Below are 57,307 nucleotides of genomic sequence, written 5' to 3'. Positions count from 1 at the left end.
CGATTAGCGAGATCATGGATCATCTGGCGGAGTCACAGATGTGTTTTGTGACAGCCGGAATGGGCGGTGGCACGGGGACCGGCGCTGCCCCCATTATTGCCCACGCTGCGCGTCAGGCAGGCATTCTCACTGTAGCGGTTGTTTCCAAGCCGTTCAGCTTTGAGGGAAGACGCCGGATGCAGGCAGCCGAACTGGGTATCGAATTACTCCGCGAGTGTGCCGACACGGTTATTGTTATCCCGAACCAGAACCTTTTCCGGGTCGCTGATGCGAAGACGACCTTTGCAGATGCATTCGCGATGGCGGATCGCGTTCTCTATGAGGGCGTCGGGTGCATCACCGATCTGATCGTGAAGGAGGGACTGATCAATCTCGATTTCGCTGACGTGAGATCGGTGATGCGAGATATGGGACGGGCCATGATGGGCACCGGCGAGGCGTTTGGGCAGGACCGCGCCAAGACCGCTGCGGAAGCGGCGATCGCAAATCCACTTTTCGACGAAGCTTCGGTGGGAGGCGCCAAAGGCGTGCTGATCTCAGTTTCCGGCGGGCCGGACATGACGCTTTTTGAAATTGACGAAGCGGCGACCCGCATTCGCGAGGAAGTCGATGAGAACGCAGACGTCATCATTGGCGCGATTGTCGACGACGCTCTCGACGGAAAATTCAAAGTCTCAGTCGTCGCGACCGGCCTTCGGCAGACGGCGGAGGTAATTCAGTTTGCACATAAAATCGCGTGAACGGGCGCTCATAGCGTAGTTCAGCATAACAGGAGAGCTGGTTTCCATGACTACAACTAATCTCGGGGTCGCCTTAGTGACGGGAGCATCTTCCGGAATTGGAAATGCAACGGCCAAAATTCTGCAAAAAGCCGGTTATCAGGTGTTTGGAACGAGCCGCCGTACAGTGACGGAACGAACCGAAAGCTTTGCTATGCTCACTTGCGACATCACTGATGAAGCGTCCGTTGAAAGATTAGTCGATCAGGTATTGGCAGAGGCAGGCCGCATTGACCTGCTTGTCAACAATGCCGGCATGGGACTTTTGGGCGGCGCGGAAGAATCCTCGATTGCCCAGGCGCAAGCTCTTTTCGACGTGAATGTCTTTGGCGTTGTCCGCATGACAAACGCGGTTCTGCCGACGATGCGACGCCAAGGCAAAGGCAGGATCGTCAATGTGAGTTCGGTGCAGGGCTTCATTCCCGCTCCTTATTTCGCGCTCTATTCCTCGACCAAACATGCCATTGAAGGTTATTCCGAGTCGCTAGACCATGAACTGCGGCCATTCGGCATTCGCGTGGTCTTGGTCGAGCCTGCCTATACTCGAACGCTATTCGAGGAAAGTCTCGCGACGCCGGACCAGTTGCTCGACATCTACGAAACTTCGCGCGCTGGCATGAAAGCAGCCGTGCGGCAGGCTATGGAAAAAGGCGATACTCCCGAAGTTGTGGCCTCGACCATTTTGGCGGCGGCTACCGATCCAGAACCGAAGAGGCGCTATCCGGCGGGAAAAATGGCTCGCCAGGTTAGCTTCCTGCGCCGTTTCGTCCCGGCATCCGCATTCGACAAGAGCCTTCGTAAGCAGCTCGGACTTCCAGTTTCGAAGTGAGCACAAGGGCGAAGTTCCGCAACGAGAGTGGACTTGCGGAAACAGAATAAAGCGAGAGGGAAACATGATTAATGCCGCATCGTGGTTCAGAAACGCGGAACGCCGGAAGGACCAACGCTGACAAGACCAACTAAGGGAGACGGCAATGACGATGCAGCAAGATTGACCGGCAGGTTAGCTCGCGGTCTTATGTCAGCGCGACTTTTTCATGCCGATCAGCAAAAGCAACAGCTGCCAAATCGCCTGTGAGTTCCATAACCTATATTATGCGAATGAAATCAAAATATTAGCGTAATTTATTAATGTATAGCGTTTGGTTTGGGATGTCCACCCTCTCGGACCGGAAAACGTCGAAGACGAAATCCTCCGCTCGCCGGCGTCGGCAGGCTCCTATAGTTTTCAGCCTCTTGCGCGAGCGCGGATTCTTCATGCCGCACATGCGCGCGCAAATCGATCAATGTAAATCGGCGCGGGGTCCGGACGTCGGTCGGCGTAGGGTGAAGGTCGCAAGTAGTTGATATTTCTTGTAGCCTTTGGCGGCCCCAGGGTCACATTTCCAATCGGGATGACACTGAGGGGCAGATGGCTCTTCTCGGGGCGCATAGGACGGAAATAATAGCGGAGCGGCGAGAAACTTCCAATCCTTTGGGGTAGATTAAGGCTCTAGTAGTTGTGACTTAAGCTTCACCGAGAAAAGCGATGCGGCCCCTTCCGGACTTGAAAACACTGCAGATCGTGGCCGCGGTGGCGGAAACGGGCAGCATGCACGAGGCTGCCCAGCGTTTTCAGATTACGCAGTCCGCCGTGTCGCAGGCTGTGAGACCGGCCGAGGAGGCTGCAGGCACCAGGCTGTTGGATCGAAGCCGTAGGCCGCTCGTGCCCACGCGGGCAGGCCGTATCCTGGCGAGCCGTATCTTCGATCTAAACCACAACTATGAGGCGTTGCTCGGCTCGTTGAGAGCTGCCGCTACCTTGCCCGAGCGCATTGATCTACGCCTTGGTCTCGTGGACTCGTATGCCGGCACCGTCGGCGCCTATCTTGTCAAGGAGCCCATGACCGGCACGACGGCGCTAAGCCTCTTCGTCTGGTCTGGACTTGCAGCTTCCCATGCAGAGGCGCTGCTGCTTTGTGCCGATTTGTCCGAGACCATCGCATGAGCTTCCTGATAGGGAGCCAATCATGCGAACGGTTTCGGGGCGTTGTCATTCGCCAGATCTTGTGATGCCTGCGGATTGCGCCAGATGGGTGCTCCGGGCCGGCGCATCTCTCGGGGGGCAATTCTATGCAGGCGCGCTCCAGGGCATGTCTAAGAGCTTCGATAGACAGTTGGGTGGTGCGGAAAGGTTTAAAACGTGGCTTGGCGTCGGGGTGAGTAACTGCCTCGAATCGGATGAACCGGACCAAGATGATCTGTTGGTCACAACTTAAGAAGTTGAACGGGGAAGTTGAAAATGTAATTCTGCTTCGAAGTGGGCCCCTCCTCTCTCGATCATTCACTTTACTGAGTGGCTTCTAGAGTTCGTCAAGCTCAGATCAAGCGCATTTGCATCCTGTAAGACCCAGCGCCATCCACTGACTTTGCCGTTATTCCAAGATGGTGGCTGCATAGTCCATTGCACCATACTAGACGTGGACGATAACAATCCGTTCTTTCTCGATCCGATCGAAAATCAGATAGTGTCCATGCACTCGGCGATCAACGCCGTAACCTGATATCGGTCCACCAAAGGAAAGCCCTTCGGGCTGTGCACCAAAGCCTCGTATTTTCCCGCGTAGCTCTCTGACGAACGAGAGCGCGCGACGCGGACTGCCTTGCGCGATATTTTCTGCGATCCGTTCCAGGTTGATTTCAGATTCGTTGGAAAATTCAACGATCATTCTAACTTTCGGTTCGCGTGGTGACCGCGCGATATTTTGCCTCCAGTCGGTCGAATATCTCGCCGGCAGGCTTCGCGCGGCCCGCGTCAACATCTGCTATGCCGCGCACGATCGAGGCGTCCAGAGCGGCCAATTTCGTTTCTCGGTCCTGAATGAGCCGCACGCCTTCTCTTAGAACCTCACTTGTCGAGCCATAGCGGCCTGCATCAACGAGCCTCTGAATATAGCTTTCAAGCTGCTTGCCGAGATCAGCGCAGATCATGGGAGTCTCTCCATCGGTTTCAATGTTTCAAAGATGACACTCGATGAACAATTATCAATCCTGCCCAACGCCAGGATGCCGCAATCAACCGAAAGGTAACCGCAGTTGTTGCTAAGCGGTCGTAGCCTTGAAGTTACGTATTAGGCGAAAGACGATTGTAGCTGGGGTAGGTTCAAGTTTGAAGTGCGACTTGCGAGAGATGCTGAAGCGGCTGATCAAGCCAACGCTCGGCTTCAAATCGATGAAGCCTGCCTACGACACGCGCAAGGGCTTTGACGGTGCCTCCGGCCCCATTCGTCGGCGATGATGCGGTTCATCCTCGCCTTGACCGCGTGCGGCAGCGGTCCGAGCGAGTTGCCGTCGAGATAGATCACCCCTTCGGGCAGATCGAACAGGGCGCGGGTGGCCGCAAAATCGCTCGTCATTTCTCTGTCACTCCTCAAGAACGGTTTTCAACCAGGACCAGAGGTAGACGGCGAGGCCGCGCTCGACATGCAGGCGCAGGCCGCCCGACGGATCATGGCGATAAAGAACGGAGGGAATGCCCGCGAAGCCGACCGTTGCGGCCGGACCTCCATTTGCCGGATCGACGGTGGTGGCTCGGGACAGAAGGGCCGTCACCCCTTCGCCGGTCAGTTCGAAGACGTGCTCCGCACCTCCAGTCAGCGTAACGGCGAACCCCGCTTCGTTCCAGCTTTCTTTCACCCTGTCGGGCAGAGGGCCGACCACCAGCAGACGATCCCGGGTCAGCCGCACGGTATAGATGTCGCCCTGGACCGTGCCGAGCGCCCCGGCCCCTTGCGGATCGAGACCCGACACATGACCGAACACTGCCAGATCGCCGCTCACCAGCGCCAGATCCGGCAGATCGAGGCTTCGGACTGTGACGCCTTTCAGGTCGAGCGCCGCCGCGCCCCAGTCAGGCGCGGCATCCCACTTTGCTGCATGATCAAGCATGAAGACGCTCCCCCTCGGGGTCGAAGGCGCAAACCGGCGCGACCCGTGCGGTCAGGCTCTGACCCAGATGATGCAACTCGACCGTCTCGCCCATCCGGGACGCACCGTTCTCAATCAGCGCAAGCGCGATCGGCTGGTCAAGGTTGGGGCTGAAATGGCTGGTAGTCACAAAGCCGATGCTGCGCTTGCCGCCTCCGGCGCGCTCCACCGCGTGCGCGCCCGGCGGCAGGACCGTGCCGGTCACGCTCTGCAAGCCCACAAGCGCGCGTGCCTGATCGGCCACGGCGGGCAGGCGCAGCGAGCGGCGGCCGATATACTCGCCCTTCTTCTTCTGGAAGGGGCCGCTGACGCCCAGGTCCATCGGGCGGGTGCGGCCGTCGGTATCCTTGCCGATGACGATATAGCCCTTTTCGGCCCGCAGGATCATCAGCGCCTCACCGCCAAGAAGGATGGCATCGAAGGCCCGCCCAGCCTCCTTCAGCGCCCGCCACAGCGGCAGCGCTCGGTCGGCGCGGATCGAAAGTTCGTAGGAACGGTCGCCGGTGAAGCTGACTCGGGTGACGCGCACCGGCTCGATGCCGAAAGTGCCCCAGGCCAGCGCCATATGCGGCAGGGTGGCATCGTCCAGATCCATGCCCAGACCGACGGCCTGCAACAGCGCCCGCGACTTCGGCCCGGTGACAGTCAGCGTCGCGTGGCGCGCGGTGGCGTCATGGATCACCACCCGACGACGGTCGAAACGATCCTGACGCCATTCTTCCAGCAGCATCGCCACGCCCTGCACATGCGAGGAAGAGCAGGAGACGACGAAGCGGTTCTCGTCCAGCCGCACCAGCACGCCATCGTCATAGACCGCGCCCTGCTCGGTCAGGATGAAGCCATAGCGGCAGTGCTGCGGCTTCAGCGTGGACATCGTGTTGTAATAAATGAAGTCGAGGAATTTCGCCGCGTCCGGGCCGATCACCTCGATCTTGCCCAGGGGAGAGCCGTCAAACAGCGCCACGCCGCGCCGCGCGGCAGTTGCTTCGCGCACGACCTCGGCCGCCTCGCCGCCCTTACCGAACCACGCCGGACGCAGCCAGCCACCATATTCACGGAATAGCGCACCGTCGGCCCGGTGTTCGGCTTCCAGCGGCAACCGGCGCAGCGGATTCATAAGCTGCCCGCCGCGCAGGCCCGCGAAGGACGCCAGCGGGATTGGCACGAAAGGCGGGCGGTAAGTCGTGGTTCCGGTGTCCTGGATGCTGCGTCCGGTGATCTGCGCCATCAGGGCGAGACCTGGCAGGTTCGAGGTCTTGCCCTGATCGTTGGCCATCCCTAGCGTGGTGTAGCGCTTCAGATGCTCGATGGAGGTGAAATTCTCACGCGCGGCGAGCTCGACATTCTTGGCGGTGACGTCATTTTGCAAATCGAGCCAGATCCGTCCTTTCGCCTGGGGTGTGGGCCAGGCGGCCGAGATGCCGAGCGGCCATTCCGGCGCCTCTACGGTAGGCGCGGCGCCGGCTCCGGTCGCGGCAGCCTCGTCCAGCACCTCGGCGAGGCCGAACCGGCCTGCCGCCGCGCCGATCACCGTCAGCCCCGCCACCTTGCGATCCGGGACAAAGCCCTGAATCTCGTCGTTCCAGCGCAGCTTGCCCTGCGCCTGGCAATAAAGATGGACCGTCGGGGTATGGCCGCCCGAGACCAGAACCGCATCGGCCTCGATCCGCTCGCCCGAGGCAAGCTGCACCGCCTCGACCGACCTCCGACCGAGAACGCTCTCGATCCGCCCCGCGACCACGCGCAAGCCCTCCGCCCCCGCCGGGCGGTCGGAGCGCAGGTCGACGACGCTGACCTCTATTCCGGCGTGCGACAAGGCCCTGGCGGTCTCGTAGGCGAGCCCGTTGTTGGTGGCGACGACGACCCGCCGGCCGACCGCCACACCGTATCGGTTCAGATAATGCAGGCCGGCTACAGCAGACATGACGCCGGACGGTCATTGTTGGCGAAGGGCAGGCCGCGCTCGATCGCGCCGCTGGCGAGGATCGTCACGGCCGCCCGCACGCGCCATAGGCGGGGTGCCTTGCCCTCGCCCCGATCCTCGGCCAGCCCGGTCAACCTATGCTCGTAGCGCCCGAACGCTGTGGTTCGGGTCAGCACCTCGGTGCCGAGGTCGCGGAGCCGCGCGACGGTTTGTGCCGCCCAGTCCCGCCCATTCCGCCCGTCGATGCGGCCCTCGCGATACAGCAGGCTGCCGCCCGCGACCGGCTGATCGTCGCAAACGATAACCTTACGGCCCCGCTCCGCTGCTGCTAGCGCTGCGGTCAGGCCCGCGGGTCCCGCACCGATGATCAGCACGTCGCAGAAGGTGTTGGCCGGCGCGGTGGCGGCGAACCCTTTCGCCTGAAGGTCTAGAACGCCCAACCCGGCCATGGCGCGGATCCGCGGCTCGAACACGTGCCAGTCGGGGAACATGAAGGTCTTGTAGTAGAAGGCCGCCGGGATGAAGCGCGCGAAACGGTCCAGGAAGGCGCTGCGATCCCGCTCGGCCGTGGGTCGGCCGTTGATTGAGCGCAGGACCATGTCGTCGCGTGCCGCCTCGACCGTCATCTGCACGTTGGGGCGGTGATGCGCGCCGTGGATGTCGGCCATGCCGTTTGGTTCCTCGGCACCCGCGCTCCAGAACCCGCGCGGACGGTGATACTTGAAACCGCGCCCAACGATCGAAACGCCCGAGGCAATGAGCGCCGAGGCCACGCTGTCACCCTGGAAGCCGCTCACGCGGCGGCCATCGAAGGTAAAGGAAAGAGGCTTGCGGCGGTCGATCGCCCAGCCATGGTTGTCGACGCGCCAGCCGGTCATGCCTGTTCCTCCGGAACGAGGGCTTCGGTCGCTATGACCTCATGGGTCAGCGTGTCGCGCTCCATCATGAAGACTTCGCGACATGGCAGGTGCATCCAGATCTCGCGCGCGGCGCCGCGACGGTTGTTGCGGAAATAGAGATAATCTGTCCAGGCATTGGCCTCGACGTCGCCCTCGGGGCGCAGATTGCCCGCGTCGCCGCCGAAATGGAACTCGGTCTCGGCTCGCGGCCCGCAAAAGGGACAGGTGAAGAGTTGCATGCTAGGCCCTTTTCAATGCGCAATGCCCGCGCCCGCCGCCTCGTCGATCATGTGGCCGCTGCGGAAGCGCGACAGATCGAACGGCCGACTGATTTCGTGGTGGCCGCCAGTGGCGAGGAGATGGGCGAAGACCGTGCCGCCCGCCGGAATGCCCTTGAAGCCGCCGGTGCCCCAGCCGCCGTTGATGAAGAGGCCCGGCAGCGGGCTTTCGCCGAAGATGGGCGAACTGTCGGGCGTGACGTCCACCGTCCCACCCCATTGCCGCAAAAGCCGCAGTTGACGGAAGATCGGGAACATTTCGAGAAGGCCCGACAGCACGGTTTCAAGCTGCGGAAGATTGCCGCGCTGGCCGTAGGAGGGCACGCGGTCCAGTCCGCCGCCGATCACCATTTCGCCCTTGTCGGACTGACTGACGTAGGTGCCGGTCATAGGCGAGACGAGCACCGTGTCGAAGATCGGCTTCACGGGCTCGGAGACACAGGCTTGCAAGGTGTAGGAGGTGATCGGAAGCCGGAAGCCCGCCTTCGCCGCCAGCGCGCCCGAACTTCCCGCCACCGCCATGCCGACGCGGTCGGCGCGGATCTCGCCCTTCGAGGTCGCCACGCCCACGCAGCGCCCGCCCTCGACCAGAAACTCTTGCACGTCGCATTGCTGGATAATGTCCACGCCCAGCCGGTCGGCGGCACGGGCGTAACCCCAGGCCACGGCATCGTGCCGGGCGACGCCGGCGCGAGCCTGGAAGATGGCGCCATAGACCGGATAACGGGCGTCCGGCGCGTAGTTGAAGATCGGCACCCTCCGTTTCACCTCGGCCAGATCTAGGAGTTCGGCGCTCACTCCGTTGACCTGCATGGCATTGACCATTCGGGCGGCCATCTCCATCTCGCCCGGGCTGGATACGATCTGCATCATGCCGCGCTGCGACAGCATGATGTTGTAGTTCAGCTCGCGCCCCAGCTTTTCGTAGAGCCGAAGCGAGAGGTCATAGAGCGCCGTGCTTTCGAGATAGAAGTAGTTCGACCGGATCGCCGTGGTGTTGCGGCCAGTGTTCCCGCCGCCCAGCCAGTTGCGCTCAATCACTGCTACATTGCGTGCCCCGTGTGTCGTTTTGTAGTTCATGGTGAGACTTGGGCTTTGTCGGCATCAGATTTGCACTTCATGTGAGACCGGGACGCGCCCGAGTCTCACATGAAGTGCACAATTCAAGCGAACGCGGCCTCTTTCTCGATCGCGGGTTTCCACGCCTCCACTGCATCGTCGATGATGCGGTCGGTTCCATTGCGGATAGCCTCGATGGCGAGTTGGTTCATCATCGAGAAGATTTTTGCGGTAATTCCTTCGGAGACGCGAGCGATATGGCGAATGCTCTGCGCTGAGAGTGCGGATGGGTGCCTGAGAGGTAGGCTGCGCAGAACCGCCGATATTAACGCCTGGAACTCGGCGTCTGCTTTCCATCGTGGCAACGCGATTTGGTCCAGACGGCGAGCGAGCTGGACATCACCAGCGATCGCTTCGCGGGCTTCGGCGATGCCCAGGCAGACAAGCGAGGCTTTCAATTCGTTGCTGAGGAAACGGAGAAGCTGCAGGACGACGCGTTGCTCCCGCGGACTTCCAGCCAAGAGATTGTGGATCTCATCGAACACAAGGACCCGAACACCGGCCTGTTTGAGCAAACGTACAGCTCTGCCCTCCAGGTCGGCGAGGGTTGCCGCGCGCTGGTCGATGCCGATATCCAGCGCAGCCAAGAGCTGCGCGTAAATACGACGTTCATTGGGCCGCGAGGTCAGCGTGATGGAAATCACGGGGGTTGACTCCACTCCGTGAGCAAGATGGTTGGTCGGTGGATTGTTCCGACGAAATTTCTCTACAAGCATGGTCTTGCCCATGCCGCTATGAGCAAAAACTGCAATCCCTGGCGGCCGGGTCGATGGTGGGTCATCCCGGAGGGACTGCAGATGTTCGAGTACATGCCGGGCACGTGAAAAGCCTACCCACCGTTCTGTTCGAACTGCGCGAATGCGCAGGTCATCCTGCAGCTGCGCCACAGCCGCCGCGCTGGGGGCAAGATGCGGCAGAAGAGATGGATCGAACTGCGTCATTCCCAGAACTCCATATCATCGTCTCCCTCCCCCGAAACCTTCGCGGTATCGATCCCGGTTATTTTTATGGGCATTGAGTCCGAAGGATTCTCGTCTTTGGAAGGTCGCCGAGCGATCTTTCGTCGGGCAGATGTACTTGCAAGACTGGCCGCATCCTCGATACGGCGCTGATGGGCCAAGCTGCTAAAAATAGTCGCCTCGCTGAGCTCCCGCTTGCCCTGCTCATACAAGTGCCTTTTGGTATGTCGCCATTCCCACCAGGTTACTGGTGGATATGCAAGATTGCGGTAGCGCGCTTCTACAAAATGGCCACCAGATTGACGAACGAATATGCGGGAAAGGTCTCGCGGATCGTATCTTACGGTCAACCGACTGCCGCGGCCAATATCTCGTGACAACGCATCAGACCAATAGCGAATTTTTTCGAAATGGATGCCATCCTTCGACAGACGCCGCTCGATTGAAGGCAGAAAGGACGTCCAAAATGCCATGCGATCAGGCGGAAGGTCAAAATCGACTTTGCCTTGCAGGTCTTGCCAAACATTCACGGGCGGTCGTAGCAAGCTGGAATGGATACGGTGATGATAGACTCCAGCAATCTGTAAAGTCAGCCAAGCTTCGAGTTCTCGCAGCGTGAAGGTCGCCCTGCCCTCAGCGTCATAATCGCCTCGCGCCTTTATGTTGGAGAAAGTGGTTCCGGGCAGGATATGGACCGCTCCCATCACCGTACCAATCAACCGTTCTATATGCCCGCCGAACCGCGGTGTCGCGGGGGGCCTGAATTGCAATTTCATGCCGTATTCACGGCATGCGTTTTGCAACGCTTTCGAATGAAATTCGGCGCCATTGTCACAGTGCAGGATGGATGGAAGTCCTGAAATTGGCCAGGTTAGATCAAGACCACGTTCGGCCATCCAGCTTGTCTTGTCGTAAGCCGCATGTAGTAGACACAACCCAACCGAGACGCTTGATGGCGGGTCGAGCGACAGATAGAACCCAGCGACCATTCGTGTGCAGACATCGATGGCGATTGTCAGGACAGGGCGCCCTATTGGCTTGCGAAGCTGCTCGTCGACGATGATCACGTCCACAAGGGTATGGTCAATCTGCCAAACTTCGTTTGCTGAACTTGCGGAATAGGATCCAGGGCTGGACACAGTTGAGGCAACATCCCCCTCCCCTCGTCTACGTACAACAAGGCCGCGCTCGAGTTCGTCTACTCGACATTTGACGGTGCGTCGGTTTGGTGGACGGAGCCCTTCAACTTGGCAGGCATCGATTAGGCGTTGCATCAACGCCGACATCGAGGGGCGTTCGCGCCGGAGCCAAAACCGGTCAATCATCTCTGAAATGATGGACTCGACCCTGATGTCCAAGCGCTTGGCGCCGTGAGGCGTTCCGACGGGCTTGGGTAAAAGGCTTGAGGAGCGCTTAGATTTGCGAAATCGGGCAACCAGGCGAAACAACGTCGAACGAGGGATTCCAAGCTCCTCGCGGGCAATCGTGGCAATCTCGCGCGTAACCTGCCATCCCGATGCATGCAATAGCCGGCGCAACAAGGCATCCCGTCGTCCGGCTTCTTGCCGGCGAGCCTCCTCGGAAGTGTCTGTCGTGCCCGACTTCATCCGAGGAGATTACGGTTCATGGACCGGTCGATCAATCTCAAATGAACTGCAAAAACGAGGTGCTCCAGTCTCATATGAACTGCAAAGGTCTACTACCCAGTCTCACGCAAGCCATTGATCGAATTAAACATCCCAGTCTCATCATGAACTGCAAATCGACAACGTCGGCCAGCAGAGCGGCAGTGACACCGTAGGCTGCAAGCGAAGCCCAACGCGCCTCAAGCGCAAGCAGATCGGGCGTAACACGTTCGGGCAGAGCGGCCACCACCGGCGCGATAGCCCCAGATCCAGACTGGCATCTGCAGTGCTCGTATCTTGGGCTTGGCAGCGCAAGCTTTCCAAGGCACGTGCGAACCGTAACTGTGCGATTGTCCTTGAGCCGCCGGAGGCGGCGGCAGCCGGGACAAGGTCGCTGGCGCCTACGATAATCAATCGCCTGCGCTTCGGTTATCGCGACCTGTAGCGAGGCTAAGGTCCTCTTCACTTCTTCGAGCGTCAGGCCGATCTCGTCGATCGACAACCCGCCGTCTGCCCGCTCGATTGTGGCGACCTCCTGCGTTTCGACCATAGCGCTCCCGCCATGGATCACGAGTTGAATGGCAAACTGCATCCTCACCTCCTCGTCAGTATGGAGATGAAAGCACACGGAGCGGCCGTGCGTCTCCGTCAATTAGCCTTCGGTGACAGACCCCAGTTCGTGCTTCAGTGCGGCATTCACCTCGTGCCGGCTGAAGCGCTCGGCATCGTAGTCGGATAACCCGCCATCGTCATCGAAATCGTCTTCGTCGGCGTCGCCACTAAGCCAACCGTAGGAGTCCGCTGGGAGGCGATCGAGAAGCCCATAGTAACCGTTCGGGCCACCGATATCTTCGGGTGGACCAGCGCGTGCGCCGCCTATGCAGACCGGATAGATCTTGGTATCCTTGCGCTCCAGCTTGGCCTCGACCCTGATCTCGTGCTCCCATTGGTCGCCGAAGTCGTATTCGTATAGAATTCGCTAGCGGAGACGTAATTGAAGGTCCGCAAGAGTGATTTGACGGCCTGACGCATCGCGATGGCGTTCGCCGGCGTGTGTCGTGCCATAATAGCGACCGTGCAGCTTGAACGCGTGCAGATGGTAATCTTCCCAGCCGAGCGTGATCTGGATCGCTCGGTGCAGATCGAAAAGTGTCATTTGTTCCGGCACGAGCAGCCGCCGCCATATCATCGGCGAAATCCCTCGCAAGCTCACCTTGAGCTGGTACACGCCAGATTTGCAATCGTCAGACATGGCCGCAACGCTAACCCAAGGCGCCCAGCACCCCCAGCTTTTTTATACTCCCTAGACTCTTTGCCTTTTTTGCACGCTTCGGCTCAATAGACGAACGACAAGCATCAAGAGCGCGTTCAGCCCAAGATCTTTCGCGAATGCCGGGTCCGGTGGGCCCGAAATAGAGACGAGATGGCCGCCCCGCTTGAGGACGCTTAGAGTTTTCGCAAGCGTCTCCGGATCCTGGCTGTTCAGCACCACATCGTAGCCTGAGAGAACTTGCTCGACGTCCTGGCTGGTGTAGTCGATCACCACATCCGCGCCGAGCCTGCTGCGCCGGTTCGCACCCGCTGGACTGTTCGACAGGTTCCTGGCCAAACAGTTCCGCATCGCGTAATCAAACCCCGACGTCTTCTGTCCTGTCCGGACGCCTGTGGATCCAAATAGTGCGCCGACCGCCGCGTCCAGACGTCAGCGGCAATGCCTCGCATCTCGGAAAATCGATGTATACTTGACTGTTACCAGAGACCTTTGCGCGAATGCTATTTCTTGTCGGATTCACTCGCCGCGTTCAGAGCATCTCGCAACAGTTCGTGCGCGTATGTCACTCGTTTCTGGGCTTGCGTGAGTGCTAGTGAAGTCCGCCACAATTCAGAAACGCTCACATCCCACGCGCGAAGCGCAGCTTCAAGCTGCACTTGTGCTTGTTCCAATTCCGACTTCGCTTTTTCGACCAACGGGTGTGTCATTGCTGTTGTCAGTGAGCTATGCACCGAACGCGACGACTACAGAACTCGGCCGTCTCGCGTTTGTCCGGTTGTGACAATCTGACGTCTTAGTGCTCGAGGGAGCATCCGCTCCTTTGCACTGGACGGGACGGACCTGCCCTCCTCGACCGAGCGATTGCATGGTTGCTGGATGACACGCCTCGGCTGTCGCCCTTGTCTGCTTAGAAAAGATCAATTGCAAGCGAGGAAACAAAACCATCTTTAATCCCTTGGTTGTTTGAACGCCTGAAGCACAGAAGCGAGTCTCGCGCGCGCTTCCGTACGTGCTGTGGCTTGAATGGTGGCCCCAGTGTCGGAGGCGGCTCGTACAATATACTCGCCGTTTCTTACGTGTAATACGTCAATTATCCAATTTGCGACTCCCCAAGCTCTGAGCTTTTCGACTGCATCAAGTGACGATGTCAGCAGGGGAATAAAGGTGGTGGCACCCTCCCGTATCGGTGAGTCGTATAACATGCTATATCGCGACGTCGGATGCGCTCTTACATTACTGAATTTTGCCATTGCATCCGGGACATACTGCAGAGAAATGGCGATTTCGCAATCCAATGCTTGGTCACGTCCTTCACCCTCCTTGACGCGCACGATCAATTCCTCAAGCTTCACTTGATCAATCTGAATGCTTGGTTCCATTTGTTTTTTCTTCTCCCGCAGAAGTTACAAAGAACAGCCATCCGATTTTCAAGATGTGTATCAAGTTGGCTGAGAGGTTGCAGATTTCGCCAGCACACGGAATAAACTGGCTATCCTGTGCTGGCACCTAGGATGAAAGCAACGGGCTGCTTTCGGTAGCACACCTCTGGCTTCAGGCCAGAACGTGCACGTGCTAAACGTGTCGGTTCAATTCAATTTCCTCCGGCACTGGACGTTTTTTGCACGCAGCGTTCGGCTGATGGAACGACCCCCGATATTCCTATGGACAAATCCTCTTGATTTGGAAGAAGCGTAAGGCACGAGCCGGCAGCGACTCATACAAGGTGGATGAAAGTGGTATTGATCCATAATGTCTTCCTTTAGCACTTCTCTCTTGAGTGCGCTGCGACCGGAACGATCCCATGCAGAGCTTGTAAAACTGCAATGGCCGCATGCCGCAGCCCCACCGCGTGGTGGTGGATCATCGTCGCTCAGCTTCATCAGCACTGCCAAGATGTCGTCGAGAAAGAGAGGCCGGCAAACTCCCGGCACGTTGCAGAGCCCGGGCTGGGACTCGACGGCATAGATATCGGATACCCAGGATCAAAGAATCGCACGCTTTTCACTTGCCGAAAGGTTGTCATCTTTCAAGACATCTTGAGCTTCGTCCTCGACACCTTCCCTCTCGAGAAGGACGCCGCCGGATGCGCGGGCACGCATCCGGTCAGCTTGTCGATTTATCTGCTCAATTGCTGCTGTTGATCGCAATATGCTTGGCGTTCGTCTGAGCCTTTTCGGTCTTCGGCAGCGTCACGGTGAGCACGCCGTTTTTGAAAGTCGCCGCAACCTTGTTTTCGTCGACCTCGCAACCAAGAGCAAGGCGCCGTTCGAATCGCCCATAGTAGCGTTCACTGAATTGACGATTCTTGTCTTCGGTCTCCGATTTCTTCTCGCCGCGAAGTGTCAGGACGCCATCTTCCAGCAGCACCTCGATGTCCTTTTCCTCGAGACCTGGCACCTCGGCCGTCACACGGATTTCCTTATCGGTTTCAGAGAATTCGACGCTGGGCCAAACACCGTTGTTGGGCATCAACTGACCGAACACCGACGGGGTGTCAAAACCACGAAAGACTTCGTCAAATAGTCGATTGACGTTGCGATGCAACGACAGAAACGGGTCCATGTCGTCGCCGCGATAGATCATCGGTCGCTGATTGTTGCCACGGTTCCATGGGATCAGATCACGTACACTCATCACTGTTTCCTTTCTTTAGCTTTGCTCACAACGAACGCCCCTCCCCATCGGGATGGGAGTTCGTGCATGCCGGTTGCCTGCGGTCAGGCCGCGACTCCGCCTTCGATCCGTTCCGATGGCTTCTTGGTCGTCGCTCCTTTGATGGAGATCCGGCGCGGCTTCATCTCCTCAGGAATTTCCTTCTTGAGATCGATGATCAGCAGACCGTTTTCCAACTTCGCGCCGATGACGCTGACATGGTCCGCGAGCTCGAACCGGCGAGCGAAAGGTCTTAGAGCCAAGCCGTGATGGAGATATTGAATCTCCCCGTTTTCGGCCTTAGCGCCATTGACCATAAGCGTGTTCACTTCCTGGGTGATGGTCAGTTCATCTTCCCCGAAACCAGCCACCGCGATGACGATGCGGTAAGTGTCTTCATTGACCTTAGCGATGTCATAAGGCGGCCAATTGTCCGCATTTTGCGGTACATTCGCTTTTTCGAGCAGGTCGAATATTCGGTCGAAGCCAATGCTCGACCTATAGAAGGGAGAAAAGTCCATACTTGTTCTCATAGCTACATCCTCCGTGGAGCAACATAGATACGAGGGGCGCCTGGAAGCAGCCTGGCGCTCCTCCCCGACAGCGCCGGTCTCAACAAGCCGACCGGCTGTAGTGACGTAGGTACGACCTTCCCAGGCGTCAAGATGTCAGAATGCGCATTGGTCATCGTCCTGAGCAATGGGCACGGCATCCCTTGCAACAGCGGATTGTAGGACCTATGTACCGCCCGAAAACTCGATGGAGTCACATGAGGTTGGAAGACGCCTGTCATATGGAATGAGCCTTGCAATCCGTGTTCCCCGAAACGCACAAGACCCTCGGGCATCGGAAATCCTGGGACGACATCGTATCCTTGTCAGAGGTAGAGTTGCGGAGGGCTCGGATGGTCAGGAAGTTCGCCGCGGATGTCTGGACTCAAGGCCATAACCCTCCGTGTGCAGGCAGAACTCCCTGCCGACCATCAATCTCCCCTTAGTTGCCGGGTCAGGCGTCCAGCCCTTGCCGGCTCTTGTGGCGCGACAGGTGCACGCATTCGCCCGCGCCGCTGGTTTCGTCCAGCCGGCGTAGCGCCTCCATGATCTCATCAACGGAAACCGGGCGGCTGGCAGAGGGCGGCTGGCGCAAGGCCGGAACGGATTCCACCGCACAGGCGTCTGAGACCCATGACGATAGGATCGCGCGCTTCTCCTCGAGGTCAAGCGCATCATCCTTCAGGACTTCGTCAGGATGCTTGAAATACCTCGACGGGGAGAACAGCCTATCAAGTTCTGGGTCGAGTGATTCAGGAACAAGTGAAGGAATGATCGGCGAGAGCTTTTGCCGGTTCATGATTATCCTCCGTCTCCAAAAAAGCTCCTTTGTCATTTCGGGCTCGGCTGGGGCCGACCCGGCCACACCGGGCACTGTTTTATTTTGGCCGATTTTTTTAGAAAATTCAAGTGTGAAGACGCGGCTATATCTCTATTACGCTCATGTTTTCATGGCGTTATCAGTCTCTCGCCCTGAGTGCTAAAATTTTTGCGAACTCCTCTTGAATTCGAAAAATCCCGGACCCAGATCGATATGCGCGCGACGCCGTAAAGGGTCGCCCCAGCCCCGCTCCGGATCTATGCGATCCGAAGCGGAGGAACCTCTCGAAATCCGCTTGTCCTGAAGGAGACCGATATGAAGTTCCGTCCATTGCATGATCGCATCCTGGTCCGCCGCATCGAAGCCGAAGAAAAGACGGCCGGTGGCATCATTATCCCCGACACCGCCAAGGAAAAGCCGCAGGAGGGCGAGGTCGTTGCCGTCGGCCCCGGCGGACGCGACGAGGCGGGTAAGCCAGTTGAACTCGACGTCAAAGTCGGCGACCGCATCCTGTTCAGCAAATGGTCAGGCACAGAGATCAAACTCCATGGTGAGGACCTGCTCATCATGAAAGAAAGCGACGTGATGGGCGTGATCGAGTCTGCCTCTGAGACTCGGAAGGCAGCCTGAGCACCTAGACGCTAACCATTGAAGCTACCTGAGAAGGAGAAAAAGAATGGTCGCCAAGGACGTCAAATTCCGTGCTGACGCGCGTGAGCACATGTTGCGTGGGGTCAACATTCTTGCCGATGCGGTGAAAGTTACGCTTGGGCCGAAGGGGCGTAACGTCGTACTGGACAAATCGTTCGGTGCCCCGCGCATCACCAAGGATGGTGTAACGGTGGCGAAGGAAATCGAACTGGAAGACAAGTTCGAGAATATGGGCGCCCAGATGGTGCGCGAGGTGGCCTCGAAGACCAGCGACATTGCTGGCGACGGCACCACCACCGCGACTGTCCTCGCCCAAGCCATTGTCCGAGAGGGCGCCAAGGCGGTGGCCTCCGGTATGAATCCGATGGACCTCAAACGGGGCATCGACAAAGCAGTCGACGCGATCGTCGCCGAGCTCAAGAGCAATGCACGCAAGGTGACCAACAACGACGAGATCGCCCAGATCGGCACGATCTCGGCCAATGGCGACACCGAGATCGGTCGTTTCTTGGCCGATGCCATGCAGAAGGTCGGTAACGAGGGTGTCATCACGGTTGAGGAGGCCAAGACCGCGGACACTGAGCTTGAGGTGGTCGAGGGCATGCAATTCGATCGCGGCTACCTTTCGCCCTACTTTGTCACCAATCCTGACAAGATGCGTGTCGAGCTCGAAGAGCCGTATGTACTCATTCATGAGAAAAAACTTGGCAATCTCCAGGCCATGCTGCCCATACTCGAGGCGGCGGTGCAATCGAGCAAGCCGTTGCTCATTATCGCAGAAGACGTGGAGGGCGAGGCGCTGGCGACGCTGGTGGTCAACAAGCTTCGCGGTGGCCTAAAGGTCGCAGCGGTCAAGGCGCCGGGCTTTGGCGATCGTCGCAAAGCTATGCTGGAAGACATCGCCATCCTTACCGGCGGTACCGCCATCAGCGACGACCTTGGCATCAAGCTGGAAAATGTCACGCTCAACATGCTCGGCCGTGCCAAAAAGATCGTCGTCGAGAAAGAAAACACAACTATCGTCGACGGGGCCGGTTCAAGGACCGAGATTGAGGGCCGCATCAGCCAGATCAAAGCGCAAATCGAGGATACCACTTCCGACTATGACCGTGAGAAGCTGCAGGAGCGTCTAGCGAAGCTCGCCGGCGGCGTTGCAGTTATCCGGGTCGGCGGCTCGACTGAGGTCGAAGTGAAGGAGCGCAAGGACCGCGTCGATGACGCCATGCACGCAACGCGTGCGGCCGTGGAGGAAGGTATCTTACCTGGTGGCGGTGTCGCTCTGCTTAGGGCGGCAAAAGTACTGGACACTATCCAAACCGAGAATGTCGATCAAAAATATGGCGTCGATATCGTGCGCCGCGCAATTGAAGCGCCGGTTCGACAGATTGCGGAGAACGCTGGTTCAGAAGCCTCGATCATCGTTGGCAAACTGCGCGAGAAGACGGATTTCGCCTATGGCTGGAATGCCCAGACCGGCGAGTTTGGCGACCTGTACAAGCAGGGTGTAATCGACCCCGCCAAGGTTGTACGCACGGCCCTGCAAGATGCCGCTTCTGTCGCCGGTCTGCTAGTGACAACCGAGGCTATGGTGGCTGAAAAGCCGAAGAAAGAGGTGCCGGCTCCGCCGATGCCTGGCGGCGGCATGGATTTCTGAGAAGGAAACATGTCCGCGTCCGTCGACGCGGACATGGCATGTCTTTCGACAATTTTGTCCTGAACATGCACTGACAACAACAAAGTTTCCGTCGCGGAGGCCGACGACCTGCTTCCCCTTCAAGTGGCCTGAAATCGCTCGTAGGTCGGCAGGCGGCAGAGGTAAGTGCAGGACGGTAGACGGCGGCATGGAGAGAGATCAATGAAACACAATTTCATTCAATATCTGGTACTCGAGCAGGAGTCACGGTACGATGAATAACATCTGCTTTTCTGATCCGGTCAGACTGACGTTAAAGTCCGGCCGCGAATGTGTGGTTGCAAACGTATGGGAGGCAATCGAATGCCTATCCGAGAAATGGCCTGAATCGGCGCGCGGCAGAACATATCGCGCCGCCTATCATGTGTGCCGTGATGCATTAGATGGTTGGCGCGATTCGCGCGAGGCGCGCAAGGCCTTTGTGAAAGCTGGCCGCCGTGCTGGGCTGTTAGTGCCGCAAAGCAATAGATCTCGACCACGACAAGCGGGGTTCCCGAGGTCAGGTTGGACGCCACCGCTGACACCCGGTCCATGCGTTCGCCAGTAGATCGTGGAACAAGGAGAGCAGGAAAATTGGAGCGTGTGCGATGCCGACCACCTCCTCTTACGGTCTCTGCACCACGAGTGAAGAGGAATCTGCTTTCCTCGAAACGCTGATCCGTGAAGATTTTGAACGATGTCATCCTGGTGACACGCTGGAGGATCTCAAGCGGCGTGCCTCCTTTTCGAGAGACGACCAAGGGCTGTTGCGTGACTGGATGGCAGTAGCTGCGAGACGCGCTGCGTTGACCATCCCAACGCGTCGCGACTGACCTCGACGCGACAAACCATCGAGGTTTCGCGTTTGGGATATTCGTCAAACATCAATCAGCGGCTCGGCCGGTGGGCGAGCGGGCAGGCGAGATTTGCCTTGCGCATTTAGAGAGAGGGATTTCGCAGGTCCGCGGCACACGGGTCAGGTTATCGAACGCTAAGAACTGGAGGCCAGCATCCAACTCCCATGCAATAGCGCCTTGGAGTAGACGAACCCATCCACATCGGGACCGCAATCATACCATCGACGACGAAGCTGTACCTCAATTCTTGATAGCGTTGCGGCGTTCGAGTTCGACGAGAAGCGCGGAATGGTCGAGATCGCAGGCATTCGCGAGCAATCCGCGAAAAAGATCCGCAGTCGCCTTCGTGAACGGCGTATCGTTCACGCCGAGCCGGGCTGCCGCATCAAGGGCATTGTCGATATCCTTGAGATGCGTGACGGAGCGGCCCCGCGTGACGAAGTCACGTTCCACCATGCGCCGTCCATGAAGATCGAGAACCCGGCTCTCCGCGAACCCGCCCCGCAGCGCCTCGCGCACTCTAGCCGGATCCGCGCCGCCTCTTTCCGCAAGCAGGAAGGCTTCGGCGACGGCGCCGATCGTCGCGCCGACGATCACCTGGTTCGCCAGTTTGGCCAATTGCCCCGCCCCATAGGGACCGATGTGAACCGGACGGCCCATCGCTTTCAGAACGGTTTCCGCCCGGTCGAAAACCTCCGGCCCGCCGCCGGCCATGATCGCGAGAGTGCCGGCCTCCGCGCCCGTGGTCCCGCCCGAGACGGGCGCATCCAGATAGGCGACACCGCGGTCGGTCAGCCGTCTCGCGTGATCCTGTGCCTCCGACGGCTTGATCGAACTCATGTCGATGACGACGCTGCCGGGCTGGACCGCGTCGGCCACACCAGAGTCGAACAAAACCTTCTCGACGATCCCGCCGTTCTCTAGCATCGAGATAACGAAATCGGCGTCGCGCACGGCATCAGGAGCGGCATCGACGACGCGCGCGCCGTCGGACGAGAGTTCCTCGGCTTTGGCCCGAGTCCTGTTCCACGCGGCGACGGGATAGCCGGCCCGCAACAGATTGCGAGCCATGTGCAGCCCCATGAGGCCCGTTCCAAGAAATGCGACGGTCTGTTTACGAGTCATGTTAATCCCATCGAAAATTCGGTTGCGTGACGGGCCCTCCACTCGCCCCTTTGTCGACTGAACAGCGCAGGCACCAAGATACGCCTCCAGACCATCGGGCCCACATAGGGCAGGCGGACCGTGAGTTGCAGGATCGAACCCCGGGCTAAATCCGATGAGCCGATCCCTTCGTCAGGCATGCTCCGTCAAGTCGGCTGCAGAGGGCTCCTGCGACAAGTCTATCAACCCTCTCTCGCTCGGATTACCGGAAGCTCCCCACAGATTTTCCTGCTCTCTACATAAACAAAATCTTAGTAACAAAACCCATCCAATTTGCACCCAACATCGGGTTAACATTACAGCCCGGTTTGAGCACGCAGGCGAGGAACACAATAAATTCTTAGGCTCCCATTCCCTTGAGTAAGACCGCGACGCACGGATCGCGGTCCACAATCATTCATCCTGCGGTGCTGTGGATGATTCAGGATCAATGTACTTCGTAGACGCCGACGCAACCCGTCTTGCAGCTCGCACCGGCGGACAAGGGCACGAAAACGTCGTTACTTGTCGGATCGGCGGCCACCGAATGCGAGTTCTTATAGGTCGTCGCGTTGGCAACCCACGCGTGGGTCGTCGCATTGATCACTCCAAGCATCGGACCGCCAGTGAAATCACGCGCAGCGAGGAAATACATTTTGTTGCCCGGGTTATACCAGACCTCGTCACTGCCGCCGATTTGTTCAACCGTCGCTACAGCTTTTTCTTTCGCGACGTCGACGATGACGCTGTGCGCTGGTAGGTCGGGCGCGGAATCGCCCGCTTTGCATCCCATCAGCACGTCACTGTTCGGGCCGAGGGCCGATCCGGCCGGCTCGCATTGATCGAGCGGAATGATTTTGTCGAGCGTGCGCTTGACCGGATCGATGACGGCGATGCCGCCGGTTTTCTCTTCCTTGTAGATCGGAACCGATTGGATGAATTTACCGATGGAAGGCACGTAGCTCGGCTGCTCGATGCCATCGCTTGCATCCGGCATTTCAAGTTTGCCAAGCACGGCATGGTCATGATCTGCGGAAATGAACGTATCAAAAGCGGGCTTGTCGCTGTCGTTGGCGACGATCACGACTTTATGCTGCGGATCATAAGCCATTTCGTCGACGCGGAACTTCCCGCCCGTGGGAATCGTCTTGACCAATGCCGGCGGGCTCTTGGTGAGATCATAGATCTTCAACGTGCTGTCGCCGTCGCCGACATAGAGTTCCTGCGTATCGGCAACGACCATCAAACCATTCGGTCCGCCGATCGATCCGGGCTTCTTCGTTCCCGCGAAGCCTGTAATGCGATAAAGGAACGACTTCTTCGCCGTATCGATGACATCGACGGCTGCATTCGAGCGGTCCGCGAGATAGTAACGGCCGCTCTTGCCGTCGACCCAGCCAATATCGAAATTATCCAGCGGATTACCGCCGAGATCAATCGCAGCGGTTTGCTTGGCCTCCTCCGCATGGACATGCGTCAGACCTGCGACGAGCAGCGTCGACACCATAAGTATCGTTTGCAATTTCATATCGCTTTCCTCCCTATCGGCGCATGGCATGGCCCATGCGCGAGCCAGCGGGCAGCACGTCTCTGCCGCCGCGTTTTCCGCGTCAGTGTGGTTGGCGGAAATTTGGATTCGTGCGGAGCGCCCGATCACACCTGAAATTTCGGCAGATCCGGGATCGCCCTGCGCGAGACTTTCAGATCATTCCAGCGGCATCTCGACCGGAAGCTCGGCCTGATGCCATTTCGCGTACACCGCCCGCAATTTCCCGTCCGCGAGATCCTTGGCCACCCAGTCGTTGACGGCGTCGAGTAAAGTCTTGTCGTCCTTGCGCAGGCCGACCGCATAACCATTCGTCCGGATGACGAATTTTTGCTCGAGCTTCCGGTCGGGTGCACGCTGATTGATGTCGCGCATCTGGGCCGGTGCCGAAATCATAATGTCCTGCTGACCCGAGGAGAGCGCGGTGATGAGCGTTGCGTCATCGTCAAACCGGGCAATCGAAATCTTGTCGTCCTCCTTGGCGATTTTGGTCGCGTCGGCATCGGCCCCGGTGCCTCTCGTCACGGCCACGGTCTTGCCTTCAAGATCCTTGGCGCTCGCGACGCTCACGGCAGCCGGCGCGGCGCAAATGATGGTGATCATTCCGTAGGGACGAGAGAAATCGACCACCTTCTTGCGAGCTTCCGTGACCGAAAAAGATGACATCACGACATCGATCTTGTGGGTCTGCAGGAAGGGGATGCGGTTCGCGCCGGTCGTCGGAACGATATCGAGATCGACGCCGAGATCAGCCGCAAGCAGGCGAGCCGCCTCGACATCCGAACCGGTCGGCTGCATCGCCGAATCAACCGTCCCATAGGGCGGTAATCCGAGATCGATGCCGACCATGAGCTTGTGCCGCTCCTTGATCTCGCTCAATGTATCGGCCCGGGCCACACCCAAGCACGACACGGTGCAGAGCACGGCCACCAGCGCAAGTTTTCGAACCATGGTTTCCTCCTGAAGCTATCTATATTTGCCTGTTTCTAAAGCCCCGTCCCAATGAATTGCTTGAGCTCAGGCGTTTGCGGCCGGGCAAGCAGGTCCCGCCCGCCGGTTTCCCAAATTCGGCCCTGGTGCATGAAAATGATCTTGTTCGCGACGCGGCTGGCAAAGGCCATCTCATGCGTTACGACCAGCATCGTCATGCCGCCGCGGGCGAGATCTTCCATGACTTTCAGCACCTCGCCCGTAAGCTCGGGATCGAGCGCCGAGGTCACCTCGTCGAACAGCATGACTTGGGGCTTCATCGCGAGTGCGCGCGCAATGGCGACGCGCTGTTGCTGACCGCCCGAAAGCTGTTCGGGATAGCTTTGCGCTTTTTCGGCGAGGCCCACCCGATTGAGCACGGACATGGCAAGCGCACGCGCCTCGTCCGTCGGCATGCGCTTGGTGCGCCGCGGTGCGAGCGTGATGTTCTGTTCGACCGTGAGGTGGGGAAACAGATTGTAGCTTTGAAAGACGATCCCCACATCCTTGCGGACATTTCGCAGATCGGGCGCACTACCGCCGCCGAGACGATGGCCGCAGACGTCTATCGTCCCCGAATTGATCGGTTCGAGACCGTTGACACAGCGCAGCGCCGTGCTCTTGCCCGATCCGCTCCGGCCGATCAGACACACGACCTCGCCGCGGTCGACATCGAAGTTGATGCCTTTCAGCACTTCGACCGCACCGAAGCTCTTGTGCACATCCATGAAGCGCACCACGGCTGTGCCAGAGGAGGAAATCGGCTGCTGCGACACTTGGGAAACGTGCATCGTCATCATCAGGCTCCCCGTGCGCGCAAACGTCCTTCCAGCCTTCGGCTCGCCCGGGACAGGGGCGAGCAGAGGAGGAAGTAGATCGCACCGACGATCGTGAACACGACAAAGGGTTCAAAGATAGCGTTGTTGATGATCTTGCCGGACTGAGTCAGTTCGATGAAGCCGATCACGACAGCATAGGATGTGTTCTTGATGATCTGCACGCTGAAGCCGATGGTTGGCGGAATGGCAAGACGCACGGCCTGCGGGAGAATGACGTCGGTCATGCGCCGGAACGGCGAAAGTGTGAGACTGTCGGCGGCTTCCCACTGCGTCTTCGGCACGGCCTCGATGCAGCCGCGCCAAATATCGCCCAGAAAAGCCGCCGCGTTGAGGGCAATGGAGAGGCTTGCCGCGACGAGCGCCGGCACGTCGAAGCCCGTGATCCCCAGGCCGAAATAAGACAGGAACATCAGCACCGGCAGCGGAATGCCTTGTAGGACCTCGATGTAGCCGGTCGCGATCCACCGCAAAAAGCGAACAGACGAAACGCGCATCAACGCGATCGTCAGGCCGAGGATGCCGCCGCCCAGGAACCCGAAGATGGACAAGAGAATCGTCCAAAAGGTTCCTTGCAGCAGATAGAGGAAATGCGAGAGCGAGAATGTCATGCCTTACCCTCTCCTTCACACCGGCGTGCCGAGCCGACGACGCCGGGGAAAGGCGATCCAGGCCAAAACATTGAACAGAAGCCGCAGCAGAACCGTCAGAACGAGATAGATCACCGCAACGACGATATAGATCTCAAAGCCGCGGAAAGACTCGGATTGAATCCGGCTTGCCGCGGCCATGAGTTCTTCCGCCGAAATCTGCGCCATGATGGAGGTCGCAAGCATCATCAGGACGAACTGTCCGGCAAGAGCCGGCACGACCCGTTCGATCGCGGGCGGCAACACGATATCGCGCAGCACTTGTGTCCGCGACAGACCGAGACTTTCGCCGGCCTCGATCTGCCCCTTGCGGATCGATTCGATACCAGCCCGAATGATTTCGCCGGTATAGGCTGAAATATTCAAAGTCAGGGCGATGATGGCTGCGGCGAAAGCGGTCAATCTGATGCCCAAGCCCGTCAGGCCGAAGAAGAGCCAGAACGTTTGCACCAGCAAGGGCGTGTTGCGCACGACCTCGACATAGGCGGCGATGATCCGCTGCGTCCAACGGCCACCTTGCGTGCTGCCGATGGCGAAGAGCGTTCCGAGCAGGAAGCCGCAGACCATGCCCGCCAATGTGAGTTTGATGGTGAGCCAGGTGCCCCAAAGAAAATCACGCCAGTAGGCCGTGTCCGGGTCCCAGAGAAAGCTGAAGTCGAAATGATAATTCATGCGGCACCTCGCGGCGCCGCAACGGAACGACCGAAGGAGTCCATTTCATGACGCACCAATCGATCACTTCCCTGGATCACGTCGCCCCTCCCTTTGCCACACATATCGTGTTGGTCACACACCCTGCTTGGCGCGCGTTTGCGGCGGCCTGATCTCCGCCCCGGACGGTTCGAACCGGCTGCCTGCCTCACGCCGACCCATTCGGGCCGCAAGCAAGAGCGCCTGACGGGTGGCACCGACATTGGCGATGCCTTTGCCCGCGATTTCGTAGGCCGTGCCATGCGCCGGCGTCGCGATCGGAACCGGATAGCCGCCGAGCAGGGTGACGCCGACGTCAAAACCCATCAGCTTCATCGCGATCTGTCCCTGATCGTGATACATGGTCAGGACCGCATCGAAGGCACCCGACTTTGCCCGCAAGAACACCGTATCGGACGGAAAAGGGCCTTCGACCGCAAACCCCTTCGCCTTCGCCTCCTCTACCGCCGGGCCGATGACGTCGATTTCCTCGCGGCCAAAATTGCCACCATCTCCGGCATGCGGGTTGAGGGCCGCCACGGCGATGCGCGGCGCGGTGAAGCCTGCACGCACCATGGACCCATGCGTCCGCTCGATCGATTGCAGAATGGCTGCCTTGGTGATCAGTTCAGCGACGCCTTTCAGCGGCACATGCGACGTCACCCGGGCGTTCCAGACATTGTCGAGAATGTTGAATTCGCTCGCCGTTCCGCGCGTGCCAAGAATCTCGTCGAGAAATACGATTTCATCGGCATAGGTCGGATGGGCCAGCCGCATCGCCGCCTTGTTGAAGGGCGTGAAACAGATCGCATCGACCGCCCCCGCTCGCGCCAGATCGATCGCCGTCCTGAAATTCTGCAGCGCCGCCGCACCACCCTGTCGGCTCACTTCTCCGACCCGGACGGTCGCCGGATCGCAATTCGCCAAATCGACCAGGATCGGCTTGTCATAAGGAGATCGCAACGCCTCCTCGACCGTCGAAGCCACCGCCACATCAGGATCGATGCCAGCGACCCGTGCCCCGGCGTCAAGAACCCGTTTGTCGCCGAAAAGAACAAACCGAGCCGCCTTCCGCACCTCTGGCAGGGCGATGACCTTGGCCGTGAGTTCCGGACTGATCCCGGCGGGATCGCCGATCGCGAGCGCAATTGTGGGGAGAGACTGATTCATCCGGGCCGCCATGAGCAACAACGCCCTGGACTATGGCAAATCGGCGCCCAGCATGCAACATTTAATATTCTGAATTCTGTATGCAGGATGACAATCAAGCAATTCTGCCCGCTTTGGACCTCACACGAATGGCGCCACGCGCTCCCAGGTCCGTTCCAGATGGCGCTGGACGGCAGCCGCCAGCTGCGCCTCATCACGCGCCTCCAGCGCGCGGATCATCTCCTCGTGTTCGGCGACAGCGCCCTCCCACTTAGCCCGCTCCTCATTGCCGATGAACCGAATGCGTTTGAGGCGCAGTTGGATCGTTTCGTGCGTGTTGGCGAGATATGCGTTGCCGGACAGGGCGACGATGCCGGAATGGATCGCCTGGTTCAGCTTGTAATATTCGAGCCGGTTCTGCTCGCGATAGAAGCGCATCATCTCGTCATGCAAGTGCCGGATATGCGCGATGCCGGCATCGCTCCCTGCCCGGCACGCGAGGCGGGCGCCCAGCACTTCCAGCGCGGTCAGCACATCGAGCATCTCGCGCACATCCTTGCCCGAAAGCTTGTGCACGATGGCGCCGCGCCCCGGCACCAAATCGATCAGCCCTTCGCTCGCGAGATATTTGAGCGCTTCCCGCAGTGGCGTGCGCGACACCCCCAGCGCGGCACATACCTGACCTTCGTGGATACGGGCTCCTGGAGGTAGCTGGCCTTCGATGACCATGTCGCGCAACCGTTCCACGAGTTCGGCATGCAAGCTTCGCCGCTGCATCGGAACGACAGTGTCGAGCATTCCCGTATCGCTCATAATGTCCCCTGAAAACTGACAGTCCAACGGGACGAATACACCAGGACGCGCATAACATAAAGTATGCAGTATGCAGCGAGTGAGGCCGATCGGCTTTGCCGCCGTCACAAGCCCTGGCGACAAAACGCTTCATGCCCTAAGACCGAACGTCGCCGCACCGGACACGGGCAGTGTCGATTGGTACTTCATGGCGAGACTCGCGCGTGCCAACCCCAATTTCGACATTTCATATGAGACCGGATCGGGCTTTGAGTCTCAATTTGGATGTCGCGCCGTTCCTGAAAAGCCTGATGTCTCCTGCCCTTACAAGAAGCGCCACGGTCGGTGTCGGCGGTCGATCGACCGGTTTACGAATCTCAGATGAAATGCATCGAAAGCGGAATGCAGTTTCAGATGTAATGCAAAGGTGCTCAGATTCCGGCGTCACCGTCCTGGCGGCAACGCCATAACTGCACAGCTTGTCCGTCACCAGAACCCGAGCCCAGGCGTACTGCTGGACGAGGCGTCGGAAAAAGCAACGGGCGGCCTTGGCGTTGCGCCGCTTCTGGACCAGGATATCCAGTACATCGCCATCGGCGTCCATGGCCCGCCACGGCCAGCAGGCTTCGCCGTTGATGTGGATGACGACCGCGTCCATCCGCCACTTGTCCCGCGGCCGGGGTCTGTCCCGGCGAAGGCAAGCCACAAAATGGCCTCCGAACCGGTTGACCCAAAGCCGGACCGTTTCGCGGGTGACGGAACCCTTTTGGACGCGGCAGCGACGGAATTTTCCTCATCCCGTTCAACTACCTCACAGCAAACACCACAAGCAGCTCCGCTTGACTTCATGATCCGCGTACTCGCACGCAAGCCACGGCCTGATCGCCTAGTCACTGCCGAGATCCAGTGGACTAAGAAGAAGTAGAGTCCCCTTGAGGCACTCTTGTAGCCGATGCTGATGGTGGGTCCCGAACGGACCGAGCACTACGAGTTCGAGCGCAATTGCTCGCTTGCCCGGGCCCACCTAGGCTCGGCGAGCCGGCGCCCAGCAAAAAAAGCCTCCGAGATCATGTCGTACTATCACGATCGCGATTCCTTGATCGGGGCCGACTGGTAATACTTCAGGAACATCTGGACCGTCGCTTCGATCACCTCGTCGTCCGGAACGGGGAGTCGGGGGCGACCGAGCATCCAGGGCCATAAAGACAGATCGTTCAGGGCTCCCATGAATTGATGGGCTGCTAAGGTCGGGTTACGGCAGTTTAGGACACCCAAGGATGTCAGATGGGCGAGAAAGCGCACAAGTCGCTCCGTTTGAGGGTTCATAACGACCGCCAACTCTTCGGCAATCCAGGGAAATTGACGCGAGTCCGCAACAACCATGCGGAGGAACCCGAGATATTCCGGACTCTTATGTAAATCCAAGATCACACGCGCGATGAGGCGCAGAACCTCTTCAACGCCACCCTGAGTCTCGACCCCGGGTGGGAAAGCGGTCTCAAGCTGGCGTGACACCCGCAAGAGCATCTCCCGGAAAATCTCCTCCTTGTTTGCGAACTGATTGTAGAGCGTGCGCCGTGCCACGCCTGCGGCTTCCGCCAGTTCGTCCATCCTCACCGCACCGAAACCGCGTTCCAAGAAAAGGCGATGGGCCGCGTCCACTATGGCCTCTCGTGACCCGCTGCGCCGGGTCGTCGAGGCGATTTGGGTTGAACCGCTGTGAATTGCCATAAAAACTCCACTTGCACTCTTTAGTGCAATTAGTTATACTACAGGATGTAATTCGGAGCAAGGGGCGATCGCCTCGCCGATCGCTCTTATGCCCTAGGGGTACGATTCCTATGATTAAACGCAAGATTACAGCCGTCGGCCTGCTCGCCATATCCCTCACAGGCTGTCACGAGGATCAACCTTCGCCGCCTGAAGCGCGACCGGTCCGTACAGTGACGATCGAACGGCGTGCCGAAGGCGAGACCGTCTCGCTGATCGGGCAGATTCGCGCAAAGGATCAAGTCAGCCTCGCCTTTCGCCTTGATGGTCGCATGATCGAGCGACCGGTGCATGTCGGCGATGTGCTGACAGTTGGTCAGATCGTCGCCAAGCTTGATCCCGAGAACCAGGAAAATGCGCTGCGTTCGGCGCAAGCGACTCTCACGTCGGCCAATGCGCAACTGACCCAAGCGCGGCTCAATTTTGCACGTGTGCAGCAGGGCGTGAAGGATGAATGGGCGTCCCATGCTCAATTCGAGGCAGCCCAAGAAAGCCTTTCCAGCACCCAGGCGCAAGTCGACTCGGCGCAGGCACAGGAGAATAACGCACGGGATCAATTAGGTTACGCCGTTCTGTCGGCTGATGCTCCCGGTTCGGTGACAGCTGTTGGTGCCGAACCCGGCGAAGTCGTCCATGCAGGGCAAATGGTTGTTCAAGTCGCGCGCCAAGGCGGACTCGATGCCGTGTTCGACGTACCTGAAGAGCTCATTCGGACCGGGCCGCGCGATCCCGCCGTCGAGATCGCGCTGACGCAGGACCCGCAAGTGAGAGCGACCGGTCGTGTGCGGGAGGTTGCGCCTGAGGCTGATGCGGCGACCCGGACATTCCAGATCAAGGTTGGCATCGCGAACCCGCCAGAAACCCTGCGCTTGGGCGCAACCGTGACGGGCCGCATAAAATTATCCGCGCCAGCCGGCGTGGAAGTGCCGGCGAGTGCTCTTACCGAGGCCAATGGACACCCGGCAGTTTGGGTGGTCGATCCGAAAAGCCAGACAGTGTCTCTGCGTAATGTGGTGGTTCTACGCTACGATCCGGCTTCCCTCGTCATTTCGCAGGGGCTGGAGAATGGTGAATTCGTCGTCACAGCTGGCATTCAGACTTTGTTCCCTGGCCAAAAGGTTCGCCTGTTGGGAGACAACCAATGACGAACTTCAACCTCTCCGATTGGGCAATCCGGCATCGCTCCCTCGTCACCTATTTCATGCTGATCATCGCGATCGCGGGCATCGGATCTTATTTCCGGCTCGGGCGGAGCGAGGACCCGGACTTCACCATTAAGACGATGGTTGTGCAGGTCGAATGGCCGGGAGCAACGGTCAGCGATATGCTGGAGCAGATCACAGATCGTGTGGAGCGCAAGCTTCAGGAAACGCCCAGCCTGGATTATGTGAAGAGTTATACGTCTCCGGGCAAGGCCACCATTTTTGTCAACTTGAAGGACTCAACGCCCTCGGCTCAAGTCCCGGACATCTGGTATCAGGTGCGCAAGAAGGTTGGCGATATCCGCGGCACACTGCCAAGTGGGATCATCGGCCCAGGCTTCAATGACGAGTTCGGCGATACCTATGGCATCGTCTACGGCTTCACTGCGGACGGATTCACCCACCGCGAGCTGAAAGACTATGTGGAAGACGTCCGCAAGCGGCTGCTGCAATTGCCAAATATTTCGAAAATCGATGTTCTCGGGGCCCAGGACGAACGCATCTATGTGGAATTCTCGACTGAGCAATTGGCGGGCTTAGGCATTCAGCGTTCGGCTCTGCTGGCTGCTTTGCAGGCCCAAAACTCGGTGACGCCCGCTGGTGTGGTGCAAACGGACGATGAGAAGATTCTCGTGCGTGTGTCTGGCGCGTTCCGCTCCGAGCAGGACATTCTCAGCGTTAATTTTGTCGCGAATGGCCGCATCATTCGCCTAGGTGACATCGCCCATGTGACGCGTGGCCCTGCTGACCCCGCTCAACCGATGTTCCGCGTCAACGGACGCGACGCGATTGGGCTGGCGATTGCCATGAGTAAGGGCGGCGACATCTTGGCCCTCGGCCACAATGTTGCAAAGACCATGACGGATATTACCGCAAATCTCCCCGTCGGGATCGAGCCCACACTCATTGCCAATCAACCTGTGACGGTCGCAAATGCGGTCGCCGATTTCATGGAGGCTCTTTGGGAGGCGGTTGCCATCGTTCTTTGCGTGAGTTTGGTCAGCCTTGGCCTGCGCGCTGGCGCCGTAGTCGCCTTGTCAATTCCCCTCGTTCTTGCGGCAGTTTTCGTCGTAATGAGTTTGGTTGGCATTGACCTTCAGCGCATCTCGCTCGGCGCGCTTATCATCGCTCTCGGCCTTTTAGTCGATGATGCCATGATCACCGTCGAGACCATGGTTACAAGGCTGGAGCAAGGTGATGACAAAGAGCATGCCGCGACCTTTGCCTATACATCCACAGCGTTTCCGATGCTCACCGGCACGCTCGTTACGGTTACAGGCTTCGTGCCCATCGGTTTCGCGCGCAGCGGCGCAGGCGAGTACACGTTTTCGATTTTCGCTGTGGTGGCCATCGCCTTGCTCGCGTCTTGGATCGTTGCGGTCATCTTTGCGCCATTGCTGGGCACTTGGATTCTTAAGAAGCCCAAAGTGACGCACTCCGAAGAACCAGGCCCGATCATGCGCAGGTTCCGCGCCTTGCTGGTCCTTGCTATGCGTGCGCGTTGGATGACGCTGCTCATCACGCTCAGCCTCTTTGGCGCGGCCCTCTATGGCATGCGTCTCGTTCCGCAACAGTTTTTCCCGTCATCTGACCGGCCCGAATTGCTCGTGGATTTGCAGCTCCCGGAAAATGCGTCGATCTATGCAACCCGCAACCTTTCGGCCCGCTTCGACAAGATTTTGACGGGCGACAAAGACATCGACCATTGGAGCACGAATATCGGCCAGGGGTCCGTCCGGTTCTACCTACCACTCAATGTTCAATTGCCAAACGACTCATTCGCCCAGGCGGTGATCGTCACCAAGGGGCTTGAGCAGCGCGAGCGCGTGAAATCCAGGCTGGAAAAGGCGCTGGCGGATGAGTTCCCCAATGTCGTAGGGCGTGTCTATCCGCTTGAACTTGGACCGCCCGTCGGATGGCCGATCCAATATCGGGTGGAGGGACCACAAGCGGACGAAGTGCGTACGATCGCGTTCAAGGTGGCACAGTTGGTCGGGTCCAACCCCGACGCGAAAAATGTTAACTACAACTGGATGGATCCGGCGCGGACCGTCAGAATCCGGGTGGACCAGGATCAAGTTCGCCTTCTCGGACTGAGCTCGCAGGATCTAGCCCAGGCGCTCAACACTGTCATGTCCGGCACGACTGCCACCCAAGTGCGTAGCGGCATCTATCTTGTTGACGTGTTGGCGCGGGCTTCGGCGGAGCAGCGTATGTCGCTAACGACTATTCGGACGCTTCAAGTGCCGCTGCCGAACGGGCGGACCATTCCTTTGAGCCAAATTGCCTCGGTTGATTACGGCCAGGAATATCCCATCGTTTGGCAGCGTGACCGGCGCCCCACCGTCACCGTGCAGGCGGATCTCATGCCGGGGATTCAGGCTGCGACCGTAGTGCAGGATTTGGAACCGAAGATCGCGCAGCTGCGCGCCAGCCTGCCGAGTGGCTATCATATCGACGTTGGCGGGAGCGTTGAGGAAAGCAACAAGGCGCAGACGTCGGTCATCGTCGTTATGCCGCTGATGCTCATCCTCATGCTCACGGTATTGATGCTTCAACTCCAGGGGTTCAATCGCCTGTTCCTAGTGCTCAGCGTGGCTCCTCTCGGGATCATTGGGGTGGTTGCGGCGCTTCTATTGTCCGACAAGCCCTTAGGGTTCGTGGCGCTGCTTGGCGTGCTGGCACTCACAGGCATGATCGCACGCAATTCGGTGATCCTGATCGATCAAATCGAAAAGGAGAAAACCCATGGGCGCCATCCATGGGACGCAGTGGTTGAAGCGACAACCCGTCGGTTCCGCCCGATCTTGCTGACGGCAGCTGCGGCCATTCTCGGGATGATCCCGATCGCTCCGACTATTTTTTGGGGACCGATGGCTTATGCGATCATGGGCGGCCTCGCGGTTGCGACGCTTCTGACCCTCGTCTTCCTTCCGGCGCTCTACATAACCTGGTTCCGGATCAAGCGACCTGATCCACAGGTCCACCCCGAAGCGCTTCAGCAAGTCAATGCGGATTTTTCGCCAGGAAGCGCGGTGGAAGCGACATGAATATCGATCCAGCCCTTTTGAGTCCGGTCTCGGCGCTCGTCGGTGCTCTCATCGGCGGTGGCACCTCGCTCATCGCCGCCATCTACACGCAACGCAGCCAAGACCGTCTTCAGCGCGTTGCTGCTGAGGTTGCGAAAAGGGAGACAGTCTATGCCGATTTCGTGTTCCACGCGTCGAATTTGCTTTTGCGCGCCTACACACGTGACGGGATCGAGCTGACGGGCGATGAGCAACACCTGGTCGGACTTATTAACCGCATGCGGTTCTTTGCTTCGCCCAACGTTGTTGCCACGGCAGAGGCGGTTGTTAGCACCATTGTCGAAATTTCTCTGAAACCGAGCATCGAGCTCCGGCAACTCGCGACAGAGGCCTTGGCCAAGAGACTCGATCCCGATCCGCTTCTGGAATTCAGCCTCGTCGGCAGAGCGGACTTGGACAACGTGCGTCGAACTGTGATGTGAGTCGAGCGCGCTTGGCTCGAAGCCGACGCGCATTCAAGCCGCATATCTCGGAAAGTGCGATAGGGAATCCAACGACAATTCACGCTGCCGACTGGTATTTGGCATAGAGAGACAATGATAGGAGTTCATCATGCTTGACGATGTTCAGCTCGAGAAGCACCGCCCACTTAGGTTGACGCAACGGCCCATGAGACGCCTGCCCTTCGAATGCATTGCCTTGTTGCTACAAGGCGGCGGCGCGCTAGGCGCCTATCAGGGAGGCGTCTATGAAGCCCTTGTCGAGGCGGGACTCCACCCCGACTGGACCGCCGGCATTTCAATCGGGGCCATAAACGCCGCCATTATTGCCGGCAATCCGCCTCATGAGCGCGTCGCGAAACTTAGGCAATTCTGGGAACTCGTCACCTCGCCCGGGCCGCTGGGATATGATACCGATCTCACGGCGCTGCTCAAGGGCGACGCTGCTCGCGCCATGCTCAACCGGTGGAGCGCGGGCCAAGCCTTGTCTATGGGCGCATCAGGGTTCTTCGAGCCGCGCCCGATGATCTCTTGGTTATGGCCACATGGCTCGATTGAGGCCACGAGTTATTACGACACGCGCCCGCTCAGAACAACGTTGGAGCGGCTCGTCGATTTCGACCGCATCAACGGTGATGACATGCGCTTGAGTGTTGGTGCCGTCAATGTGCACACGGGTAACTTCGTCAATTTCGACTCCACGACGCACCGAATCCGCCCTGAGCATGTGATGGCGAGCGGTGCGCTGCCACCCGGATTTCCCGCGATCGAGATCGACGGCGAGCACTACTGGGATGGCGGCCTGATCTCGAACACACCGCTGCGTTGGGTGGTCGAAAACCAACCGGAACGCGATACACTCGCATTCCAGGTCGATCTCTGGTCGTCTAGCGGCGAGCTGCCGCGCAATATGGCGCAAGTTCCGACGCGGCTGAAAGAAATCCAATATTCAAGCCGGACCCGCGCCGAATCCGATCGCTTCCGGGAAATACAGGTTTTGCGGAACGCCCTCTCGAGACTCATCGAGAAATTGCCGGAGGAATTGGCGGCGAGTTCCGAAGTGGAGATTTTGCGCGCAGCGTCCCAGCCCAAGACCTGGAATCTTATCCAACTCATTTATCGATCGAAAGAGTATGAAGGCGACTCCAAAGACTACGAGTTCTCGCGCCGAAGCATGGAGGATCACTGGCGGGCAGGCTATTACGACACCGTCCGCACGCTGAGGCATCCCCAAGTGCTCGAACGGCCGCGCAGCCTCGACGGCGTCTTCATGTTCGATGTCGCGGAGCACGGCCGCGAATAGCGGCCGAAGGATGTTCATCACCCGGTCGACGAGGCCTTTATGAAGGAATCCCAAGGGCGGAACCGGGCCCTCTCTATGCACCTCACCGAACGAGCCATGCGCCAGGCGGCACGACTTGCCCCCAACCGCCCCAGCGGCGGACTGGTCTCGCGCGGAGCACAGCTAGAGGCTTCTGCGTTCCCTACAAAGTTGAAAAATCCTCCTGAGCGTCGACGTAACGTTCCGACGCCGCGCAAGCCCAGCGACCTTGCTGGCGACTGACGCTACTTTTTGCCTCTTTGTTTCACCCGAATGCGCACGGGACCGCCCTCGGCCTGCTGAACTTCGAACTGGTTTGTTTTGCGGATCAGATCGCTGAGCTTGCGGAACCCGAAGGTGCGCGAGTCAAAGTTCGGCGCAAGGTTCAGCAACTGTTTGCCGACGGTGCCAAGATTGACCCAGCCGTCCTCGGTGTCCTCCTGCGCCAGCACCTTCTTGATCAGCGGCACAGCGGCGCTCGCCGGCTGCAAAGGCTTGTCCGTCGATGTGGTGCCTTGTTCGTCCCTGCCCGCCCCGGGGAGCAGGTTTTCGGTGTAGACGAACCGCCGGCACGCCTGCCGAAAGCTCTCCGGCGTCTTTTGCTCGCCGAACCCGAACACGTCCACTCCCTGCTCCCGGATACGCGCGGCGAGCCGCGTGAAATCACTGTCCGACGACACCAGGCAGAAGCCGTCGAAGCGGCCGCTGTGCAGTAAGTCCATGGCATCGATCACCAGGGTTATATCGGAGGCATTCTTTCCCGTCGTATAAGCGAATTGCTGCTGCGGGATGATGGCGTGTTTGGGGGTAGAACAAGAGCGGTTTAAAATCCTGCGCTAAGACCGTGCGGAGTATGAACCTTCGTCTCGTAAGCACATAATTGAGGTCTGAGTGCCTCGTCGAGTACGAGAGCCACCTCAACGAGGTTCCAGGGCGGAGAGAGCCTGGATTAGGGAGCGCCCAACGGCGGAAGCCATGATCTTGTGCCGCGCCACCAGGTAGTAGCCGCGCTTCGACCGCAGGGGCTCCGTGTCGAGGGTTACAAGCAGCCCGTTGGCAAGCAGGTCTTCGACCACGCCGCGCCAGCCGAGCGCAATGCCCGCGCCCATCAGCGACTGATGGATGGCAATCGCATGATTGGTGACATGAACGCTGGCATCGATCCGCCCGGCGTCCGGCGCGCGCCGGTCGCGCCAATCCTGCCAGGTAAACCAGCGATGGCTTTGATCCCCGAGGTGGATCAGCGGGCCCTGCTCGAGCAGACTTGCACGGGAATGCTCCCTGACGCGGGCTGCCATTGCCGGTGCCGCGACCGGCACCACCTCCTCCCTGACCAACAGGCGGCTTTCGAAGCCGGGCCAGTGGCCGTCGCCGAACAGAATGGCACAGTCGGCATCCTCGATCCGCATGTCCTCGTCTCGCTCGGCCGTGGTGACACGGACAATAAGCTGAGGCTCTGTTTGGCGCAGAACCGCGAGTCTGGGCATCAGCCAGAACATGGCAAGGCCGGGATAGGTTGACAGGGCCAGCGCCGTCCGACGCGCATTGCGCCGCATCTCGACCGTGGCCTGCGCCATGTCTGACAGGGCGCCGGCGATGCGACGGTGATAGCCGAGCGCCTCGCTCGTGGGCACGGTTCGCGCGCCCCGCCGTTCGAACAGCGCGCTGCCGATATCCTGCTCTAGCGTCTGGATCTGATGGCTGATCGCCGGCTGCCCGACATTCAGTTCCTGGGCGGCACGCGTGAAACTGCCGAGGCGAACGCAGGCTTCGAAGGCGCGCAGCGCTTTCAGGGGAGGCAGATCACGCATCGCAGGCTCCTGTTCCGCATATTCCTATATTGAAAAATCTAATGATGAGATGAGACTTTTCTGCCTGTTCAGGCGAGATATTTCAACGTTAATGGAGAGACTAAGCATTGTTCGGATCGATGAGGGCTTTTGGTACGGCACCAGCCCTCCTTACGCGGGGCGGCATCGTGGCCAATCGTGAAATCGTTGATTACATCATTGTCGGCGCCGGCACGGCCGGCTGCCTGCTGGCCAATCGTCTCTCCGCCGATCCCTCGCGCCGAGTACTGCTGCTGGAGGCGGGGCGGGCGGACAATTATCCCTGGATCCACATTCCGGTCGGCTACCTCTATTGTATCGGCAATCCCCGCACGGACTGGCTCTACCAGACGGAAGCCGAGCCGGGCCTGAACGGGCGGTCGCTGCGCTATCCGCGCGGCAAGACGCTGGGCGGCTGCTCTTCGATCAACGGCATGATCTATATGCGCGGCCAGGCGCGCGACTATGACGGCTGGGCGGCCGCGACCGGGGACGAGGCGTGGAGCTGGGCCAACAGCCTGCCGGATTTCAAGGCCCATGAGGACCATTACCGCCTCGACGGCGGTGCCAATCCCGCCACCGGCGACAACAGCCGCTTTTCCGACCTGCACGGCCATGGCGGCGAATGGCGCATCGAGAAGCAGCGCCTGCGCTGGGACATCCTGGACGCCTTTGCGGCGGCGGCGGTGCAGGCCGGGGTGCCCCGCAGCGAGGATTTCAACACCGGCGACAATGAGGGCGTCGGCTATTTCGACGTCAACCAGCGGGCCGGCTGGCGCTGGAACACCGCCAAGGCTTTCCTGCGGCCCGCCCGCGGGCGCGCCAATCTCAGCGTATGGACACAGGCCGAGGTCGAGCGCCTCACCTTCGCCGCCGGGGGTGACGGCCGCCGCCGCTGCACCGGCGTGGTGTTGCGGCGCGGCGGAGGACTGGTCGAGGTCGAGGCCCGGCGCGAGGTGGTTCTCTCGGCCGGTGCCATCGGCTCTCCCCAGCTCCTGCAGCTCTCCGGCATCGGCCCGGCCGGCCTGCTGCGGTCGTACGGCATCGAGGTCGTGCACGAGTTGCCGGGCGTGGGCGAGAACCTGCAGGACCACCTGCAGATCCGGGCGGTGTTCAAGATCGAGGGCGCTCGCACGCTCAACACCCTGGCGAACAGCCTTGTCGGCAAGATGGGCATCGGCCTCCAATATCTCATCCGGCGCAGCGGGCCGATGAGCATGGCGCCCTCCCAGCTCGGCGCCTTCAGCCGCTCCGATCCCGGCCGCACCCATGCCAATCTGGAATATCACGTGCAGCCGCTCAGCCTGAACGCCTTCGGCGAGCCGCTGCACGACTTTCCGGCCTTTACGGCGAGCGTGTGCAATCTCAATCCGACCAGCCGGGGCAGCGTGCGCATCCGCTCCAGCCGGGCGGCGGACGCACCGGCGATCGCGCCCTGCTATCTCTCCACGGCCGAGGACCGCAAGGTCGCCGCCGACAGCCTGCGTCATGTCCGTCGTGTGGCGAGCCAGCCGGCGCTGGCCCCCTACAAGCCGGTGGAATGGAAGCCGGGCGTCGAGTTCCAGACCGACGAGGAACTGGCCAAGCTCGCCGGCGACATCGCCAACACCATCTTCCACCCGGTCGGTACCGCCAAAATGGGACGCGATGACGATCGGTTGGCGGTGGTCGACAGCCGCTTGCGCGTCCGCGGGGTGGACGGATTGCGCGTGGTCGATGCGAGCATCATGCCGGCGATCACCAGCGGCAACACCAATTCGCCGACCCTGATGATCGCCGAGAAGGCCGCGCGCCTGATCCGGCAGGATGCTTGCGCCTGATCCTCCCTCGAACAAGCGAAGAAGCCATCATGCAACGTTCAGTCCTTCCGCTCTGCGGTGTCACGGTTGTCGATTTCGGGCAGTACATCGCCGGGCCCGCCGTGGCGATGATCCTGGGCGATCTCGGCGCCAGCGTCGTCCATATCGATCCGCCGGCCGGCCCGCTCTGGGACAGCCCGGCCAATGCGACGCTCAATCGCAACAAGCTCACGCTCCGTCTGGACCTGAAGACCCCGGAGGGCCTGGCGAAGGCCCGAGAGCTCGTCACCCAGGCCGATATCGTGATCGAGAACTTCCGCCCGGGCGTGATGGCTCGTCTCGGCCTTGATTTCGAGGTGCTGCGCCAGGTGCGCCCCGAACTCATCACCGTTTCGATCCCCGGCTTTGCCTCCAATGACGAACTGCGCCGCGAATGGCGCGCCTTCGAATCCGTCGTCGCCGCGTCCTCCGGCGTCTTCACCGACATGGGGCTCAACCGGGTGTTGATGGGCATCAACCCCTGCTTCTCGCCGCTACCGCTGGCTTCCGCCTACGGGACCATGCTGGCCGCTTCCGCGGCCGTGCTGGCGCTGCAGGCGCGCGAGATGACCGGCGCTGGCGACCAGATCGAGGTGCCTCTCGCCAGCGCCGTGATGGAGGGCCTCAGCTACAATTCGATCCGGATCGAGAACTACCCCCTGCGCTACCAAACGCAGCGCGAGCGCGAAATCGAGCGGCGGCAGGGCGAGGGCCTGCCGATGAACGTTACCTATGAAGCGCTGCAGGATTTCCTCGATCCCTTCTATCGCAGCTACATGTGCAAGGACGGACGCAGTTTCTACGTGGTCTGCCCCAGCCACAGGTATCACGCCAAACGCTGCCTGCAGACGCTGGGCCTGTATGACGAGCTGGTTTCGGAAGGCCTTTCCGAAGAACCGGACACCTATCTGCCCGTGTCGGAATGGTCCTCGGACGTCTCGCTCGGCGTCTATCCCCTGCCCAAGCATTGGGCCGACAGGATCGCGGCCCGCATGAAAGAGATCTTCCTCACCCGCACCGCGAAGGAATGGGAACGCATCTTCGGCAAGGGGCAATTTCCCGGTGCGCCGCAGCGCTGGCTGCAGGAGTGGATCAGCGACGACCATGCCGAGAGCGCTGGGCTGATGGTGGAAGTCGAGGATCCCGTCTATGGCCGCATGATCCAGCCCGGAGCGATGGCCTGGCTGCAGGAGAGCGGCGAGGCGATGCTCACACCGGCCCCGCGCAAGGCCGTGAGCTTCGAGGAGGCGCTGGACTTTCTCTCCGCACGGCCTGATTCCCCGGCTGTCCGCGAAGCGCCGCGGTCCGAACGAAAAGGCTGGCTCGACGGCGTTCGCGTCCTCGACCTTTGCAACGTCATCGCCGGCCCGCACTCGGCGGCCTATCTTGCCCGCTTCGGGGCCGAGGTGATCAAGATCGACCCGGCTTCCCCCCTCTACGATTGCTGGAACACGGTGATCTTCGGCATGACGCATATGCGCGGCAAGCAATCGCTGCTCGCCGACATCCGGTCCCCCGAGGGACGCACCTTGTTCGAAGAGCTGGTCCGCTCGGTCGACGTCGTCGTCTGGAATGCCACCGACCGCCAGGTGAAGAGCATGGGCCTCGACGCCGAGGGCTTGCGTACGCTCAACCCGAACGCGATCTTCTGCCAGCTCGATTGCTTTGGCGGCGTGCGGCGCGGCCCCCGCACCGACTATCTGGGCTATGACGATCTCGTGCAGGCCGCCACCGGTATCATGCTGCGCTTCGGCGGCGGCATGGAAACGCCCGAGGAGCATGCCCATGTCGGCACCATCGACGTCATGTGCGGCTTTGGGGCAGCACTCGGCATCGGGGCCGCCCTCTTCCAGAAACGGCGTATCGGCCGGATCGGCCGCCCGCGCACCTCCCTTTCAGCCCTCAGCGGACTGGCTCAGATGCCGTTCTGCTACGACTATATCGGGCGCAGCCCCTTCAACGAGCCGGCGGGACGGGCGGCAATGGGGACGGATGCCCTCAATCATCTCTACAAGGCCGCGGATAGATGGTTACTGCTCGGCGCATCCGAGCGGGACCTGCCGCGCTTTCTCATGGTGGAAGGGTTGAAGGATCTCGTCGCGCTGGACCCGGGGGAGAGAGAAGACTTCCTCGCACGCGCTTTCGGCGGGGAAGACGCCGCAACCTGGACGGCTCGCCTGCGGGCGGCGGATATCGGCGCGGTGATCTGCGACGACATCGAGTCCCTTCGTGCCGGCAATTGCCGTCCCGCCGATGGCTCTCCGGGCACCGACCGCGGCAGCTATGCGTTCTCGCGTTATGCAGACCACCCGAGCGGCCACGCGGTGACCCTTCTCGACCCCCTCGCGGTCAGACCGCTTGTCGGCAAGGTCAGCCAATTAGCGTCCGCCGAGAAATACGGTGCGTCGACCCGGCGCGTCCTGCAAACGCTGGGCTACGACGACGCCAGCATCGACAGTCTGGTGGCGGCGGGTGTCGTCAGCGAAAGCTGGAGCCGAGAATACCTGCCGAGTTAAGCGGAATAAGCGCCGCGGTGTCTCCAGCGGTGCTAACCCGCGAACCTAACGCGCGTGAAGAGCGCCCGTGTGCACAGCTTTGATCGTGATCAATAGAGCCTGTCCGCTGCTAGTCTACTCCGCAACAACATCATGCCCACCTTCGAAAGCGATCATCAATGACCGAACCCGTTGAAAAGTGACGGGCCGCCTCCAAGACACAGTCCAGTCCAGTCACGCTTTTGGCAACTAATAATGGCGCTGCCGTTTCATTGTGGCGGGTGGAACAAGAGTGCCTTCGTAATCCTACACCTGAGGCCCTATGGAGCGTGAACCTTCGTCCCGCACACGCATGATTGGCTGCCGGCCGGTTTGGAGCTTCCTGGCAATCGCCGAGATGCTCATTCCGGTCGCCAGGTCGTCGCGCACGTCCTACTTCTGTTTTTCGGTCAGGGCAAACGGGCGCCCGAGCGCCCAGCCTTCCGACTTGACGCGCTTAAGGCTGGATTGCGTCCGTTCGATCAGCAAATCCCGCTCGAATTGTGCGACGGCATCGAGCACGTTCATTGTCATCTTGCCGGCTGAACTGGTGAGATCGGCTCCACCGAGCGCGAGGCAATAGACCCGCACCTGTATTTCGGCCAACATCTTGACTGTGGCGCTGACGTCAATCGCGTCACGGCCGAGGCGATCAAGTTTGGTGACGATCAAAACATCCCCGGACTCCAGCTTCTCCAGGAGCCGGGAGAAGCCCCCGGCGCTGCGCAATGGCGGTACTTCCGGAGACCGCCTCAGCGATGATCCGCCGGGTTTCGACTTGGAAACCGGCAGCTTCGATCTCCTGAACTTGGTTCTCGGTGGTTTGCCCGGTCGTGGAGACACGGACATAGGCGAAGGCGCGTGGCATGGGCATTTTTCGTCCCAATAGGCCGTCCGAAATGTTCGCTATGTTCGGAAATCCGTCAAGGTAATTTGTGGACAGGGCATTTCGCCCTGTCCGTAAACGAACGCTTTCTTACCGAGGAGGAAATCACAATTTCTTTACGGGCCGAAGCCGCTCCTGTCGTGACCAGATATTGCGTGCGCAGAGGAACATGGCATCCGTCTGGTCGAAGGCTCGTCGCGACTTGAGGCGCCGGTCTGATCCGGATCGATAAACTCTAGAAATATATCCGCGTACCACTCGCGATGCCGACCCACGAATTCCCTCACAACAATGCTCGCAAAGTAATGATCGCGCACGTAGAGCATCCACGCTTCTTTTGATGCCCTTGGCAGGCTAGGGCGTTGGAGAACAATGTGTTCCAGGAAATTGGTCACTATTTCGGCGCAACAAAGCACTTTGGCCCGTTCCGGACTGTCCTCCGAGAGCGGCTTGTTCTCATTGAAATACTCATAGAGCCGTGGATCATCGGCGATGCATTTCAAGATTTCGAAGCTCTGCGAGGCCAGCCGCTCGCTCACGTTTGCCTGTCCTGACAGCGCTACCTCTGTCAGTTGACGCCAGATGTAGTAAGCGCTGATACCGCCCATTAGGACGGCGGCGCCCTGGAGCGCTAGGCTGATGACCGCTATAAGACTTGACGACAGCGGCATGGTAAGCTTGGCCAGAGTGAGTATTGTTGGGGCCCGCCAACTGACAACGCCGTGTCAGCAGACGGAGAAGCCGCCCCGATCACGATTTGGCGACCGAAGCGGTCGAGGCTTACTGCAGTTTTTGGTGCAGGAACTCGTATGTCCGATTGTGTGCAAGCGCCGCTGCCGCAGCGTTATAGTGTCTTCCATTGTGTCGCGAAAAGGCGTGGTTCTGACCCGGGTAGCTGTAGACCGTCGCGTTCGGTTTGCTCGCGAGCGCCGCCTTGATCTCGGCTTGCGCCGGCTTGGAAATGTATTCGTCTTCCTCTGCCAGATGCATGAGCAGTGGCGCACGAATGCCGCCGGTTTCGTCGAGATATTTCTCGGTGTCGCCGCCGTGATAGGCGACAACGGCATCAACCCCACCATGGCGCGCGGCCGTCAAAAAAGCCATGAGCGCGCCGAGACAATAGCCGAGGACAGCAACCTTGCCGGTGCAGTCGGATAGCTTGCCCGCAGCATCAATCGTGTCCCTGATGTCCCCGACGCCAGCATCTCGGTCATAGGCCTGATAGAGTCGGAGGCCATGTTGCCAATCGGTGTCGGACGTAACGCTAAGATCGACTCCCGGCTCCTGACGCCAGAAAAGGTCGGGCGCAACTGCGACGAAACCTTGAGTTGCCAGCTCATCGCAGGTCGCGCGGATGTCGGTGTTGACGCCAAATAGCTCCTGGAGAACGACCACGGCCGGCGCGGGTCGTTGGACCGGCCGCGCTATGTAGGCGCCGAATGTCCCATTCGAAGACTTGATGTCTAAGTGATTTTCCATGGTGCGCTCCCGATAGGTTGTCTTGGGCGAAGATTCTTTTGATGTGGCCGATTATGGGCCGCAGGTCTGCTCGCTAACGAACCACAGCCGGAGAGCAACGATGGCTTGGACGATCGTTCGCTCTCGCGACGCGGAGTAAGAACGATCCGGCTAGTCTTGGGAGGCGTTTATGCCTTGATGAAGGCAAGCAGGTCGTTGTTGATGATGTCGGGATGTGTGGTGCACATACCATGCGGCAGCCCGGGGTAAAACTTGGTCGTGGGCTTCTTCAGCAGCTTAGCGGAAAGCGGACCGGCGTCGGCGAAAGGCACGATCTGATCGTCCTCGCCGTGCATCACCAGCGTAGGAACCTCGATCTTCTTCAGATCCTCGGTGAAGTCGGTCTCCGAGAACGCCTTGATACAGTCGTAATGAGCCTTGGCCCCACCCATCATGCCCTGGCGCCACCAGTTCCAGATAACGCCTTGGCTGACCTTCGCGCCGGGACGGTTGAAGCCGTAGAACGGGCCGGCAGGCACGTCATAGAAAAACTGGGCTCGATTCTCGACGAAGGCCTTGCGGAAGCCGTCAAGCACCTCAATCGGCAGACCGCCGGGGTTGCTCGGGCTCTTGACCATGATCGGAGGCACTGCGCTGATCAGCACGGCCTTCGAGACCCTTCCCGGCTCAGCCCTCGCGACATAACGCGCGACCTCCCCACCGCCCGTCGAGTGCCCAACATGGATTGCGCCCTTAAGATTGAGCGCCGCGGCAAGCGCCGCCACATCTTCGGCGTAGGTGTTCATCTCATTGCCGGTCCAGGTCTGGGTCGACCGACCGTGACCGCGCCGATCGTGCGCGATCACGCGATATCCTTGGCCGAGAAAGAACATCATCTGGGCGTCCCAGTCGTCCCCGCTGAGCGGCCACCCGTGATGGAACACGATGGGTTGCGCATCCTTCGGCCCCCAATCCTTGAAGAAGATGATTGTGCCATCCTTTGTGGTAATCGTGTCCATCGCTGCGGCTCCTTGTTTGACGGGTTGAGGGGTGGTTTGCGCTAAAACTTCGAATGAGAAGCATAGCGCCGCTATGCCGGTGGCCCCTGCGAGCATCACGTCCCGGCGTGAGCAATCCGGAAACTGGTTGATACTTGGCATTTCCATCCTCCTCCCGATAAAGTGGCCATGGCCGAGCCGGCTGGTCGGCCTCGACGTCACACGTCCTCCACGCCCGGATCGCAAGTGCGATCAAGACCTTACACAATGCTTGGGCAAATGGGTGTGAATCGTCGGGAAAACGTGTGAATCAGGGGCGACTGCGCAGAAGCATCCGGTTTATTTAGCCTGTGTTGAGGAGCTCCGCAGCCAAACGAAGGTCGCGCGTATCCATTCCTTGGTCGAAGGCATCATACGCGTTGCTGAGTATTTGTCGGCTCTCAGCATGCATGGGCCCGCCTGCACACGATCGTGCAAGACTAGTCGCGCAGCGAAGTTGCCAGGCAAGCGCGCCCTGTACACTGGCAATTGCGTGGCCCCGCCAGAAGAGGAGTCTTGCAGCGGATGTAGCGACAGCGCCCTGTTCAAGAAGAAGGCGCTCTCCCATGGCGCGCAAGATCTCGGCGGTACACCACGTTATTTCTCCCCCGTTTGCACGCGCTGCGGCGGTTTCATCGAGCAACATAGGATCGAGCGTGCTCACCGTATCAGCATAAAACGCCGCAAGTGGCAGGTTGTCGTCGCCGTCCCTGATCACTGAGACACCATTCAGCTGATCAAGCGCCCTAGCGAACATATGACCGCCGATCCGCCATACGTTAATGCCGGCACCCGCAGTCACCTCTGCTAGCAACTCGACATAACGTGACGCGGACGCAAGATCACCTCGCCAAAAGGAAATCGGGCAAGTCCCACAGACTAAGGAGTAGCCGATCGCAAAAGTCTGACCTATCCGCTGAGCGCGTTCAGTGGCAGCTTGGCATTCCTCAAACGCTTCATCTGGTTTGCCCAAGATCCATAACGTGCGCGCCAAGTGTGTCCTCGACGCAACCTCGTGGTCGTAAAGCTTAAGCTGATAAAGGAAGTCGCGGCGGCTGTTCGCGGTGCCCGCTTCTGCCATAGGAGAGTGTAGCGCATTCCTTGCCTCTTTCAGCGCCGATTTCAATCGGCCCGAAAGATGATTTCCGAGTGAGGCCATGCGGTGCGCAGTCAGAAACGACATTGGATCATTGTTGCGCGCAGCGACCTCATAGAATTCCTGGGCGTTCCGCTGAACGCCCTCATAGTTTCCCAGGACGAGCTCGTTTCCGTAGAGCGACCATAAGATCTGAAGCTGCTGAGACACGTGGTTCCCATGCGCGGCCGAAGCCAGCCCGGCGCGGAGCGTCTCTTCAACTGAAGCCTGCGGGCCGCGCGTGTGAAAGATGGCATGCCCCAGAGCAAGGTGGAGCTTCGCACTAACCAGGTCATCAATATCCGAACGATCGCGCAAGGCCTCGCGGGCGCGCTCAAGATGTACCCTAAGTTCCGAGGCGAGCAGCATCTTGAACCAAAGCGGCGCCGAATTGGCGATTAACTGTATCGCGATTCCGGCATCACCTGTGGGCGAAAAGCCCCACTCCAGCGCCTTGCGGATGTCGGCTACGTGGGGTGCCCAGTTCGCCACTTCATCAACGTCCCAGTCACTACCGACCGACCCCAGCTTCTCGAGAAGATAGACCGCAAGACGCTGACGTATGGATTGTTCCTCGCCGCTTTCGACCAATCGACTGTATGCGTACAGGCGCATCGTCTCGAGCAATCGGAAGCGGTGCTGTGATACGCCCGGCACCTGCTCCACCATGAGCAGCGACTTCCCGACGAGATCGTCAAGCGCGTCGAGAACCGAGGCCTCGGTCTTGGATTCGAGGCTCGCGACATGCACGGCGTCGTCTAGTGAAAAGCTGCCCGCAAAACAGGCGATGCGCCGCCAGATCTTCCGGCTCGGTTCCACGAGCGTCTCGTAGCTCCAGTCGATGAGTGCAGAGAGGGTCTGGTGCCGGTGATCCGCGGTCCGACGCCCTTTGATAAGAAAATCGAATCGATCATCGAGACGCTCTGCAACAGTCCTCAGTCCAAGCGATGGAACCCTGACTGCAGCTAGCTCCAATGCCAAGGGCAAACCATCGAGCTTTATGCAGACCTCCGCGACGGAAGAAGCGTCTCCGTCAACTAGGTCAAAGCTCCAACCGGCAGCTATGGCACGCTCTCGAAGCAGTAAAGCCGAGGGATACCGCATCACTTCTTCAGACGTCATCGCCTTCGAAAGTGGTGGTGTCGTGAGAGGAGCAAGCGGAAATACCCACTCACCGCGTGCTCTCATTGGTTCACGGCTCGTGGCAAGAATATGCACGTGCGGCGCTTGACTTGCGATCGTCTCGGCGATCCTCGCAGTCGCCTCAATCACATGCTCGCAGTTGTCCAGAACAAGCAGGGCACTCCGCCCTTTCAGATATCGGACGAGCCCTTCGAGTGCTTGCGCCTCAGCGGTTGGAACCTGCAGAATAGATGCAACGTGCTCCGCTACCAACGATGATCGTTCCAGAGGCGCAACGTCAATGAGAAAGCCTCCGTCAGGATAGTGCATTCGAATCCGATTTAGCAATGCAAGGGCGACAGTGGTTTTGCCGATTCCACCGGTACCCGTAATCGTAATAAATTTGTGCTTCACGACGAGGGCGGAAAGACGATCTAGATCCTCGTGACGGCCGATAATCGATGAGGTATCGGGAGCCACGGGACCTGGGCCTGGATCGGGCATCTGGGATCGGGATATTCGCCGCGCCGCTCCGGCGAACCGATAACCTCGACCAGGTATATTTTGTATTAGACGTGCATCACCATCAGCTTTGAGGGCTTTGTTGAGATGCGCAATCTGGACGCGTAGATTGCTTTCTTCAACGACAGCGTTTGGCCACGCCGCCGCAAACAACGTCGACTTGTCGATGATCTCTCCCGCTCGCTCGACCAGCACGGTCAGTATGTCGAACGCCCGATCGCTGATCCGGAGCTCGACTCCTTGGACCGAGAGCGAGCGAGTGCTAGGATCCAGGTGTACGCTGCCGAATGCGAAGCATTCGGATCGACCGTCCTCTTTGACCTCCTTCGGTGTCTCGTCAGAAGATGTGGTCACGTGGCTCCCCGCTGATGGACCTTGCCCTATTCTCAGGAATTCCCGACGATTAACAGTCGCTTCATCATGAATTTGCCGCTCATGAAGGAAGGCTTTTATTGTTCATTGTTGACGCCTGGCGGCTGCCATGCCCACTTCCGGAAGGCTTCGGAATCCGACGGATCAATTCCACCGGGTATTGAAGCTTTACATCTCATCGGGCAGGATTGGGATTGGCGCTTCCGACTTTCTGCGCGCCGAATCCGACAGCTCCGGTGGAACCGATGCGACGTGATCAAGACCAGCAGCCCAAAGCGGAGATAGGAATTCTCCTCTACCCCGACTGTCAGCTGGCTATGGTCCACGGAATGACCGATCTGTTGCAGATCGCCGCCCGCTTCTCCGAGGATCGTGGCGGTCCCCAACTGCGGATCAGTCACTGGACAATGGAAGGGGGTCGTTTCACTCGCACTTTTGACAGCGATCCAAGTCATAAGGGTCGGCCAGATATCGTGATCGTTCCTGGCCGAGTGACGGGGCCCCCGGGTCGCGTTGAAGCTGCCCCCTACGCCCTTTGGCTGCGTGAACTTCATGCCGCTGGCGCAACACTCGCAGCGAACTGCGGCGGCGTTTTCATACTGGCGGCTACCGACCTGCTTCGGGGCCGGCCGGTGACGACGCATTGGTCTTTCGTCGACGCCTTTCATCAAAGCTTTCCGGATGTGCGCCTTGAGGCTGACAAGATCGTTGTCGAGGACGGGGAGATCATCACGGCCGGAGGTCTGATGGCTTGGACTGATCTTGGGATGCGGCTCGTCGATCGCCTCTACGGTCCGACCATTATGCTCGAAACCGCCCGCTTTCTGCTGATCGATCCTGCGGGACGTGAACAGAGCTACTATAGCAGCTTCGCACCGCAACTGAACCATGGTGACGAAAGCATTCTCAAGGTCCAGCATTGGCTACAGGCCACAGGCGCGCGCGAAGTCATCATCAGTGCGATCGCGATGTCCGCAGGTATGGAGGAGCGGACCTTCCTCCGCCGCTTCAAGACGGCGACGGGCCTCACACCAATCGAGTACTGCCAGCACGTGCGGATCGGCAAAGCGCGCGAATTGCTAGAGTTTACGAAACGGTCCATCGATCAGGTCGCCTGGTCCGTGGGATATGAAGATGCTGGCGCTTTCCGGCGGCTTTTTCATCGCATCGTCGGCTTGTCGCCGGGAGAATATCGTCGGAGGTTTTCGACTTCTAGTTCGGCGACCCTAACGCTCTAGAGCCTATGGAAAGCCATCTTCAGACATCTGGAACCGACGAGTTCAGCTCGACCGACACCAACATTGAGATGGTGCGCCGTCGCAGGTGAAGGTGATGGGATGGACGGCTCCTGCACTCCAGCGGCTGTATAGTCCCTCCTCTTCAGATGGCGATGTCACGGTAACTTGTGACTAGACGCAACGGTACTGCAGGGATCAATTATCAAGCTGCACCTGTGACGGATTTCCACTGCATCATCGCCGAGAGGCGACGAAGGTGGGTTGAGAGTGCGGAGCGTTGAGTATGAGACGGGACGAAATGATTTCGGACGGCGGAGAAAGTCGAGACGAACCGTGGCAGTCCCGGCCACGATCGAAAGCCCTGCATCATTCGCTCTCGCCTTCTGATGGGCACATGGGAGTTCTCCGCGCGATTATTTAAGCGTTTATGTTGGCGATGCTCGACCTTCGACATGAGCTCGCGCCTGGCGGCAGCGTAGGAACCGAGTTTGTCGGTTATAATTCGCTTTGGAGCGCATCCCTGCTTTCGCAACAGTCTTGTCAGCAATCGCCGAGCAGCCTTGGTGTTGCGGTGGATTTGCACGATTTCGTCGAGCACGTATCCTTCGTGGTCAACAGCCTGCCACAGATAGCGTTTCTCGCCATTGATGGTGATAACGACCTCATCAAGATACCAGATATCAAGGCGGCTTGGTGCGTTACGTCGCGCGCGCCGGGCGTAATCGGGACCGAATTTCATAGCCCAGCGCCGGATCGTTTCGTAGGATACAACAACACCACGTTCCAACAGCATTTCCTCGGCCAGGCGCAAGCTCAAAGGGAAACGGAAATGAAGCCAAACCGCGTGGGCGATGATCTGCGGCGGGAAGCGGTTCGCTTGTAGTTCACGGTCGGTATGTTCATAGTTCCGACTTGGCATGCCCATCCCTACTCGCCCGTTAACGTGACATCCCCCGCTGTCGATGGCGCGATACAAATACATCCATGTTCCGCGCACCTTTATGTAGGTTTCATCGACATGCCACTTTCTGGACGCGGCGCGTTTGCGTTTGCGGCGGTTGAACAGCTCGAGAAGTCGCAACGAATAATGGATGATCCAGCGGTGGATCGTTGAATGGTCGATGGTCAACCCGCGTTCAGTCATCATTTCCTTCGCGTCGCGGAGGCTGAGATTGTGAGCCAGATACCAGCGCACGCAAAGAAGGATCACGGAACGATCGAAATGTCGGCCTTTGAACACGAGAAACCTCACGAGATTGATCCCGCTTACTCGTAAGCCCCGTGCATAAACAAAATCTTTGCAACAAAACCGCCGGCGCTGCTTGTCCCCTTGACGCCATCATCTATCCGTCAATGGGCGTCCGCCGGTGGTTTCTTGGGCGGGGCGACGTTGCGCATGAAGGGCACCAGCATGGTCGCGACCACGAAGGCAATCATGATGGCCAGGAAGGCGTCGGCATAGGCCATCGTCGAGGCTTCGCGATAGGCGAGCGCCCATAATTGCTTGAGGGCTGCGACATGACCGGCCTCGACGCTGCCGGGCGCCGCATGGTAGCGTTCAGCCACCGTATCGACCAGCCGTCCCATAGTGCCGTTCGCGGGGGTCAGGTTCGAAGCGATCGCCAGAAAGTGGAAATTGGTCCGCACATTGAGGATGGCGCCGCAGGCCGCGATGCCCACCGCTCCGCCGAGGTTGCGCATCATATTGAACAGGCCGCTCGCATATTTCAGCCGCTCCGGCGGTAGGCTGCCAAGACCCAGCGTCACGCTCGGCGCTACGGCGAAGACCTGCGGCAGGCCGCGCAATACCTGCGGCAAGAAGAGCTGGTCGCCGCCCCAATCATGGGTGATGAAACTGTAGCTCCACATTGCCGCGCCGAAGGAAGCGAGCCCGGCCATCATCAGCCAGCGCGTATCGAAACGGCGGGCGAGAAGGATGCAGGCTGGCACGCCGATCATGGAAGCTGCGCCGGTGGAGAAGATCGCGACGCCCGTCTGCCAGGCGCTGAAGCCGCGAACATAGCCAAGGAACAGCGGTGTCAGATAGATGGTCGAAAAGATGCCGATGCCGGTGATGAAGGAAAGGATGCAGCCGAGCAGGAAGTTGCGGTTGGTGAGCGCGCGCAAATCGACAACCGGACGCGCGAAGGTAAGGCTGCGGATGACGAACAACATGCCGGAAATCCCAGCTACCCAAGCGCAGATCCGGATCGTCTCGTCGTCGAACCAGTTCCAGCGCGTCCCCTCTTCCAGCACATATTCGAGCGTGCCGAGGAAAATTGCCATCAGCCCGATGCCCGGATAATCGGCTTCCCGCAACAGCTTGAGATTAGGCTCGTCGATCCGCACCATCATCGGGATCAGCACGGTGATGGCGGTGCCCGGCACCAGATTGACATAGAACAGCCAATGCCAATTCAGCGTGTCTGTAATCCAGCCGCCGATCACCGGCCCGAGCGTCGGCGCCACAGAGGCGATCGTCCCGATCACCGCAGCGGAATAGACGCGCCGTGGTCCCTGAAAATAGTGGAAAGAGGAGGTGAATACGGTCGGGATCATCGAGGCGCCGAGCAAGCCCTGCAAGGCCCGGAACACGATCATGCTCTCGATATTCCAGGCCAGGCCGCACAAGAGGCTGGCTAAGGTGAAGCCCGCGGCGGAGGCCGTGAACAGCCAGCGCGTCGAGAACACACGGGTCAGCCAGCCCGACAGCGGGATCATGATGATTTCAGCGATGAGATAGGCCGTCTGCACCCAACTGATCTGGTCCTGTGCCGCCGACAGGCCGCCGCCGATATCCTGAAGCGAGGAGGCGACGATCTGGATGTCGAGAAGTGCGATAAACATCCCCACGCACATGACCACAAAGGGAATGAGGCTTCTCAGCCAGCTCGCGGAGGCGTCATCATTGGGCAAGGCCGATCCTGCCTTCACTGTGGCCGGACATCGACAGTGACTGTCGTCGACAGACCAGGTCTTAGGGTGCCGGCGGCAGAAGCCCCGTCGATCACGATGCGGACGGGCACACGCTGGACAATCTTGGTGAAATTACCGGTTGCGTTCTCGGGCGGGATGACGCTGAAGACCGCACCCGTCGCGGGCGCGACGCTGACGACGTGGCCTTGCAGCGTGTGGCCCGGTGCGACATCGGCAACCACCATAGTGCTCTGGCCCGGCTTCATGCGCTCAAGCTGGTCTTCCTTGAAATTGGCGTCGATCCACAACCCGCTCGAGGGAATGATGGTGAGGAGATAGCCGCCATCCGCGACATAAGCGCCGACGCGAGCGGCGCGGTTGCCAATATAACCGTCGATGGGCGCGCGCACTTCCGTGTAGCCAAGATTGAGGCGCGCGGTCTCCAGATCGGCCTGCGCCACAGCAAGATTTGCTTGAGCCTCCTCGATCTGGGTTCCAAGCACTTTCAGTTGCTGGTTCGCAGCCGCGAGCCCGGCCTCCGAAGCGTCGATGGCGGCCTGCGCCTGCTGATCCGCTACGGCCGCCTTCTGAGCGTTTTGCTCCGAACCCGCGTTGGAACTGGCAAGCGCCAGATAGCGCTTGGCATCCTGGGCGGTGAAAACGGCCTCGGCCTTCTTGGCGACCAGATCGGCCTCGGCCTGCTTGATCGAGGAAAGCTGCAAGGTGAGCCGCGCATTCAGATTGTCGAGCGTGGCCTGCTGTTCCTTAACGTTGGCCTGTGCCCGGTCGAGGGCAGCCTGAAACAGACGGGCATCGATGCGCACAAGAAGTTGCCCCTTACTGACGGCCTGATTATCCTCCACCAAAACTTCGGCGATGTGGCCGGCAACATGAGGGGAGAGCGCTGTCGCATCGCCGCCGACATAGGCGTCGTCCGTCGTCTCCTGCCAGCGGCCGACCTGCCACCACTGATCGCCGTACCAGATTCCGCCCGCGACAACGGCAGCGACGGTTAAGACGAGAAGCGGCTTGCGCGACCGCTTCTTTGCCGGCAGCGGCACGGCACCAGCCTGCACCTCGGCTTCGGAAACCGCCTTATTCATAGCATTTCTCCCCCCTTTGGCTGGACGGCCTCCTCGCCGCTGCCTGAGGCAATCAGAGGAGCGCCGGAGCGCGCCGAAAAGGCGTAACGCTTGCGCATGCGGGAGCTCGCCGCTGGCGTCGCGGCCGATTGGAAGTCGGGAAAAGTCATACGCTTGCCGCTGGCGCTATCGACCAGGACAGGATCGGCCCAGCCGCCCGTCGCCCGATCGACGATGACGACGCTCGGACCTTCCGGGGCGAAATGCTTGTTGCCCCATTGGAGCAGGCTCCAAAGCACCGGGCGGAAGTCGCGGCCGCGTCCGGTCAACACATATTCGTAGCGCACAGGCCGCTCGCTGTAGCGCCGCCGCTCCAGAAGGCCCGATTCCACCAACGCACCGAGACGGCGGGTCAGTATATTCGGCGCGATGTCCAGGCTCTTCTGGAACTCGTCGAATCTTGTGAGCCCAAGCATGGCGTCACGGAGGATGAGAATACTCCACCACTCGCCCACCCGCTCCAAGCTGCGGGCGATTGGGCATTGCATCGTTTGAAAGCTCTTGCGCTGCATGGAACTGGCCTAACGTAACTATCATCACGATAGTCACTTTAGGCACATAACTTTCATTATGCAAGTCATTCGACACCGCCATCAAGTTGTCGAGCGAGGGGCTGAGCCTTCGTTGATTTTGTCGTTCCTCGTGCGCGACCGATTGGAGCAGGCGACGCTCTGCCAACCGGAATAGTTGCGACAGACGCAATAAGAACTAGACTGGCTCCATGAAATTGCATGCAGTGAAATAAGTGGATCGCCTCGAAGCGATGTCGATCGTGCTTCTGGCCGTGGAAAAGGGCAGCATGACTGCCGCCGCAAAAGAGCTGAACATCCCGCTACCTACCGTCAGCAGGAAAATCAGCGACCTTGAGGCGCATTTGGGGACGAAGCTCCTCCAACGCTCGACTCGCAAGCTCACGTTGACCGACGCCGGCGCGAGTTACGTCGAGGGCGTCAAACGGATCATGGAGCAGATCAATGAGGTCGAACGAACCGCGTCGGGTGAATATAATCGCCCGCGGGGCGAGTTGGTGCTGACGGCGCCATTTCTGTTCGGCCAGAAATACATCCTGCCGATCGTCACGGACTTCCTCGGCTCCTTCCCTGAAATCAACGTCCGCCTGCTCCTCTCCGATCGCAACCTCCACCTCTATGACGATCACGTCGACATGGCAGTGCGTCTCGGCGCGTTGCCGGACAGCAGCATGATCGCGACGCGCGTCGGGACAATGGACACGCTGGTCTGCGCCTCGCCGGAGTTGCTGGCCAGCCACGGCACCGCCAAGCATCCAAGGGACTTGGAGAAGCTGCCGTGCGTGATCTTTGCGGGCCCGGCGACCACGACCTGGACCTTTCGCGAACCGCGGGCAAAGCGGGACTTTACTGTCGACATCACCGCTCGCTTGTCCGTCACCTCGGCCGAGGCCGCTTTGCAAGCGACGCTGCGCAACACGGGTTTCTGCCGGCTCTATCGCTACCACTGCGCGGACGCCCTGCGCGCCGGAACGCTGGTGCAGGTGCTCAGTGACTTCGACGTAGATCCGATCCCTGTGCATCTGATCCACGCAGCCCGTAGTCAGATGCCGCTCAAAATGCGCGTCTTCCTTGACCTGGCCGCCAGCCAGCTCCGCGCAGCGCTTTCGAATCTGAAGGCCGGTTAGCCTTTCAGAGCCGAACGGCCACCCTATTGGGCGCTCTACCTACTTTCACTCAGTGAAAGCAATAATCTCGAAATGAGCGCATTATTAGTTCGGGCGTAATGTCGCATTTTCTTCTCACCGGAGCCGAGGTGGCCCCGCTCAAAGGAGAAAGACAATGGCCCGCATCGCCATCCTCACGATCGAAGAAGCACCTGCCAAATCCCAGCCCATCCTGCGCAACTATGTGCAGGTCCTCGGCCTGGTCCCTAACTTCTTCGCAATGATTTCGCAGTCGCCGGACGCTCTGAAGGCGATCGCCGACATGCACGCTACGCTCGGCAAGAGCCTGGGTCACAAGACCCGCGAGCGCATCCACGTGATGACCGCCGAGGTCAACGGCTGCAACTACTGCCTGTCGGCGCACACCTATCTCGGCGGCAAGCTCCAGGGCCTAAGCGCCGAAGACATGGAGCTGAACCGCGAGGGTCACTCGACCGACCCCAAGGCCGACGCAGCGCTCCAGTTCGCCTACAAGGTCGCCAAGGGGCGCGGCCACATCGAGACCGCCGACGTCGAGGCCGTTCGCGCCGCCGGCTTCAGTGATGCCGAGATCGTCGATATCGTTGCCGAAACCGCGTTCAGCTTCATCACCAACATCTTCAACAACACGTTCAAGACCGAGATCGACTCGGCTTTCCCGGCGCTTCAGACCAAGAAGGCCGCCTGATGCGTGGATAGGCCGGGCGTCCGCGCCCGGCCTGCCTGCCGCAGGCCCGTCCCGCTTGCCCGCAATCGAGATCCAAAACGTCCATCGCGTGCCGACGTAACGCGCGAGGTGTCAATTTTCATCGAAACGGGACCCCGGATTTTCATCCAAAAGGGGCTCTGACGCAGATTTGCTGATGTGGAACTCCTAGCTCGCGCCGATCAAACGCGCCTGCGGAAGATCGAGTTTTGCGCGTCCGTACATCTGGCGCTTGATGAGCTTCAGGCGCGTGATCTGGCCTTCCGTCTGTCCATTTGACCAAGGTGAGATGATTGCGTTTCTCACCGCGTCGATGTCCTTCTCAACACCACCGGCAAAGGATCCGACCAGACTGTTCCTGGCGGCCTCAAGCCAGCTATAGAGCCTATGTGCTGTCTTCGAACGAATCATGGATTGGAAGTCACCAATGGCCTTGCGCGCGACAACCAGCTCCGGGACGCTCACTTCAATTGCAGCCACCAGAATCGCCTCGGATTTTGCCAGGCCATCCCGTGCGGTGGTCATCAGCCTGGAGATAACCCTCGCCGACGGCGTTCGCGCGAGCCCACTCTGGTTGGCTTTCTCGGCGAGCCGTCGCCGTTGAGCCCATTGCGAGATGACGCCGCTCTGTCCGGGAAAACGCTTCGCTCTCATCTCGCGCCACAGTTCCAAGGCATTCCTTGCGCCTTCCTCCCAGCGGCTGTTGAGCCAGGGCAGCCAACTATCCAGAGAGCTGGGCTGTGTTCGGAACACATCGAGACGCTGCCCCCGCAGGACATCGCGCACAAGCTTCCGGCTATGGCCGGTTTGCCGGACAATCTGCCGAACTGAGGTTCCTGTCTTCGAGAGCTCCCGGATCGCCTCATTCGTTTCCTGGCGACGCAGATATCCTTCGTACTGTAGCCGTTCCGCGTAAGTTAGAAGCTTGGGATCAACGACATTGCTACCGACCGCCTGCCTGATCTGGCGCATCGACTTGCCAACCGCATCGAGAAATGCCCGACTGGAGTTCTCCATCAGGTGCCAGCGGTCGGCGAGTTGCTCGGCGTCAGGCAAGGCCTTCGCGATGGCCTCACCATAGCCACCGCCCCGATCGCAAGCGACGATCGATATCGGCTGATGTTCGGCAAGCCATGCCCGAGACGTATCCAACGCGCGATCCGGCAAAAGGGTGACTGGCCTCCGTCGCTCCAGGTCGCACACGATTGTTCCATAGGTTTGGCCACGCTTGAAAGCAAAATCATCAATGCCTATGACGGTGAACTCATCGCTCTG

49 protein-coding genes and 7 pseudogenes (2 of these 56 only partly in view) are annotated in these 57,307 nt (G+C 59.6%); 16 read left to right on the top strand and 40 right to left on the bottom strand.

Annotated elements, in window-relative coordinates:
• The 3 genes from ftsZ to V9T28_RS22990 all read left to right on the top strand — a co-directional run.
• Positions 1-740: the 3' portion of a cell division protein FtsZ gene (gene ftsZ / locus V9T28_RS23000; protein ID WP_116402063.1), read on the top strand. Its footprint begins 253 nt before the window's first position; the window shows 740 of its 993 coding nt (coding positions 254-993); its start codon lies beyond the left edge, outside the window; it ends in the stop codon at positions 738-740.
• 46 nt (positions 741-786) lie between these two features.
• Positions 787-1,608 carry an oxidoreductase gene (locus V9T28_RS22995; RefSeq protein WP_116402064.1) on the top strand — a complete coding sequence of 274 codons (822 nt, stop codon included), beginning with the start codon at positions 787-789 and terminating at the stop codon, positions 1,606-1,608.
• A gap of 699 nt (positions 1,609-2,307) precedes the next feature.
• The gene (locus tag V9T28_RS22990) at positions 2,308-2,766 is read left to right on the top strand and encodes a LysR family transcriptional regulator (protein ID WP_116402065.1); all 459 of its coding nucleotides are present in this window, start codon (positions 2,308-2,310) and stop codon (positions 2,764-2,766) included.
• 466 nt (positions 2,767-3,232) lie between these two features.
• Here the strand turns inward: V9T28_RS22990 and V9T28_RS22985 are convergent, their stop codons facing one another.
• The 17 genes and pseudogenes from V9T28_RS22985 to V9T28_RS22905 form a co-directional block, all read right to left on the bottom strand.
• Positions 3,233-3,487, bottom strand: a complete 255-nt coding sequence (locus V9T28_RS22985) for a type II toxin-antitoxin system RelE/ParE family toxin (RefSeq protein WP_116402067.1) — start codon at positions 3,485-3,487, stop codon at positions 3,233-3,235.
• Between the two features lies 1 nt (position 3,488).
• A complete protein-coding gene (locus tag V9T28_RS22980) occupies positions 3,489-3,749 on the bottom strand; it encodes a type II toxin-antitoxin system ParD family antitoxin (protein WP_116402068.1) in 261 nt (86 codons plus the stop codon).
• A 287-nt stretch (positions 3,750-4,036) separates the two neighbouring features.
• Positions 4,037-4,174: pseudogene (locus tag V9T28_RS22975) on the bottom strand (kynureninase); the annotation flags it as partial.
• Positions 4,175-4,181: 7 nt separating this feature from the next.
• Entirely contained in the window at positions 4,182-4,706 is a 525-nt protein-coding gene (locus V9T28_RS22970) for a sarcosine oxidase subunit gamma family protein (RefSeq protein WP_116402069.1), read from the bottom strand.
• A complete protein-coding gene (locus V9T28_RS22965) occupies positions 4,699-6,669 on the bottom strand; it encodes a glycine cleavage T C-terminal barrel domain-containing protein (RefSeq protein ID WP_245424192.1) in 1,971 nt (656 codons plus the stop codon). Before V9T28_RS22965 ends, V9T28_RS22970 begins: the two co-directional genes overlap by 8 nt.
• Positions 6,657-7,547: an FAD-dependent oxidoreductase gene (locus V9T28_RS22960; RefSeq protein ID WP_245424193.1), complete on the bottom strand. Its 891-nt coding sequence runs from the start codon at positions 7,545-7,547 to the stop codon at positions 6,657-6,659. The genes V9T28_RS22965 and V9T28_RS22960 overlap by 13 nt, the downstream gene beginning before the upstream one ends.
• On the bottom strand, positions 7,544-7,807 hold the full coding sequence (locus V9T28_RS22955; protein ID WP_116402070.1) for a sarcosine oxidase subunit delta: 264 nt from the start codon (positions 7,805-7,807) through the stop codon (positions 7,544-7,546). The genes V9T28_RS22960 and V9T28_RS22955 overlap by 4 nt, the downstream gene beginning before the upstream one ends.
• A gap of 12 nt (positions 7,808-7,819) precedes the next feature.
• Positions 7,820-8,926, bottom strand: coding sequence for a sarcosine oxidase subunit beta family protein (locus tag V9T28_RS22950; RefSeq protein ID WP_245424194.1), 1,107 nt, complete (start codon positions 8,924-8,926; stop codon positions 7,820-7,822).
• A gap of 83 nt (positions 8,927-9,009) precedes the next feature.
• The gene (locus V9T28_RS22945; protein WP_116402071.1) at positions 9,010-9,906 is read right to left on the bottom strand and encodes a TniB family NTP-binding protein; all 897 of its coding nucleotides are present in this window, start codon (positions 9,904-9,906) and stop codon (positions 9,010-9,012) included.
• On the bottom strand, positions 9,903-11,531 hold the full coding sequence (locus V9T28_RS22940; RefSeq protein WP_116402072.1) for a Mu transposase C-terminal domain-containing protein: 1,629 nt from the start codon (positions 11,529-11,531) through the stop codon (positions 9,903-9,905). Before V9T28_RS22940 ends, V9T28_RS22945 begins: the two co-directional genes overlap by 4 nt.
• 70 nt (positions 11,532-11,601) lie before the next feature.
• Positions 11,602-12,141 carry a hypothetical protein gene (locus V9T28_RS22935; RefSeq protein ID WP_116402073.1) on the bottom strand — a complete coding sequence of 180 codons (540 nt, stop codon included), beginning with the start codon at positions 12,139-12,141 and terminating at the stop codon, positions 11,602-11,604.
• Between the two features lie 60 nt (positions 12,142-12,201).
• A pseudogene (locus V9T28_RS22930) lies at positions 12,202-12,738 on the bottom strand (plasmid pRiA4b ORF-3 family protein).
• 120 nt (positions 12,739-12,858) lie between these two features.
• A pseudogene (locus V9T28_RS22925) lies at positions 12,859-13,110 on the bottom strand (zinc-binding dehydrogenase); the annotation flags it as partial.
• 659 nt (positions 13,111-13,769) lie between these two features.
• Positions 13,770-14,201 (bottom strand): hypothetical protein, encoded by a 432-nt coding sequence (locus V9T28_RS22920; protein ID WP_116402076.1) that lies wholly within the window; start codon positions 14,199-14,201, stop codon positions 13,770-13,772.
• Between the two features lie 745 nt (positions 14,202-14,946).
• Complete coding sequence (locus V9T28_RS22915; protein ID WP_116402078.1) at positions 14,947-15,456, bottom strand: Hsp20/alpha crystallin family protein; 510 nt, start codon at positions 15,454-15,456, stop codon at positions 14,947-14,949.
• Positions 15,457-15,539: 83 nt separating this feature from the next.
• On the bottom strand, positions 15,540-16,007 hold the full coding sequence (locus tag V9T28_RS22910) for an Hsp20 family protein (protein WP_116402079.1): 468 nt from the start codon (positions 16,005-16,007) through the stop codon (positions 15,540-15,542).
• A 472-nt stretch (positions 16,008-16,479) separates the two neighbouring features.
• Entirely contained in the window at positions 16,480-16,824 is a 345-nt protein-coding gene (locus V9T28_RS22905; protein WP_116402107.1) for a hypothetical protein, read from the bottom strand.
• Positions 16,825-17,160: 336 nt separating this feature from the next.
• Here V9T28_RS22905 and groES point away from each other — a divergent pair, with 336 nt between their 5' ends.
• The 4 genes from groES (at position 17,161) to V9T28_RS22885 (ending at position 20,001) form a co-directional block, all read left to right on the top strand.
• On the top strand, positions 17,161-17,475 hold the full coding sequence (groES, locus tag V9T28_RS22900) for a co-chaperone GroES (RefSeq protein WP_116402080.1): 315 nt from the start codon (positions 17,161-17,163) through the stop codon (positions 17,473-17,475).
• 46 nt (positions 17,476-17,521) lie between these two features.
• Positions 17,522-19,150 (top strand): chaperonin GroEL, encoded by a 1,629-nt coding sequence (groL, locus tag V9T28_RS22895; RefSeq protein WP_116402081.1) that lies wholly within the window; start codon positions 17,522-17,524, stop codon positions 19,148-19,150.
• Between the two features lie 253 nt (positions 19,151-19,403).
• Positions 19,404-19,736 (top strand): DUF982 domain-containing protein, encoded by a 333-nt coding sequence (locus V9T28_RS22890; protein WP_116402082.1) that lies wholly within the window; start codon positions 19,404-19,406, stop codon positions 19,734-19,736.
• Between the two features lie 40 nt (positions 19,737-19,776).
• Positions 19,777-20,001 (top strand): hypothetical protein, encoded by a 225-nt coding sequence (locus V9T28_RS22885; protein WP_116402083.1) that lies wholly within the window; start codon positions 19,777-19,779, stop codon positions 19,999-20,001.
• A gap of 264 nt (positions 20,002-20,265) precedes the next feature.
• On the opposite strand, the gene V9T28_RS22880 is transcribed toward V9T28_RS22885, so the two are convergent.
• From V9T28_RS22880 to V9T28_RS22835, 10 genes and pseudogenes are all read right to left on the bottom strand, one after another.
• Complete coding sequence (locus tag V9T28_RS22880; RefSeq protein WP_116402084.1) at positions 20,266-21,150, bottom strand: NAD(P)-dependent oxidoreductase; 885 nt, start codon at positions 21,148-21,150, stop codon at positions 20,266-20,268.
• A 466-nt stretch (positions 21,151-21,616) separates the two neighbouring features.
• Complete coding sequence (locus V9T28_RS22875; RefSeq protein ID WP_116402085.1) at positions 21,617-22,696, bottom strand: YncE family protein; 1,080 nt, start codon at positions 22,694-22,696, stop codon at positions 21,617-21,619.
• Positions 22,697-22,873: 177 nt separating this feature from the next.
• Entirely contained in the window at positions 22,874-23,665 is a 792-nt protein-coding gene (locus V9T28_RS22870; RefSeq protein ID WP_116402086.1) for a transporter substrate-binding domain-containing protein, read from the bottom strand.
• Between the two features lie 35 nt (positions 23,666-23,700).
• A complete protein-coding gene (locus V9T28_RS22865) occupies positions 23,701-24,480 on the bottom strand; it encodes an amino acid ABC transporter ATP-binding protein (protein ID WP_281024280.1) in 780 nt (259 codons plus the stop codon).
• Positions 24,481-24,482: 2 nt separating this feature from the next.
• On the bottom strand, positions 24,483-25,130 hold the full coding sequence (locus V9T28_RS22860) for an amino acid ABC transporter permease (RefSeq protein WP_116402088.1): 648 nt from the start codon (positions 25,128-25,130) through the stop codon (positions 24,483-24,485).
• Between the two features lie 15 nt (positions 25,131-25,145).
• Positions 25,146-25,841: an amino acid ABC transporter permease gene (locus tag V9T28_RS22855; protein WP_116402089.1), complete on the bottom strand. Its 696-nt coding sequence runs from the start codon at positions 25,839-25,841 to the stop codon at positions 25,146-25,148.
• Positions 25,842-25,955: 114 nt separating this feature from the next.
• A complete protein-coding gene (locus V9T28_RS22850) occupies positions 25,956-27,029 on the bottom strand; it encodes a 4-hydroxythreonine-4-phosphate dehydrogenase PdxA (protein ID WP_116402090.1) in 1,074 nt (357 codons plus the stop codon).
• A 120-nt stretch (positions 27,030-27,149) separates the two neighbouring features.
• A complete protein-coding gene (locus V9T28_RS22845; RefSeq protein ID WP_116402091.1) occupies positions 27,150-27,821 on the bottom strand; it encodes a GntR family transcriptional regulator in 672 nt (223 codons plus the stop codon).
• 406 nt (positions 27,822-28,227) lie between these two features.
• Positions 28,228-28,557, bottom strand: a pseudogene (locus V9T28_RS23425) (DDE-type integrase/transposase/recombinase); the annotation flags it as partial.
• Between the two features lie 323 nt (positions 28,558-28,880).
• On the bottom strand, positions 28,881-29,531 hold the full coding sequence (locus V9T28_RS22835) for a TetR/AcrR family transcriptional regulator (RefSeq protein WP_116402093.1): 651 nt from the start codon (positions 29,529-29,531) through the stop codon (positions 28,881-28,883).
• A gap of 110 nt (positions 29,532-29,641) precedes the next feature.
• Between V9T28_RS22835 and V9T28_RS22830 the strand changes: the two genes are divergently transcribed.
• The 4 genes from V9T28_RS22830 to V9T28_RS22815 all read left to right on the top strand — a co-directional run bounded on the left by V9T28_RS22830 (position 29,642) and on the right by V9T28_RS22815 (position 35,604).
• Positions 29,642-30,715, top strand: coding sequence for an efflux RND transporter periplasmic adaptor subunit (locus V9T28_RS22830; RefSeq protein WP_339071865.1), 1,074 nt, complete (start codon positions 29,642-29,644; stop codon positions 30,713-30,715).
• Positions 30,712-33,822, top strand: coding sequence for an efflux RND transporter permease subunit (locus V9T28_RS22825; RefSeq protein WP_339071864.1), 3,111 nt, complete (start codon positions 30,712-30,714; stop codon positions 33,820-33,822). The genes V9T28_RS22830 and V9T28_RS22825 overlap by 4 nt, the downstream gene beginning before the upstream one ends.
• Positions 33,819-34,283 carry a hypothetical protein gene (locus tag V9T28_RS22820; RefSeq protein ID WP_116402819.1) on the top strand — a complete coding sequence of 155 codons (465 nt, stop codon included), beginning with the start codon at positions 33,819-33,821 and terminating at the stop codon, positions 34,281-34,283. The genes V9T28_RS22825 and V9T28_RS22820 overlap by 4 nt, the downstream gene beginning before the upstream one ends.
• Positions 34,284-34,413: 130 nt before the next feature.
• Positions 34,414-35,604, top strand: a complete 1,191-nt coding sequence (locus V9T28_RS22815) for a DUF3734 domain-containing protein (RefSeq protein WP_339071863.1) — start codon at positions 34,414-34,416, stop codon at positions 35,602-35,604.
• Positions 35,605-35,867: 263 nt separating this feature from the next.
• On the opposite strand, the pseudogene V9T28_RS22810 reads toward V9T28_RS22815, so the two are convergent.
• Both V9T28_RS22810 and V9T28_RS22805 read right to left on the bottom strand, forming a co-directional pair.
• Positions 35,868-36,425: pseudogene (locus V9T28_RS22810) on the bottom strand (NYN domain-containing protein); the annotation flags it as partial.
• A gap of 114 nt (positions 36,426-36,539) precedes the next feature.
• On the bottom strand, positions 36,540-37,433 hold the full coding sequence (locus V9T28_RS22805; RefSeq protein WP_116401947.1) for a LysR substrate-binding domain-containing protein: 894 nt from the start codon (positions 37,431-37,433) through the stop codon (positions 36,540-36,542).
• A 167-nt stretch (positions 37,434-37,600) separates the two neighbouring features.
• On the opposite strand from V9T28_RS22805, the gene V9T28_RS22800 reads away from it, so the two are divergent.
• Both V9T28_RS22800 and V9T28_RS22795 read left to right on the top strand, forming a co-directional pair.
• Positions 37,601-39,271, top strand: coding sequence for a GMC family oxidoreductase (locus V9T28_RS22800; RefSeq protein ID WP_245424182.1), 1,671 nt, complete (start codon positions 37,601-37,603; stop codon positions 39,269-39,271).
• A gap of 29 nt (positions 39,272-39,300) precedes the next feature.
• Positions 39,301-41,805 (top strand): CoA transferase, encoded by a 2,505-nt coding sequence (locus V9T28_RS22795; protein WP_116401948.1) that lies wholly within the window; start codon positions 39,301-39,303, stop codon positions 41,803-41,805.
• 285 nt (positions 41,806-42,090) lie between these two features.
• Here the strand turns inward: V9T28_RS22795 and V9T28_RS22790 are convergent.
• The 5 genes and pseudogenes from V9T28_RS22790 to V9T28_RS22770 form a co-directional block, all read right to left on the bottom strand.
• Positions 42,091-42,691 (bottom strand): annotated as a pseudogene (locus V9T28_RS22790) (recombinase family protein).
• Between the two features lie 134 nt (positions 42,692-42,825).
• Entirely contained in the window at positions 42,826-43,317 is a 492-nt protein-coding gene (locus V9T28_RS22785) for a hypothetical protein (protein ID WP_158554854.1), read from the bottom strand.
• A 172-nt stretch (positions 43,318-43,489) separates the two neighbouring features.
• Positions 43,490-44,104 carry a dienelactone hydrolase family protein gene (locus V9T28_RS22780; protein WP_245424183.1) on the bottom strand — a complete coding sequence of 205 codons (615 nt, stop codon included), beginning with the start codon at positions 44,102-44,104 and terminating at the stop codon, positions 43,490-43,492.
• A 251-nt stretch (positions 44,105-44,355) separates the two neighbouring features.
• Entirely contained in the window at positions 44,356-45,186 is an 831-nt protein-coding gene (locus V9T28_RS22775) for an alpha/beta fold hydrolase (RefSeq protein WP_116401951.1), read from the bottom strand.
• A gap of 322 nt (positions 45,187-45,508) precedes the next feature.
• Entirely contained in the window at positions 45,509-48,337 is a 2,829-nt protein-coding gene (locus V9T28_RS22770) for a winged helix-turn-helix domain-containing protein (RefSeq protein WP_116401952.1), read from the bottom strand.
• A 263-nt stretch (positions 48,338-48,600) separates the two neighbouring features.
• On the opposite strand from V9T28_RS22770, the gene V9T28_RS22765 reads away from it, so the two are divergent.
• Positions 48,601-49,593 (top strand): GlxA family transcriptional regulator, encoded by a 993-nt coding sequence (locus tag V9T28_RS22765; protein WP_116401953.1) that lies wholly within the window; start codon positions 48,601-48,603, stop codon positions 49,591-49,593.
• 202 nt (positions 49,594-49,795) lie between these two features.
• Here the strand turns inward: V9T28_RS22765 and V9T28_RS22760 are convergent, their stop codons facing one another.
• The 5 genes and pseudogenes from V9T28_RS22760 to V9T28_RS22740 form a co-directional block, all read right to left on the bottom strand.
• Positions 49,796-50,518, bottom strand: a complete 723-nt coding sequence (locus V9T28_RS22760) for an IS6 family transposase (protein ID WP_245424196.1) — start codon at positions 50,516-50,518, stop codon at positions 49,796-49,798.
• 15 nt (positions 50,519-50,533) lie between these two features.
• Positions 50,534-50,845: pseudogene (locus V9T28_RS23420) on the bottom strand (IS6 family transposase); the annotation flags it as partial.
• Positions 50,846-50,943: 98 nt separating this feature from the next.
• Positions 50,944-52,452, bottom strand: a complete 1,509-nt coding sequence (locus V9T28_RS22750; protein WP_116401954.1) for an MDR family MFS transporter — start codon at positions 52,450-52,452, stop codon at positions 50,944-50,946.
• Between the two features lie 71 nt (positions 52,453-52,523).
• Positions 52,524-53,612, bottom strand: a complete 1,089-nt coding sequence (locus tag V9T28_RS22745) for an HlyD family secretion protein (RefSeq protein ID WP_116401955.1) — start codon at positions 53,610-53,612, stop codon at positions 52,524-52,526.
• Positions 53,609-54,163, bottom strand: coding sequence for a winged helix-turn-helix transcriptional regulator (locus V9T28_RS22740; RefSeq protein WP_116401956.1), 555 nt, complete (start codon positions 54,161-54,163; stop codon positions 53,609-53,611). Before V9T28_RS22740 ends, V9T28_RS22745 begins: the two co-directional genes overlap by 4 nt.
• A gap of 233 nt (positions 54,164-54,396) precedes the next feature.
• Here V9T28_RS22740 and V9T28_RS22735 point away from each other — a divergent pair, with 233 nt between their 5' ends.
• Both V9T28_RS22735 and V9T28_RS22730 read left to right on the top strand, forming a co-directional pair.
• Positions 54,397-55,308 carry a LysR family transcriptional regulator gene (locus V9T28_RS22735; protein WP_116401957.1) on the top strand — a complete coding sequence of 304 codons (912 nt, stop codon included), beginning with the start codon at positions 54,397-54,399 and terminating at the stop codon, positions 55,306-55,308.
• 154 nt (positions 55,309-55,462) lie between these two features.
• On the top strand, positions 55,463-56,014 hold the full coding sequence (locus V9T28_RS22730) for a carboxymuconolactone decarboxylase family protein (RefSeq protein WP_116401958.1): 552 nt from the start codon (positions 55,463-55,465) through the stop codon (positions 56,012-56,014).
• A gap of 186 nt (positions 56,015-56,200) precedes the next feature.
• On the opposite strand, the gene V9T28_RS22725 is transcribed toward V9T28_RS22730, so the two are convergent.
• Positions 56,201-57,307 carry the 3' portion of an ISL3 family transposase gene (locus tag V9T28_RS22725; protein WP_116401959.1) on the bottom strand. 450 nt of this gene lie beyond the right edge of the window, so the window shows 1,107 of its 1,557 coding nt (coding positions 451-1,557); its start codon lies off the right edge, out of view; its stop codon occupies positions 56,201-56,203.

Origin of the sequence: Methylovirgula sp. 4M-Z18 (genome assembly GCF_037890675.1) — a bacterium.
Classification (GTDB): Bacteria; Pseudomonadota; Alphaproteobacteria; order Rhizobiales; family Beijerinckiaceae; genus 4M-Z18.
Note: the sequence above shows the minus strand (reverse complement) of the source record. Positions and strands in the feature narration are given on the sequence as shown.

Excerpts from the sequence above, each read along its gene's own strand:
- V9T28_RS22995 (WP_116402064.1), top strand. The coding sequence starts at position 787 with ATGACTACAACTAATCTCGGGGTCGCCTTAGTGACGGGAGCATCTTCC.
- V9T28_RS22990 (WP_116402065.1), top strand. The coding sequence starts at position 2,308 with ATGCGGCCCCTTCCGGACTTGAAAACACTGCAGATCGTGGCCGCGGTG.
- V9T28_RS22985 (WP_116402067.1), bottom strand. The coding sequence starts at position 3,487 with ATGATCGTTGAATTTTCCAACGAATCTGAAATCAACCTGGAACGGATC.
- V9T28_RS22980 (WP_116402068.1), bottom strand. The coding sequence starts at position 3,749 with ATGATCTGCGCTGATCTCGGCAAGCAGCTTGAAAGCTATATTCAGAGG.
- V9T28_RS22970 (WP_116402069.1), bottom strand. The coding sequence starts at position 4,706 with ATGCTTGATCATGCAGCAAAGTGGGATGCCGCGCCTGACTGGGGCGCG.
- V9T28_RS22965 (WP_245424192.1), bottom strand. The coding sequence starts at position 6,669 with ATGTCTGCTGTAGCCGGCCTGCATTATCTGAACCGATACGGTGTGGCG.
- V9T28_RS22960 (WP_245424193.1), bottom strand. The coding sequence starts at position 7,547 with ATGACCGGCTGGCGCGTCGACAACCATGGCTGGGCGATCGACCGCCGC.
- V9T28_RS22955 (WP_116402070.1), bottom strand. The coding sequence starts at position 7,807 with ATGCAACTCTTCACCTGTCCCTTTTGCGGGCCGCGAGCCGAGACCGAG.
- V9T28_RS22950 (WP_245424194.1), bottom strand. The coding sequence starts at position 8,926 with ATGAACTACAAAACGACACACGGGGCACGCAATGTAGCAGTGATTGAG.
- V9T28_RS22945 (WP_116402071.1), bottom strand. The coding sequence starts at position 9,906 with ATGACGCAGTTCGATCCATCTCTTCTGCCGCATCTTGCCCCCAGCGCG.
- V9T28_RS22940 (WP_116402072.1), bottom strand. The coding sequence starts at position 11,531 with ATGAAGTCGGGCACGACAGACACTTCCGAGGAGGCTCGCCGGCAAGAA.
- V9T28_RS22935 (WP_116402073.1), bottom strand. The coding sequence starts at position 12,141 with ATGCAGTTTGCCATTCAACTCGTGATCCATGGCGGGAGCGCTATGGTC.
- V9T28_RS22920 (WP_116402076.1), bottom strand. The coding sequence starts at position 14,201 with ATGGAACCAAGCATTCAGATTGATCAAGTGAAGCTTGAGGAATTGATC.
- V9T28_RS22915 (WP_116402078.1), bottom strand. The coding sequence starts at position 15,456 with ATGAGTGTACGTGATCTGATCCCATGGAACCGTGGCAACAATCAGCGA.
- V9T28_RS22910 (WP_116402079.1), bottom strand. The coding sequence starts at position 16,007 with ATGAGAACAAGTATGGACTTTTCTCCCTTCTATAGGTCGAGCATTGGC.
- V9T28_RS22905 (WP_116402107.1), bottom strand. The coding sequence starts at position 16,824 with ATGAACCGGCAAAAGCTCTCGCCGATCATTCCTTCACTTGTTCCTGAA.
- groES (WP_116402080.1), top strand. The coding sequence starts at position 17,161 with ATGAAGTTCCGTCCATTGCATGATCGCATCCTGGTCCGCCGCATCGAA.
- groL (WP_116402081.1), top strand. The coding sequence starts at position 17,522 with ATGGTCGCCAAGGACGTCAAATTCCGTGCTGACGCGCGTGAGCACATG.
- V9T28_RS22890 (WP_116402082.1), top strand. The coding sequence starts at position 19,404 with ATGAATAACATCTGCTTTTCTGATCCGGTCAGACTGACGTTAAAGTCC.
- V9T28_RS22885 (WP_116402083.1), top strand. The coding sequence starts at position 19,777 with ATGCCGACCACCTCCTCTTACGGTCTCTGCACCACGAGTGAAGAGGAA.
- V9T28_RS22880 (WP_116402084.1), bottom strand. The coding sequence starts at position 21,150 with ATGACTCGTAAACAGACCGTCGCATTTCTTGGAACGGGCCTCATGGGG.
- V9T28_RS22875 (WP_116402085.1), bottom strand. The coding sequence starts at position 22,696 with ATGAAATTGCAAACGATACTTATGGTGTCGACGCTGCTCGTCGCAGGT.
- V9T28_RS22870 (WP_116402086.1), bottom strand. The coding sequence starts at position 23,665 with ATGGTTCGAAAACTTGCGCTGGTGGCCGTGCTCTGCACCGTGTCGTGC.
- V9T28_RS22865 (WP_281024280.1), bottom strand. The coding sequence starts at position 24,480 with ATGACGATGCACGTTTCCCAAGTGTCGCAGCAGCCGATTTCCTCCTCT.
- V9T28_RS22860 (WP_116402088.1), bottom strand. The coding sequence starts at position 25,130 with ATGACATTCTCGCTCTCGCATTTCCTCTATCTGCTGCAAGGAACCTTT.
- V9T28_RS22855 (WP_116402089.1), bottom strand. The coding sequence starts at position 25,841 with ATGAATTATCATTTCGACTTCAGCTTTCTCTGGGACCCGGACACGGCC.
- V9T28_RS22850 (WP_116402090.1), bottom strand. The coding sequence starts at position 27,029 with ATGAATCAGTCTCTCCCCACAATTGCGCTCGCGATCGGCGATCCCGCC.
- V9T28_RS22845 (WP_116402091.1), bottom strand. The coding sequence starts at position 27,821 with ATGAGCGATACGGGAATGCTCGACACTGTCGTTCCGATGCAGCGGCGA.
- V9T28_RS22835 (WP_116402093.1), bottom strand. The coding sequence starts at position 29,531 with ATGGCAATTCACAGCGGTTCAACCCAAATCGCCTCGACGACCCGGCGC.
- V9T28_RS22830 (WP_339071865.1), top strand. The coding sequence starts at position 29,642 with ATGATTAAACGCAAGATTACAGCCGTCGGCCTGCTCGCCATATCCCTC.
- V9T28_RS22825 (WP_339071864.1), top strand. The coding sequence starts at position 30,712 with ATGACGAACTTCAACCTCTCCGATTGGGCAATCCGGCATCGCTCCCTC.
- V9T28_RS22820 (WP_116402819.1), top strand. The coding sequence starts at position 33,819 with ATGAATATCGATCCAGCCCTTTTGAGTCCGGTCTCGGCGCTCGTCGGT.
- V9T28_RS22815 (WP_339071863.1), top strand. The coding sequence starts at position 34,414 with ATGCTTGACGATGTTCAGCTCGAGAAGCACCGCCCACTTAGGTTGACG.
- V9T28_RS22805 (WP_116401947.1), bottom strand. The coding sequence starts at position 37,433 with ATGCGTGATCTGCCTCCCCTGAAAGCGCTGCGCGCCTTCGAAGCCTGC.
- V9T28_RS22795 (WP_116401948.1), top strand. The coding sequence starts at position 39,301 with ATGCAACGTTCAGTCCTTCCGCTCTGCGGTGTCACGGTTGTCGATTTC.
- V9T28_RS22785 (WP_158554854.1), bottom strand. The coding sequence starts at position 43,317 with ATGGGCGGTATCAGCGCTTACTACATCTGGCGTCAACTGACAGAGGTA.
- V9T28_RS22775 (WP_116401951.1), bottom strand. The coding sequence starts at position 45,186 with ATGGACACGATTACCACAAAGGATGGCACAATCATCTTCTTCAAGGAT.
- V9T28_RS22765 (WP_116401953.1), top strand. The coding sequence starts at position 48,601 with ATGCGACGTGATCAAGACCAGCAGCCCAAAGCGGAGATAGGAATTCTC.
- V9T28_RS22760 (WP_245424196.1), bottom strand. The coding sequence starts at position 50,518 with ATGGGCATGCCAAGTCGGAACTATGAACATACCGACCGTGAACTACAA.
- V9T28_RS22750 (WP_116401954.1), bottom strand. The coding sequence starts at position 52,452 with ATGTGCGTGGGGATGTTTATCGCACTTCTCGACATCCAGATCGTCGCC.
- V9T28_RS22745 (WP_116401955.1), bottom strand. The coding sequence starts at position 53,612 with ATGAATAAGGCGGTTTCCGAAGCCGAGGTGCAGGCTGGTGCCGTGCCG.
- V9T28_RS22740 (WP_116401956.1), bottom strand. The coding sequence starts at position 54,163 with ATGCAGCGCAAGAGCTTTCAAACGATGCAATGCCCAATCGCCCGCAGC.
- V9T28_RS22730 (WP_116401958.1), top strand. The coding sequence starts at position 55,463 with ATGGCCCGCATCGCCATCCTCACGATCGAAGAAGCACCTGCCAAATCC.